The sequence below is a fragment of the Microbacterium azadirachtae genome (assembly GCF_000956545.1).
In the GTDB taxonomy this organism is placed as follows: Bacteria; Actinomycetota; Actinomycetes; order Actinomycetales; family Microbacteriaceae; genus Microbacterium; species Microbacterium azadirachtae.
Genome location: NZ_JYIT01000083.1, coordinates 168,169 through 213,726, shown reverse-complemented (window position 1 = coordinate 213,726; position 45,558 = coordinate 168,169). Strand labels below are relative to the sequence as shown.

The following is a 45,558-nucleotide window of genomic DNA, read 5'->3' as shown; positions in this document are numbered from 1 at the left end:
GCCTCGGGTGCCGGCGGCGTCGCGATCGCCCACGGCGGCGCCGTGCTCGAGGTGTCGGTCGCCCGGGTCGCGCACGGCGGCGGGGCCGCGGCGGCCGGCGAGCCGCACCTCGACTCGCCGATGCCGGGCACCGTCGTGCTCGTGCACGCCGCCGACGGCCAGCAGGTGGCCGAGGGGGATCCGGTGCTCGTCGTCGAGGCGATGAAGATGGAGCACGTGCTGCGCGCGGGCGTCGCCGGCACGGTGCACGTGCACGCCGCACAGGGCGACACCGTCGCCCGCGGGCAGACGCTCGCCACGATCACCCCCGCGGCGGACGAGGCGACTCGGACCGGTTCAAGGATCGAGGAGGAGCGCCGATGACCGGAAAGCGCATCGAGCAGCGCGGCCTGTACTTCGAGGAGTTCGAGGAGGGCGCGGTCTATCTGCACCGGCCCGGCCGCACGGTCACCGAGGCCGACAACGTGCTGTTCACCACGCTCACGATGAACACGCAGGCCCTGCACCTCGACGCCGCCTGGAGCGCCGGCACCGAGTTCGGCGAGCGCCTGGTGAACAGCATGTTCACGCTCTCCACGCTCGTCGGGCTCTCGGTGGCCCAGCTCACGATGGGGACGATCGTGGCGAACCTCGGCTTCTCCGACGTCTCGTTCCCCGCACCCGTGCGGATCGGCGACACCCTGTACGCGGAGACGCTCGTCGTCTCGAAGCGACTCTCGGCGTCGCGTCCCGGCCAGGGCGTCGTGCAACTCGCCCACACCGGACGCAACCAGGACGGCACGGTCGTCGCCCTCGCCACCCGGTCCACGCTCGTGCGGTGCGTGCCCGCGGAGGCGGGCGCCTGATGGCGGGGCCCTCCGGCGGACTGCCGGCCCGCCCGTTCCCGGGGCCGGCGCTGCTCTTCTGCCCCGCGGACCGCGACGACCGGTACGCGAAAGCGCTCGCGGCGGCCGACATGGTGATCCTGGATCTCGAGGACGCGGTCGCCCCTGCCGACAAGCCCGCTGCTCGCGAGCGCCTCGGCGCGTCGGCGCTCGATCCGCAGCGCACCATCGTGCGCGTCAATCCCGCCGGCACCGCGGACCACGCGCTCGATCTCGCGACGCTGGGCCGCACGTCCTACCGGACGGCGATGCTGGCCAAGGCCGAGTCCGCCGCCGACCTCGACGCGCTGCACGCGGCGGGCCTGCGCGTGCTCGCCCTGTGCGAGACGGCACGCGGGGTGGCGCGCGCCGAGGAGATCGCCGCGCATCCCGCGACGATCGGCCTGATGTGGGGCGCCGAGGATCTGGTGGCGAGCATGGGCGGCCGGTCGAGCCGTCTCACCACGGGGCCCCATGACGGACGCTACCGCGACGTCGCGCGGCACGCCCGCTCGCGCGTGCTGCTGGCGGCCAAGGCGTCCGGCCGGGCCGCGATCGACTCCGTCCACCTCGACATCGCCGACGCCGACGGACTCCGCGCCGAGGTCGAGGACGCGGCCGCGAGCGGCTTCGACGCGACCGCGTGCATCCACCCGAGCCAGGTCGCCGTCATCCGCGAGGGCTATGCCGCGACTCCCGAGGAGCGGGCCTGGGCCGAGCGCGTGCTCGCCGAGGCGGAGCGGCAGCCCGGGGTGTTCCGGTTCGAGGGCCGGATGGTCGACGAGCCGGTGCTGCGCCAGGCGAGAGCGGTCCTCGGGCGCTGACCGTCACTCCCAGACGGCGGTGTCGGGATCGACGCCGTGTGCGCGGGCGCTCTCGTCGACGATCGCACGGAACCAGTCCGCGAGACCGGGGCGGATCCCGTCGTAGTGGGCGGCGAAGGCCGGATCCGCCCGGTACATCCGGGCCAGGCACACCTGCATCGAACGGCTGAGCGGGAAGTATGCGGAGAACACCTCGCGGTGGCGGTCGACGAGGCGGTCCGCCGCGGGCTCACCGGGCGCTACCCCGTGGTCGAACGCGTCCGCGAGCGCCCCCTCGAACTCCGCCATGGCGTCCGCGATCGTCTGCCACTCCTCGGGGCCGCGTTCGGCCGAGCGCTCCGCGTACTGGGCCCACTGGGCCGTCGTGCCCCAGCGCATGCGCGCGCCCTCGACCCACGCGGGATCCCAATCGGGCCCGAACACCGCCCGCTGCTGCTCGGATGTGAGGAGGATCCCGCGCTCGTGCGCCGAGATCATCCGCTCCAGCCCGGTGTCCAGCTGCTCGAGGCGGGCGATGCGCTCGCGGATCCGCTCCCGGTGACGCCGCAGCTCCGCCGGCGCCGCCGCGTGCGAGTCGTCCAGCAGCGCACGGATCCCGGTGAGGCCCAGACCGAGCTCGCGGTAGACGATGATCCGCTGCAGCCGCTCCACGTCCGGGGCCGTATACAGGCGGTAACCTCCGCGCGTGCGCAGCGACGGACAGGCGAGTCCGACCGCGTCCCAGTGGTGCAGGGTGCGCACCGTCAGCCCCAGGGAGTCCGCGACGCGGCCGACGGTCAGCCCGTCCGCCGACGCCGCGGCTCCTCCGAGGCCGGCGGGGACGGGGGAATCACGCATCTCCCTCATTGTGCCCTTCGTGCGCGGGACCGACGATGCCCATCGCAGCGAGGTTCTGCGCCTCGTGGGATCCGGGGATGTAGGGCTTGGCCGCGGTGAAGACCACCCGCACATTCTCCGGTGTGATCACCTCAAGCTCCCGGGTGTTCCAGAAGGTGTCGGCCGGTCCCCGCACGGCGTCCGGTCGAAGCGCGCGGCAGGCCGCGGCGATCGGATCGAGCTGCTGCAGAACGCAGGAGAAGCCGATGCCGATCGCCGGCGCCGCCTCCTGGACCTGGTCGGAGAGCACGAGCAGCACGTCCTGGAACGCCCAGCGGCGCAGGTGCACGAGCCGTCCGGGAGTGCGGAACAGCTCGAAGAAGTCGAGTCCCTGCGTCCAGAAGGCGACGGACGCATCCAGATCCCGCGTCGGGACGGTGACGTAGGCCGGCATTCCGTAGATGCCGCGATACGGCTCAGGCGGCACGGCGTCGGGGCCGGGAGCCGGCACAGGACTGATCTCGAAGGCTTCGTAGTAATCGCTCATGAGGCCACGTTGGGCCCTCACGTCACGTCAGGGTCAAGCGCGGCCGGTTGGGGGCCCCGGACGCCATCGCTCAGACGGAGCCCGGGGCCGACCGGCTAGCCGTCCAGACCGAGTTTGATGCCCGTGTACAGCGGGTTCACCGACGAGTCGCGCGTGCTGAGCGGCGCCAGGTGGTACGAGCGCTCGATCGTGGCCAGGATCGAGGTCGTGTCGTACAGGGTGTGGTCGACGCTCGACGCCTGGAACTTGGCGCTGATGAGCAGCGCCGGGATCCGGGTGCCGGGGCCCCACTTGTCCACGACCGGCGGGGCGACGTGGTCGGCCTGTCCGCCGAACTCGTCATAGGTCACCACGACGAGCGTGTCCTTGGCGTCGGGGCCGCTCGTGATCGTCTTGATGAGGTCGACGAGGTGGTCGGATCCGTCCGGCTCGCTGGCGTATCCGGGGTGCTCGTTCTCGTCGCCGTAGGGCTTCACGAAGCTCACCGTCGGCAGCGTCCCGTTCTGCGCGGCCGAGATGAAGTTCTTCTCGTCCTGGAGGTGCGCGCGGCCCGGCTGTCCGGGAGCATAGGCGGCGAAGTAGTTGAACGGCTGGTGGTGGTACTGGAAGTTCACGCCGGGGTGCCCGGCCTCCGCATCGTCCCAGCCGCCCGCGTACCAGTTCCAGGAGATCCCCGCGGTGCTCAGCCGGTCGCCGATGTTCGGGTACTGGGTGTCGTCGATGAGCGGCAGCTGCGTGCCGCTGTTGTGCGGTGCGGACGCGGGCTGGATCGTGTTGATGGCGAAGTTGCCGCATGCCGCCGCGTAGTCGTTGCCGCCGGCGGGGCACGCCTGCGTCCACTGACTGTCCTTGATGGGGCCGGTCGCCGTGTACTTCGGGTAGTTGTTCGGCATGCCGTTCGCGTCGAGCACCGAGTTGGCCACCGACGGGGTGGTGTCCAGCGGGGTGCGCGCCGCGATGAGCCACTGGTGGTTCAGGAAGGATCCGCCGAACGCCGCCTGGAAGAAGTTGTCGGCGACGACGTAGTTCGGGGCGCCGTCCGCGTGCAGGTACTGGTAGATCGGCAGCTTCGTGGTGTCGTACTGCCCCTGGGTCAGGCCGACGGCGTCGGACCCGGTGACGTACCGGTCCATCTTCCCGCCGTCCTGCTGGTACTGCTCCTGGTAGAAGCGGTGCACGAGGTCACGCGTGCACCCGCCGGGCTCTCCGGTGCCGTTCAGCCAGCCGTTGGGCTTGTACGGGGTGCCGGCCACCGCGGGCGGGCAGGTCGTGTCGGTCGGGTGGATGTAGTCGTCGATCGTGAACGTCTGGTTGCCGAAGTGGCTCGCCGCGATGCCGTGCGTCGCGTCCTGACAGGTGTCGGACAGCGGCGGCGACGTGAGGTTCGCGTCCAGCTGCGGCAGGCACGCGTAGGCGCTCCCGTCCTGCGCCACCTGCGGAACGCTCTGGGTGCCGCGGACGGCGACGCCGCCGACCTCGCCCCACTTCCCGTACAGGTTGTCGAACGAATGGTTCTCCTCGTAGATCACGACGAGGTGCTTGAAGCCGCCGGGGATCGTGGTGGGTCCGCCCTTCGCGGAGTGCGACGACCCGCCGCCCGGTGCGCCGGGGGATCCGCCCGGCGCACCGAGTGCGGCACTGGCGGGGAGCAGCGATCCGGCGACGGCGAGAGCCGCGACGGCGAGGATGGCGAAGCGCTGGGACACGAAGGACCTTCCCTCTGGGTCTGCGCCGGCGGAGGCGCCGGACAGAGGGAGAGTAGATCCCCCGCCGCGCGAGGACAAGAGGATCCCGGATCGTTCTCCGGATGTTCTCCTGACGCGCCTCCGTCGGCGGCTACTCCCCGTTCAGCAGCTCCTGCACCCGCGCGACGGGCAGGCCCCGCACGCTGTGCCGGTGGCCGACCGTGCCCTCCCCCGCCACGAGCACGTTGAGCACGGCCTCCTCCGTCGCCTCGACCACCGCCGTGTACAGCGGATCCATCCGCCCCCAGGGCACGGCGCGCAGCGCGTCGAGCATGACGTCGTCGCCGTCTGCGGGGAAGCGGCTCGCCAGAGCGCCCTCGTTCGCCGTCGAGAAGGCGAGGAAGATGTCGCCCGAGAAGTGCGACCCTGCGGTCCCGGTGCGCGCGAGCCCGAGCGAGACCCGCCGCGCCATCGCCGTGCACTGGCCGGGGAGCAGCGGCGCATCGGTCGCGACCACCACGATCACGCTCCCCGCGCCCTGCGGCGGTGTCGCCGACCCCGTCGCCGGCGATGCGACGCCGCCCGGTTCCGCGGGCGCTTCGTCCTTGAGCACGGGCCCCACCGGCACCCCGCGCACCGTGAGCTCGGTCATCTCGCCGAAGTTCGCCTGCACGAAGACGCCGACCGTGTACTCCGCGTCGCCCAGCGCCACCCGGCGCGAAGCCGTTCCGGATCCGCCTTTGAACCCGTAGCAGATCATGCCGGTGCCGCCGCCGACCGCGCCCTCGTCGAGCGGCCCCGATCGGGCGCCGTCGAGCGCGCCGACGGCGTGCTCGGGACGCACGTGCAGTCCGTTGATGTCGTTCAGGCGCCCGTCCCACGTCTCCGCGACCACGGGGAGGAGCCACTGGTCCGCCGCGCCCGGCACGGCCTCGAGCATCCAGCGGATCGCGCCCTCGTGCGCCGCGCCGACCGAGTGGGTGTTGGTGATGAGCACCGGGGTGCCGAGGCTTCCGGACTCGGCGATCCACACCGAGCCGGTCATCTCGCCGTTGCCGTTGAGGGAGTGCACGCCGGCGGCCACCGGAGAAGCCGCTCCGGCCCGCCCCCGGGGCAGGATCGCCGTGACGCCCGTCCGGACGACGGCGGAATCGTGCTGCTCTATGAGCGTCGTGTAGCCGACCTCGACGCCGGATACGTCGGTGATCGCGTTGTGCGGGCCCGGGATCCCGCCGCGCACCAGCCCGAGGTCGCGGGCCCGTGCCCGGCTCACCCGCGCACCTCGTCCTCGAGCTCTTCGTCCGCCGGCAGCGGCAGGGTCCAGCGATCCGGCTTCCCGCGCAGGTAGAGCGCGTAGTACAGCAGGCCGATGCCGAAGATGCCGACGGCCACCGCGACGGGGACCCAGTCGGCGATGAGGCTCATGACGAGGATCACCAGGGTGGCGAGCGTCATCAGGATCGGCGCGACCGGCCACAACGGCATCCGGTACTCGGCGGCGTCGGTGGTGTGGTTGAGCCGGCCGACGAAGGCGGCGAGACCGACCAGGGCGTAGAGGATCACGATCCCCGCACTCGTGGCGACGAGCAGCACGCTGAACGGGACCAGCCACAGGCAGAGCGCGGCGATCACGCCGACGATGATCGTCGCCACGACCGGCGTGCGCAGCGTCGGATGGATCCGGCCCAGCGGGCGGTTGATCGCGTCGGGCCAGGAGCGATCCCTGGCGGAGGAGAACAGGGTGCGGCCGAACTGCAGGATGATCGCGAGCACCGCATTGATCACGGCGACGGCGATTCCCACGCTAACGAGGGTGTTCACGACCGGGCCGGCCCGTTCGGTCAGGAACTGCGTCATCGGCGAGGGAGACGCCACGAGGGCCGCGAGATCCTTCGACCCCAGGAGCACGGCGATCGTGGGCACGATCTCCGCGACCACCGCGATGAGCAGCGACCAGAGGATCGCGCGCCCGATCGTGGAGCGGGCGTTCTTGGTCTCCTCGGCGTAGTAGACCGCGGCGCCGTAGCCGTTGAACGCGAAGAGGGCGGTCGCGGTGTACGAGACGACGAGGCCGGCGGACGCGCTCACGAGCACCCCTCCGGGACCGCTCGTCGCGACGGTCCACAGCGTGGAGATCGGCTGGCTGACGTGCAGGAAGCCCACGACCGTCAGCACGACCAGGGCGCCGATCTCGAGCACGAGGAAGACGCCCGTGACCCACGCGTTGGTCTTGATCCCCAGGCAGGCGATGACGGTGGTCACCAGGATGACGACGATCCCGACCCATCCGCCGCCGAGGGCCTCCGAGAGCACCCCGAGGTACTGTCCGGCGCCCGAGGCGATCACGCCGATGATCAGCACGCCGCTGACCAGGTTCAGAAGGAACAGCCCGAAGCCCCAGGGCTTGCCGAGGGTGCGCGCGACGAACGCGTACTCGCCGCCCGTGATGGGGAAGGCGCTGGACAGTTCGGCGTAGCAGAGCGCGACGAACACGCCGACGAGCGCCCCGATGAGGAAGGCGAGCGCCGACGCGCCGCCGATGCCGTTGATGATCGCCGGAACGATGATGAACACGCTCGACGCCGGCGTCACCGCCGAGAGCGTGATCAGGATGTTCTCCTTGAAGGTCAGTCCGCGGGAGAGCTGCTGCTCGTACTTCCCGGTGTCGGGGACGATCCCGGGGGCCTTCGCCCCGAGCGCGCCCGCGGCTTCGCCGAGGTCCTCCTGCAATCCGTCGCTCATCGTCGAGCCTTTCGTCGAGTGGTCATTTGATTGCTCAGTCAAAAGTACGATCCTTGTTAAGTCAACGGTTGAATCCAATCTTTTGACTCCCGAATCAAACTCGTAACATTCGGAGTGGATCCGGATCGGATCCGCGGCGCGACTCGTCACCCTGAGAGGATGGGCGCATGGCAAGTGCGAAGAAGACGCCGGAGCGTCGCGACCAGCTGATCCTGGCGACGCTCGACGCGATCCGCGATCGCGGGATCGCGAACCTGCGCATCCAGGACGTCGCCGAGCGGGCCGGCGTGTCGACCGGCACCGTGCACTACCACTTCAACGACCTGGACCAGCTCATCGACGACGTCTACACGTGGGCGTGCGAGCGGTTCTACACGACGCGCCTGCAGGCCCTCGCCGACATCCCGGACGCGCGGGAGCAGCTCGCCGCGATGATCGACGCCGGGATCCCGAAGAGCGAGGACGACGCGCTCGTCATCGCGATGCACGACATCGACCTGTTCCGCCGGGGCAGCGCCACGATGGGGCCTCTCCTGCAGGCGCTGTACGACCGGCAGGTCGCGCTCTACTTCGCCGCACTGCAGCTCGGCGTCGCGCAGGGGCACTTCCGCCTCGCAGGTCCCATCATCGATCTCGCGCAGAACTTCGTCTCGCTCGAGGACGCGTACGAGCTGCACATCATCAGCGGCAACCGCTCCGCGAGCCCCCGTCGCGCACGCGAGCTCGTGCTCGGCTACGCGCGCATCGTCACGGGCTGCTCCGAGCTGTCCCTGCACCACTGAGGACGGCGGCGCTCACCCTCCCAGGAGCACGCAGCGCGCCGCGGTCGCGAGGATCGCGCGCTCGTTCGCGGATCCCGCGACGGTGTTGTGCGCCGTGGAGTTCAGCAGTCCGAACACCGCATGCATCATGACCTGGCGATCGGCCTTCTCGATCTCGGGCCGGATCCGCCCGACGACCTCGGCCCACAGGTCCAGATACTGGCGCTGCAGCTTGCGCACCTGGCGGTTCGCCGCCTTGGGCAGCGTTCCCAGCTCGCGGTCCTGCACGCGGATCACGTCGCGATGGGCCAGCGCGAACGTCAGGTGGAAGTCGATGAGCTCGTCCAGCAGCTCCCGATCGGACGCGTGCGTCGCGACGACGATCGCGGTCCCCCCGTGCAGCAGGAACTCGCTGGTGCCGAGCAGGATCTCCTCGAGCATGGCCTCCTTGCTCGGGAAATGCCGGTACAGCGCGGGCCCGGAGACCCCGACGGCGGTGCCCAGCTCGCCGATCGAGACGGCATGGAATCCGCGGTCCGCGAAGAGCCGGGCGGCGGCGTCGAGGAACAGCTGCCTCGTGCGTGCCTTCCCCTGCGCCCTCGCGGTGGTCATCCCGCAAGGATAGCGATCCTGGACAGTCGAGTGAATGCTCGCTAACATCTATTTCAGTTACCGATCGTTCACTGAGGAGCTGATCTGCGTGTCCGAGGCGATCCCGTCCGAACTCCCCGACGAGTACCGCGAACTGTCCGCGACGGTCCGCGACTTCGCCGAGCAGGTGGTGGCGCCGGTCTCAGCCCAGCACGATCGCGAGCACAGCTTCCCGTACGAGGTGATCGCCGCCATGGCGGAGCTCGGCCTGTTCGGCCTGCCGTTCCCCGAGGAGTACGGCGGGATGGGTGGCGACTACTTCGCGCTCTGCCTCGCCCTCGAGGAGCTCGCCAAGGTCGATCAGAGCGTCGCCATCACGCTCGAGGCCGGAGTCTCGCTCGGCGCGATGCCGATCTACCGGTTCGGCACGGAGGAGCAGCGGCAGCGCTGGCTGCCCTCCCTCGCCGCGGGCACGACGCTCGGGGCGTTCGGACTCACCGAGCCCGATGCCGGCAGTGACGCCGGTCGCACGCGCACCGCCGCACGCCTGGAAGGCTCCCCCGCCGACGGCGAGTGGGTGATCAACGGCGCGAAGCAGTTCATCACGAACTCCGGCACCGACATCACGGCCTTCGTCACCGTCACCGCCGTCACCGGCGAGAACGAGCGCGGCAAGGAGATCTCGACGATCATCGTGCCGTCCGGCACTCCGGGCTTCACGGTCGCGCCGCCGTACGACAAGGTCGGCTGGAACGCCTCCGACACGCACGGGCTCTCGTTCGACGACGTGCGCGTGCCCGCGGAGAACCTCCTCGGCGAGCGCGGCCGGGGCTACGCGAACTTCCTGCGGATCCTGGATGAGGGGCGCATCGCGATCGCCGCCCTCTCGGTCGGCGCCGCGCAGGGATGCGTGGACGAGGCGGTGCGCTACGCCAAGGAGCGACAGGCCTTCGGCACCCACATCGGCGGCCACCAGGCCATCGCGTTCAAGATCGCCCGGATGGAGGCGCGCGCGCAGGTCGCCCGCCGCGCGTACTACCACGCCGCCGCCCTGATGCTGGCGGGCAAGCCGTTCAAGCGGGAGGCGGCGATCGCCAAGCTCACCGCCGGCGAGGCCGCGATGGACAACGCCCGCGACGCGACCCAGGTGTTCGGCGGCAACGGCTTCATGAACGAGTACCGCGTGGCCCGCCACTACCGCGACTCGAAGATCCTCGAGATCGGCGAGGGCACCACGGAGGTGCAGCTCATGCTCATCGCGCGCGGCCTCGGCCTCTAGCGGCCTCCTCGCTTTTCGAAGCGCGCACCTGACCGCATCCGACGGCCCGATCGGGCCATTTGCGCGCGCTTCGAATCCGAGAGCGCGGGGCCGGAGACGCGGTAACCGACAAGAATCTGCCCGAAATCGGGCAGATTCTTGTCATTCGGGATCCTGGATCCGCATACTCGACTCATGACCGACGATGACCTGATCCACCGGATCGCGGCATCGACCGGTCTGCCGGCGAGCGTCGCCGCGCGGGTCGTCGACGACGTGCTCGCCTGGTACGACGAGTCCGTCGAGGCGTATGTGCGGCGCCGCCACGCCGAGCTCCAGCTCTACGGCACGCGCAACGCCGAGGCTTTCGCGCGCATCGCCGCCGAGCTCCGTGACCGCCGAGTGGCGGCCCCCGAGCTCTCGGAGCGGCAGCTGCGCCGCATCGTCTACGGCTGAGCGACCCGCCCGTCCACCCCTTCATCGATCCCTGAGGAGCTCCCCATGTGCGGAATCGTCGGATACATCGGCCACCAGGCCGCCGCCCCCGTCCTCGTCGAAGGCCTCACCCGCCTCGAGTACCGCGGCTACGACTCGGCCGGCCTCGCCGTCCTCGGCGCCAAGGGAACCACGGCGATCCGTCGCGTGGGCCGCGTGCGCGAGCTCGAGGCCGCACTGCCGAAGCGGCTGACCGGCACGGTCGGGATCGGCCACACCCGCTGGGCGACGCACGGACCCGCGGTCGAGCAGAACGCGCACCCGCAGCGCAGCCAGGACGGCCGGATCAGCGTCGTGCACAACGGCATCATCGACAACGCGGCGGCGCTGCGCGCGCAGCTCGCGCAGACCGGCGTCGAGTTCTCCAGCGACACCGACACCGAGGTCGTCGCGCACCTCATCGCCCAGTCCGAGGCCGCGACGCTCGAGGAGGCGGTGCTCGCCGCGCTCGGGCGGATCACGGGCACGTACGCCCTCGCCGTGCTGGACGAGCGGCATCCGGACCGGATCGTGCTGGCCCGGAGCGGGTCGCCGCTGATCATCGGCATCGGGGACAAGGAGATGCTCGTGGCCAGCGATGTCGCGGCGCTCGTGCGGCACACCGATCGCGTGGTGCACCTGGACGACGGCGAGCTGGCGACGGTCACCGCGACCGGGTTCCGCACGTTCGACCGCGGTAACAGCCCGACCAGCTCGGAGCCGGTCGAGATCAGCGTCGCCGCGGAGGACCTCGAGCTCAGCGGCTACCAGCACTTCATGCTCAAGGAGATCCACGAGCAGCCCGACGCCGCCGCGATGGTGCTGCGCGGCCGGCTGGACGAGCGGTTCGCCACCGCCCGCCTGGACGGCCTCGGCCTCGACCCCCGTGAGCTGCGCGGGTTCCGCCGGATCAAGATCCTCGGCTGCGGCTCCGCGTACTACGTCGGGCAGCTCGGCGCGCAGCTCATCGAGGACCTCGCTCGGATCCCGGCCGACGCGGAGGCCGCCTCGGAGTTCCGCTACCGCCAGCCGATCATCGAGTCGGACACGCTCTACGTCGCGGTGAGCCAGAGCGGCGAGACCGCCGACACCGCGTTCGCGGTCGAGGAGATCAAGCGCAAGGGCGGCCGGGTGATCGGCGTGGTCAACGTCGTCGGCTCGACGATCGCGCGCACCGTCGACGGCGGGATCTACCTGCACGCAGGGCCCGAGATCTCCGTCGCCTCCACCAAGGCGCTCACGAACATGGCGCTGTCGTTCGCCCTCCTCGCCCTGCATCTGGGACGACTGCACGATCTCTCCCACGCCGACGGACAGCGCATCCTGCGCGGGCTGCAGCGCATCCCCGAGCAGATCCGCGAGATCCTCGACGGCTCCGAGGCGATCGCCGCGGTCGCCGACGACGTCGCCAAGGCGCAGAGCGCGTTCTACGTGGGGCGGGTCCGCGGGTTCCCGGTCGCTCGGGAGGGCGCGCAGAAGCTCAAGGAGATCAGCTACATCCACGCGGAGGCCTACCAGACCAGCGAGCTCAAGCACGGGCCCCTCGCGCTCATCGACCCCGACATGCCCACGGTCGCCGTGATCCCGGACGACGAGCTCACCGACCGGAACCTCGCCGCCGCCGAGCAGATCCTCGCCCGCAAGGGGCCGCTCATCGCCATCACGCACGCCGGCGTCGACCTCGGCCATCTGGCCGCCCGCACGATCCTCGTCCCCAAGAACGAGCCCGAGCTGGATCCGATCCTGCTGACGATCCCCACCCAGCTCCTCGCCTATCACGCCGCCGTGCTGCTCGGGCACGACGTCGACAAGCCGCGGAACCTGGCCAAGTCGGTCACCGTCGAGTGACCCGCCTTCCCTCCGCCCGCGCCGGCACAGCCGGGCGGAGGGAGAATGGCAGCATGAGCACCCCTCTTCTGTCGTCCGGGCGGGACGCGGTCATCGTCGCCGCACGGCGCACCGCGGTCGGCATCGGCAAGCCCGAGCGCGGTGTCTTCCGCGGCATCCACCCGGTCGATCTGTCCACGCACCCCCTCCGGGCGGTGCTGGACGACACGGGACTGGATCCGGCGCTCGTCGACGACGTGATGTGGGGCTGCGTGTCCCAGGTCGGGGAGCAGTCGTTCAACGTGGGGCGCAACGCCGCCCTGGCCGCGGGGCTGCCCGAGCACGTCCCGGGGATGACGATCGACCGGCAGTGCGGCTCGTCGCAGCAGGCCATCCAGAGCGCCGCCGCGGCGATCATCGCGGGCTACGCCGACATCGTCGTCGCCGGGGGCGTCGAGGTGATGTCGCGGGTGCCGATGTTCTCCAGCGTCGCGGGCGCCGACCCCTACGGGCCGCTCATGCACGAGCGCTTCCCCGACCTCGGCAACCAGGGCGTGGGCGCGGAGCTGATCGCGAAACGGTGGGGGCTCACCCGCGGCGAGCTCGACGAGTTCTCGGTGCGTTCGCACCGGCGGGCGGCCGCGGCGACCGCGTCCGGGCTGTTCGCCGACGAGATCGTCCCGGTCGAGACCGGCGACGGCGAGGTCGTGACGGACCAGGGCATCCGCGGCGACTCCACGGTCGAGCGGCTCGCGACGCTGCCGACGCCGTTCGTCGCCGACGGCGTGGTGACCGCGGGCAGCGCCTCGCAGATCTCCGACGGGGCAGCGGCCGTGCTCATGATGACGAGCGCCAGGGCTGCCGAGCTCGGACTCGTGCCGATCGCGAGGGTGCACAGCGTCGCGGTCGTGGGCTCGGATCCGATCCTCATGCTGACCGGGCCCATCCCGGCGACTGCGAAGGTGCTGGAGCGCGCCGGCCTCGGCATCGCCGACATCGGCGCGTTCGAGGTGAACGAGGCCTTCGCGCCGGTCGTGCTGGCCTGGCTGCGCGAGACGGGGGCGGATCCGGAGCTCGTGAACCCGCGCGGCGGCGCCATCGCGCTCGGGCACCCGCTCGGCGCGTCCGGCGCGAGGCTCACCACCACTCTGCTGCACCACATGCGCCAGAACGGCATCCGCTACGGACTGCAGACCATGTGCGAGGGCGGCGGCATGGCCAACGCCACGGTGTACGAACTCGTCTAGCCCGTCTCGTCGGCGGGGTCAGGCGTCGATCACGCTCGGGCCGTCGGGGGTCGTGCGCACGGTGATCTGCGCGGGGATCTGCTCCTGCATCGCCTCGACGTGGCTGATCACGCCGACCGTGCGGCCGCCTGCCCGCAGTTCGTCGAGCGTGCGCATCGCGACGTCGAGCGTCTCGCCGTCGAGGGAGCCGAAGCCCTCGTCGATGAACAGGGTGTCGAGCTGGATCCCGCCGGCGCGGGCGGTCACGACCTCGGCGAGGCCGAGCGCGAGCGCGAGCGACCCGAGGAACGTCTCCCCGCCCGACAGCGACTGCGCCGGGCGCGTCTGCCCGGTGAACGCGTCGAACACGACGATGCCCAGTCCGCTCGCCGCCCCGCGCGCGGCACGGGCGTCGCTGTGCTGCAGCCGGTACCGCCCCGACGACATGTCGGCGAGGCGCAGGTTCGCGCTCGCGACGATCTCCTCCAGTTCGGCGGCGAGCACGAACGTCTCGAGGTTCATCCGATAGGCGTTGGCTCCGCGCCCCGCGAGCGTGTCGGCGAGCTGCTGCAGGATCTCGTGCTCCTCGGCCGCCGCGGCACCGCGGGTGTGCGCCGCCGTCGCCGTGGCGAGGAGGGATCCGAGCTGAGCCGCGATCGCGTCGGCGCGACCGGCGGCGTCGACGGCCCCGGTCCACGCGGTGCGGGCGGCGGCCTCCGCCGTCTCGTGGGGTGCGAGGTCGATGGGCTCGTCGGGCAGGGTGCGCAGCTCGAGCTCGAGCAGGATCGCCCGCTCCTTGGTGCGCCCGGCGGCGTGGACGGCGATCCGCTCCTCGAGCGCCGCCTGGTCGGCGGGGCTCCGCAGGGCCGCCCTGGCTGCCGAGGTGTCGTCGAACGGCGAGGCGGCGAGGGCCTCGTCCCGTTCGGCGCGGGCGGCTGCGGAGGTCTCCGCGCGGGCGTCGCGCTCCTCCAGCGAGGTGGCGAGCGCGAGCGCCGCCACGATCCGCACCGATGCGTGCTCCAGCCGCTCGGCGACCGTCTCGAAGTCGCCGCGGGCCCTCGCCACGGTCTCCTCCGCGGCCGCGAGAGACTGTCGCGCGAGCGCGAGCCGTTCGCGCGTCTCTGCCTGGCGCGCGGCGAGGCCTCCGATCTCTGCCTCGAGGACGTCGTCCTGCGCCCGGAGCGCGGCGAGGCGCTGCTCCACGTCGGCGGCGGACGCACCGGCCGCGGCGGATGCGGCGCGTTCCTCCGATGCCGCGGTCAGTTCCGCCTGGGCCTCGTCGACCGTGCGCCCGTCGGCGCGCGCGGTGGCCGCGGCGAGCGCGGCGTCCCGTGCGGCGAGGTCGGCCGTGGCCGCACGCACGCGCTCGGCGGCGCGCTCCCGCGCCTCGGTCGCCTCCGCGACGTCGTCGGCCGAGACCGGATCCGCGAGCGCGGCGGGGCTCGGGTGCTCGGTCGACCCGCAGACGCTGCAGGCCTCCCCCGGCACCAGAGCGGCAGCGAGTTCGCCCGCCATCCCCGCCTCACGGCGACGCCGCAGATCCGCGGCCCGCGCGAAGGCCTCGGCCGCATCGCGCTCGCGATCCGCGACCGTCTGCACCACCGCGGTGCGCTCCTCGGTGAGAGCCGCGGCCTCGCGAGCGGCGGTGAGCCGCGCAGTGGCGAGCACGACCGCGGCGTCTCGCTCGGTCAGCCGATCCGCCGACCGGCGCAGGTCGTCGCGTTCGGCCGTCAGCGCCTCGAGCGCGGCGGGCAGAGCCGCCCGCTCGTCCTCGCGGGCCGCGCGCGCGGCTGCGACGGCCTCCGCGTCGCCCTGTGCGGCGATGACCGCTTCCTGGAGGGCGCCGAGGCGCGCCTCGGCATCGGCCGCCTGCTGCCAGGCGCCGCTCGCACGGGTCAGCGCCGCGGCCCAGTCCCGCAGCGCCGGCGCCTCGGAGCCGTCGGGAGCCTCGGAGCCGTCGGGGGTCTCCGCGTCCTCGGCGGACGCGGCCTTCCAGGCCACGGCGGCGTCCGCCGCCTGCGCCTCCGAGGCCTCCGCCCTGGCCGCCGCGCGCTCGGCCGCGTCCAGCACGTGCCGGAGCGCCTCGGCGGTGCGCGCCTGCTCGAGCGTGCGCCGGTCGGCGTCGATGCGCGGCGCCTCGGCGTCCAACGCGGCGAGCGCGGAACGGGCGCGGTCCCGCTCGATCTGCGCCTGGCGCTCCTCACGCGCGACGGTCAATGCCGCGGTCGCCGCGCGGTGCGCGGTCTCGGCGATGTCGCGCTCCTGGCGGCGCTGCTCGGCGCGGTAGTCGGCGCGCGCGCCCGCTCGGCGGAGGGCCTCCAGACGCCCCTCGACGGATGCGCCCTGCGCCTCTCCGCCCTCGGCGACGGCTCCGCCGAGCTCGTGGTCGGCGACGAGCTGCTCCGCGTCCTCGATGCGGGCGAGCACGGCGGCGCGACCGGCGCCGAGCGCCTGCTCCGAGGCGCGACGGCGCTCGTCGAAGCGCGCCTGATAGTCCTCGAACCGCCCCGTGCCGAACAACCGGCGCAGGAGCGACTGCCGCTCGCGGCTGTCGGCGAGCAGGAAACGCGCGAAGCGCCCTTGCGCGAGCAGGATCACCTGGAGGAACTGCTGCAGGTTCAGCTGCAGGATCTCGTCGAGCGCGTGCGCGACGTCGACCTCCCGCGCGGCGCGGCCGATCCAGGCTCCGCCGACGAGCTCCTCGAGGGCCACGGACGACGCCTGCTTCGTCAGCCCTCCGCCGCGCTTGGCCGGTCGCTGGTACTCGGGGGACCGGGTCACCCGGAACCTCCCCGCGACCGTGCTGAACTCCACGACGACCTCGGTCGGATCCGCGGGCTCGCAGTGGTCGCTCCGCAGCCGCTTCTCGCCGCCTTCATAGCGCGGGACGTTGCCGTACAGCCCGAAGCAGACCGCGTCGAGGATGCTCGACTTGCCGGCGCCCGTGCGGCCGCCGATCAGGAACACGCCGTCGTCGGCGAAGGCGTCGAAGTCGATCGTCTGGCGGCGGAGGAACGGGCCGAAGCCCTCGATCTCGAGGCGGTGCAGTCTCACGGCGTGCGGGCCCTCCTCAGACCAGCGCCTCCGCGAGGGTGCGGTCGTCCAGCACCTCGCGGATCAGCTCCCGCTCGCGCGGGCTCGCTCCGGCTCCCGCGCGCACGTGGGCGAGGAACGCGTCGATGCGCTCCTCATCGGTGACCGCGCTGCGCAGCCGCTCGCCATAGGAGCGCTCCTCGGTGGTCGCCGTGACGGCGGGCTCGTGCTGCACGAGCGCGCAGAACGGGTACTTCTCGCGCAGGCGTCGCATCGGCTCGGTCTGCGGGAGGTCGTCGGTGTAGACGGCGCACACCCAGTCGTCGGCGTGCGCCGCGACGAGGTCGGCGGACAGGATCTCGTCGAAGGATCCGGTGAGCGTGACCAGACGGCGCGGCACCGGGAGATCGAGCCACGACGCCTCGACCGCGCCGGCGGCGTCGAGGTCGACCAGCCAGGATCCCCGCGGCTTGTGCTGCTCGCCGAAGCTGTAGTGCAGCGGCGCCCCGGCGTAGCGGACGCGCTCGGTGAGCGCCTGGCGGCCGTGGATGTGCCCGAGCGCGACGTAGTCGATGCCGTCGAAGACCGACACCGGGACCATGTCGATGCCGCCCTGCCGGATCTCGCGTTCGAGCCCGGTCGTCGCGTCGACGCCCGCCGCGAAGCAGTGCGCGATCACGACCGAGCGCCCGGGGTGCTCAGCGAGCCCCGCGCGCACGAGCTCCATGGCGCGGGCGACGGTCTGCGCCTGGGTGCGCAGCGGACGCGCCTCGGCTCCAGCCTGCTCCTGCGGCTGGAAGGCCGCGTGCTGGCGGACGATGGCCGGCTCCAGGTACGGCACTCCGAAGAAGCGCACCGGGCCGTGCTCATCGGAGAGGGTGATCGGCTCGCCGACCGTGCGCGGATCCGTCACGACGTGGATCCCCGCGCGCAGCAGCCGCGCCTGGAAGCCCAGCCGTGCGGCGGAGTCGTGGTTCCCGCTCGTGACTATCACCTGCGCGCCGGCGTCGGACAGGCCGACGAGCGCGTCGGTCAGCAGGGTGTACGCCTCGGCGGCGGGGGTCGCGGAGTCGAACACGTCACCGGCGACGACCACCACGTCGACGTCGTTCTCCCGCACCTGCGCCACGAGCGCGTCGAGCACCTCGGCGAGCGCCCCCAGGGTGGAATGCCCGTGGAAGCCCCGGCCGATGTGCCAGTCGCTGGTGTGCAGGATCCTCATGCCCTCCACGCTACGGACGGCATCCGACATTCCCTCCGAGGCGTGCCGGGGTCGGCCGCGACCCCTGTGCCGCGGCGTGCACGGCGTAACAGAGCGTCACAGAGGCCGGATCCGCGGTAGGGCTCAGCGCGTGCGCAGCAGATCCGCCCGCTCGGGGTGCGCCTCGAACCAGTCCGCGACGTACCAGCAGACTGCGTCGATGCGCCGGTCCCCGCGGCGCGCGATGTCGTCGACCGCACCCTCGACCACGACGGCCGCATAGCCGGATCCGCGGAAAGTCGGGATGGTGAAAGCCCTCGTGAGCGCCATCGTGCGCCCGTCGTCGCGGTAGTCGAGCACGCTCACCAGCACGCCGTCGCGCGTCAGCGTGTACCGCGACGCGTCGTCCTCCCGGGTGAGCACGAACCGCGGCGTCGCCCTCTACGTCGGCATCGACGAGCTGAAGGCCGCCACCAACGGGGTGAGCCTGCCGCTGCTGGTGGACGCCCTGCGCCGCACCCTCGCCGAGCTGGCCCCCGACGCCGAGACGCACGCCACCGTCGCCCTCGCCCCGCAGGGCACCGGAGGCCGCGACCTCGACGTCGTCCGCCTCGCCCTGCACGAGCCCGGCGCGATCGCCCGCTCCAAGGCCGAGGCCGAGGAGCGCGAGCCCCAGGACGGCGGAGGCGTCGTGGTCGACATCTCCCGCAAGCGCGTGCTGATCGACGGCGAGTCGGCGGCGTTCACCTACAAGGAGTTCGAGCTCCTGCAGTACCTCGTGCTGCGCGAGGGCTCGACGATCGAGCGCTCCGAGCTGGTCTCCGCACTCTGGCAGACCTCCGACGAGGAGGCTCCGGGCGAGCGCACGATCGACGTGCACGTGCGCCGGCTGCGCGCCAAGCTCGGCCGCTACGAGGACATCGTCCGCACCGTGCGCGGCGTGGGCTACCGGTTCGACCGGCACGCCGACGTCGCGATCCGCTACGGCGTGGGCACCCCCTCCCCCGACCGCTTCTGAGCACCCCGGCGGGTGGTCGGCCGGGATCCTGAGTCCCGCTGTCGGCCCGCGGATCTAGGGTGTTCCCATGACCCTCGCCGCGGATCCCGCACCCCGCGCGTGGCCGGTGCGCGAGAGCGCATACCGCCCGCGTGCGGCGCTCGATCTGCACGAGACCGTCGGCATCCTGCGCCGCGGTCCGAAGGATCCGACGATCGTGCGCGACGGACCGGTGCTCTGGCTCGCGCTGCGCACGCCGGCCGGCATCGCGACGCTCGCGCTCCGGCCCGGCTCCGGCGAGGTGCGCGCGAGCGCCTGGGGTCCGGGCGCCGAGGAGGCGCTCGCCCAGGTTCCCGCACTCTGCGGGGCGCTCGACGCCCCGGACGGCTTCGACCCGTCGTCGCATCCCGTGCTGGCCGACGCCGCACGACGCCTTCCCGGCCTGCGGCTCAGTCGCACCGACGCGGTCTTCGACGCGCTGGCGGGGGTCGTCCTCGAGCAGAAGGTCACCGGGTTCCAGGCGTACGGCGCCTGGCGTGTGCTCGTCTCCCGCTTCGGCGACCCCGCTCCCGGCCCGACGCCGCGCGCGATGGCCGTCGCGCCCGACGCCGCGGGATGGCGCCGGATCCCGTCCTGGGCCTGGCACCGGGCCGGAGTGCAGCCGCCGCAGTCCCGCACGCTCGTGCGCGCTGCTGAGCGGGCACCCAGCCTCGAGCGCGCCGTGCTCGCCGCCGCCGACGGCGACGCCCGCGACGCCGCGCTCACCAGCCTGCCCGGCATCGGCCCGTGGACTGCGGCGGAGACCCGGATCCGCGCCCTCGGAGACCCGGACGCCGTGAGCGTGGGCGACTACCACCTCGCGCATGAGGTCGGCTTCGCGCTCACCGGCCACCGCACCGACGACGCCGGCATGCTCGAGCTGCTCGCTCCCTGGGCCGGCCATCGGCAGCGGGTGGTACGGCTCATCCGCCTGAGCGGCGTGGCAGAGCCGCGACGCGGTCCCCGGCTCGCCCCGGAGGACCACCGCTCGCGGTGAGCCCCGGGCCGGCGGGTCCGCTCAATGCCACACGGCGAGCGGTCCGTCCGGGCCCTCGATCACAGTGACGGGCGTCTCGAACACCTCGGTGAGCACGTCGCCGCGCATGATCTCGGATACCGGACCGAAGGCGACCACGGCGCCGTCCTTCATCGCGCAGATCCGGTCGGCGTAGCGCGCGGCGAAGTTGATGTCGTGCAGCACCACGACGACGCTCTTGCCGAGCTCGTCCGAGATCCGCTGCAGATGCCGCATCATGCGCACCGCGTGCTTCATGTCGAGGTTGTTGAGCGGCTCGTCCAGCAGCACGGTGCCGGTGTCCTGCGCGAGCACCATCGCGACATACGCGCGCTGCCGCTGACCGCCGGAGAGCTCGTCGAGGTACCGCTGCTCCAGCTCGCCGAGCCCGAGGAAGTCGATCGCCCGGCTGACCGCGTCCTCGTCGGCGCGCGTGAGGCGGCCCCTGCTGTGCGGGAACCGGCCGAACCCCACCAGCTGGCGGACCGTGAGCCGGGTCACGAAGTGGTTCTCCTGGCGCAGGATCGACACGACCGTGGCCAGATCCTTCGAGCGGGTGGCGGCGACGTCGAGTCCGGCGATCCGGATGGATCCCTCGTCCATCCCGAGCAGCCGCCCGATCATGGTGAGCAGCGTCGACTTGCCGGCGCCGTTGGGGCCGATCAGCGCCGTCACGCCTTCGGCGGGGATCTCCAGGTCGACCGGACCGATCGACACCTCGTCGCCGTAGCGCTTGCGGACGCCGGCGATCGAGATCCCGGCGCCGGCTCCGGTCCGCCGGCCGTGCGGAGCTCGAGTGCGGACCTTGTTCATAGACGTCCCTTCCTGAGCAGGACGAGCAGGAAGACGGATCCGCCGACCAGCTCGATGATGATGGAGACGGCGCCCTGCGCCGCGAAGACGTGCTTCATCACGAAGTACGCGCCGCCCAGCACGGCGATCGCGGCGAGGATCGCGACCGGGAGCACGAGGCGGTGGTCGTGCGTGTCCGCCAGCTGGTACGCGAGCGTCGCGACGAGGAAGCCGAGGAACGTCATGGGCCCCACGAGCGCGGTCGAGGTCGCCATGAGCACGGCAACGAGCAGCAGCACCCTCAGCTGCTCGCGCCGGTGGTCGACGCGAAGCGCGTTCGCGGCGTCGGATCCGAGCGCCAGCACGTTCAGCCGGCGCGAGCGGAGCAGGAGCAGCACGGATCCGGTCAGGCACAGCGGGATCGCGAGCGGCAGGTAGGACGCCTCGGCATTGGCGATGCTCCCGAACAGGCGCGCGGAGAGCACGTCGAACTCGCTCGGCGTGAGCATCCGCTGCAGGAACGTCGACACCGCGCCGAGCCCGCCCCCGATCACGATGCCCACAAGGAGCATCACGTGCATGCTGCCGCGCCGCCCCGACAGCAGCCATCCGTACAGCGCCACGGCGAACCCGGTCATCAGCACGATCTGCAGGGCGAACTGGGGCACGCCCTGCAGCGCGGTGACGCCCGCGGCTCCGAGCGCGAACACGGCCGCGGTCTGGATCGCCGTGTACAGGGACTCGAACCCCATGATCGACGGGGTCACGATGCGATTGTTCGCCGCGGTCTGGAACGCGACCGTCGCGGTGGCCTGCGCGACCGCGACCACGAGGATCACGACCACGCCGGTGACGCGCAGCTGCACGATCCGCCAGAAGCCGTCGGTGCCGAACGGCATGGGGTTGCCGTGCACGAGCAGGCCGGTCAGCGCCGCCCCGGCGACGACCGCGAGCATCGCGACCACGAGCGCGTAGCGGCGTCGCGCACGGGCGGTCGGGAACGCTCCGGACGTGCGCCCGCCTGCGGATCCGACCCGGGCAGTGCTCGCGGTCAGCGCCTCAGCCACGGGGCCGCGTCCTCAGGATCAGCACGAGGAACACCGCGCCGCCGACCAGGCCCAGCACGAGGGAGACCGGAACCTCGAACGGCATGATGACGGTGCGCCCGATCAGATCGCACACGGTGACCAGGCCCACGCCCAGCAGGCACACCCACGGCAGGTTGCTGCGCAGGTCGTCGCCGCGGATCATCGACACCACGTTCGGCACGATCAGTCCCACGAAGGGCAGATTGCCGACGACCACCGTCACCACGCCCGTGGTCGCGGCGATGAGCACCGTGCCGAGCAGCACGACCCTGCCGTGGTTCAGGCCGGCGTTCGTCGCGATCTCCTCCCCGAGCCCCGCGATCGTGAAGCGGTCGGCGACGACGAAGACGATCACGCCGACGATCGCGACGATCCAGAGCAGCTCGTACTGCCCGCGCAGCACGGAGGTGAAGCTGCCCGCGAACCACACACCGAGGGTCTGCAGGGTGTTGGTCGCGAGGGCGAGGTAGGTCGAGACGGATCCGATCACCGCGCCCAGCATGATGCCCACGATCGGGACGATCAGTGAGGAACGCAGCGAGACCCGGCGCAGGAAGGCGAAGAACACCAGCGTGCCGGCGAACGCGCAGAGCACCGCGCCGGCCATCCGCAGCGGGATGCTCGGATGGGGCACGAGCACCGAGACGGCCAGCAGCCCGAGGCCCGCCCACTCCGTCGTCCCGGTCGTCGTGGGCTCGACGAAGCGGTTCTGCGTCAGCATCTGCATCACGAGGCCCGCCATCGCCATCGAGGCGCCGGCCAGCACGAGCGCGGTCGTCCGGGGGATCCTCGTGATCGCGAACATCTCCGCGCCGCCGGCGGATCCGGTCACGTCGTAGACGCCGACGAACAGCGACAGCACGAGGAGCCCCGCGATCACGAGGACGCCGACGAGCAGCGCCGGATCGAAGAGCCGCGCCCGACGGCCGACAGGACGCAGGATCCGGTCGGTCGTCGAGCGCTGGCGAAGAGTCAGCATGCGCTTTCTCCTGCGTTGTGTCAGCTCTTCTTCGCGCTCTTCTCCAGAGCTTCGGCGAAGGAGTTCAGGAACGTCGTGTACGTCTGGATGCCCTCGTTGAGGTAGGTGTCGGTGGGCATGTAGACGACGTGCTTCTGCTGGATCGCGGCGACCGAGGCGAGCGCCTGATTCTTCTCGAGGATGTCCGCGGCCTGCACGTACGAGGCGTCGTCCTTCGCGAACACCGCGTCGCGGTCCATCACCAGGATCCAGGACGGGTTCGATGCGGCGATCGCCTCGACCGAGATGTCATCGCCCTTGTGGTTGTCGTCGGCCCCCTGGACCTCCAGCGCCGGCGTGAGACCGAGGATGTCGAACAGCGGGCCGAGCGTGCGACCGACGGTCGGCGCGAGATAGCCGATCTTGCCGCCCGAGGTGGTGACGGCCATGACGCCGGATCCGTCGTAGGCCTTCTTGGCGCGGTCCACCGCCTTGTCGAAATCGTCCGTGAGCTTCTTCGCCTCCTTCTGCTTGCCGAAGACCTCGCCGAGCACGGTCACCTGGCGCTTCAGCTCCGCGTCGAACGGCTTCCCGTCGCGCGGGTCGAGCTCGAGGATCGTCGCGTCCGGGAGGAGCGCGGCGAGCTTGTCGTGGTGCTGGGTGAAGCGCTGCCCGTTGACGATGAGGTCGGGGGCGACCGCGACGACGGCCTCCAGGTCGGGCTCCATATGCGTGCCGAGGTCGACGATGCTCTTGTCGCGGACGTACGAGACGGTCTCGGGCATGAGCGACACCGCGGCGGCCTTGACCGGGATGCCCCAGTCGGCGAGCGTCTGGAACGTGCGGTTGTCCGTGGCGACGACCGAGGCCGGAGGCGCGGAGAGCGTGTGCTCGCCGTTGTTGTCCTCGACGGTCACGGTGCGCGCGGTCGCGCTCTCCGTGGGCGCGGCGGCGGGGCCGGAGGCGCAGCCGGCGAGGGCGACGGCGGCGGCGAGGCCGAGCGCAGTGGCGGTGAGGATCCGAGGCACGGACATGGAGATGCTCCTGTTCTGCGGGATGTGCGGGACGACCCGGCGCTGGTAAGGGTTACCTAACTTCGCCCGAAGTCCTACACAGGTTAGCCTTACCTTATGAACATCGCGAAATCCGGCTTCGCCCTGACGCGACGCCCTCTGGAGCTGCGCTTCCGCGTGCTCACGCTCACCGCACGCGACTGGCTCGCCCCCGATTTCGTGCGTGTGCGCCTCTCCGGATCCGACCTCGCCGGCTTCGACTCGCTGGGGGCGGACGACCACATGCGGCTGTTCTTCGTCGATGCGCCGACCGACTCGGTCGAGGAGCTGCGCGCGGCGCCGAGCCGCGAATACACGCCGCTCGCATGGGGCGAGGACTGGCTCGACGTGGAGTTCGCGGTGCACGGGGATGAGGGCGTCGCGGCGCCCTGGGCGGCGAGCGCTCCCCTGGGCTCCGTCGTCGGCGTCGGCGGCCCGCGCGGCTCGCTGGTGCTGGAGGGCGAACCCGACGGGTGGCTGCTCGCGGGCGACGAGACCGCGATCCCCGCGATCCGCCGCTTCGCCGCGCGGATCCCCGCGGGCGTGCCGGCCCGCATCGCGATCGAGGTTCGCTCGGCGGAGCACGAGCCGCCCTTCGACGCGCCGGTTCCCGTGGAGTGGATCCACCGCGGCGACGCCCCCGCGGGGTCCGCCCTGGCGTCCTTCCTGGAGTCGCAGCGCACCGCCGATCGACCGGGCGAGGCGCCGTTCGTCTTCGTCGCGGCCGAGTCCTCGATCGTGAAGCCCGGTCGCGCCCTGCTGGAGCGCTGGGGCGTCGATCCCTCGCAGGCCGTGGTGAAGGGCTACTGGCGACGCGGCGAGGCCGAATACCACGCGCCGCACTGACGTACGCTCCGCACAGGCGCGGATCCGGCGCAGTTCTGCACCGATCTGCGCCGTCGAGTGATCGACCCGACGGCGCGATGGCAGCCTCGGAGGATCAGTGCGACGATGAGGGAGTGAGCGTGATGAACGATGCGCAGATCTGGACCATGATCGGCACCTTCACTGCGCTCATGTTCGGCATGCTCACCGTCGTCTCCACGCTGTTCGTCCGCGTCGTGCGTGCCGAGATCGGCGGCCTGCGCAACGAGATGAACGGCCAGATCGGCGGCCTGCGCAGCGAGATGAACGGCCAGATCGGTGGCCTGCGCAACGAGATGAACGCCCGCTTCGACGCGGTCAATGTCCGCATGGACGGACTCGACCGCGACGTGCAGGCTCTCGTCAAGCGCACCTTCGGGCTCGATCGCGAATAGCGATCGTCCGGATCAGCGCGGATCCACGACGGCGGCGATCGCCTCGATCTCGACGAGCTGGTCCTCGTAGCCCAGCACCGTCACGCCGAGCAGCGTGCTCGGCACGTCGTGCTCTCCGAACGCCTCGCGGACGACCGCCCAGGCCGCGCCGAGATCCGCACGGTCCGTCGAGGCGACGAGCACGCGCGTGCTGATCACGTCGGTGATCGCGGCGCCCGCGGCGGCGAGCGCTCCCCGCAGATTCGCGATGCACGCCGCGGCCTGCGCGGGATAGTCGCCGACCGCGGCGGTCGTTCCGTCGCGGTTCAGCGGGCAGGCGCCGGCGAGGAAGATCAGCCGTGCATCGGCCGGTGCGGTCGCCGCATACGCGTACTGCGCGAGGTCGGACAGCTCTGCGACTCGGATCAGGGTGACGGCGGTCATCCCGCCAGTCTGTCGCACCGGGCGGGCTCCGCGCCGTCGGGCAGACTGGGATCATGCCGCTTCTCGATCACCTCGGCCTCACCGTCAGAGACCTCGACCGTGCCTTCGCCCAGTGGAACCCGGTGCTGACCGCTCTGGGCTGCGTGTCCGACGGCAGCGAGCTGGAAGGCGGGATGGCCTGGTCGCGCGAGGACGAGACCGAGCTGATCCTGTACCGCGCGCAGGACCCCGACGCCGAACCGCACCGCCACGGACGGATCGGCTGGCAGCATCTGGCGTTCGCGCTGGACTCGCGCGCCGAGGTGGAGCGCCTGCACGCGATCGCGCTCGGCGCCGGCTGGACCTCGGTGCGCGCCCCGAAGGTGTTCACCCGGTTCTCCGACCGGTACTACGCCTCCTTCGTCGAGGACGAGAACGGCATCCGTCTCGAGTTCGTGCACAACCCTCCGCGGGACGGCGTCACCGGCTGAGCCGCGCCCCGCCGGGTCGGCCGGGCGATGTCGGCAGCGTCCGGGATGCTGGAGGCATGGCTTCTCTCGATCACCTCGGCGTCAGCGTCGACCACGTCCCGAGCGCTTCGGCGCAGTTCGACCCGGTGCTGCGCGCGCTCGGCTACACGCGCGCCTACGACGCGCCCGATCACGCCTACTGGCGCCAGGACGGCCAGCCCGAGATCCTGCTCTACCCGGCACGCGAGAACGCGGAGGGGCCGCATGAGCACGGCTTCGTCGGATGGCAGCACCTCGCATTCGCGGTCGACTCGCGCGCCGAGGTCGACCGCGTGCACGCCGTCGCGATCGAGGCCGGATGGTCGGCGGTGAGGGCTCCCAAGGAGTACCCGCGGTTCACCGCGCGCTACTACGCCTCCTTCATCGAGGACGACAACGGGATCCGGCTCGAGATCATGCACAACCCGCCGCGCGACGCAGCCGGCAGCTGATTCACGACACGCCTTGCCGATGTCGGAGGGCGGCCGCAGACTGAGTGCGGCGCCGGTGCGGCGTCGTCGATCCGAGCACGGAGGACACCGATGACCATCCTCAATCCGTACATCTCGTTCCGCGGCGACGCCCGCGCCGCGATGGAGTTCTATCAGCAGGCCCTCGGCGGCGACCTGCAGGTGATGACGTTCGGCGACATGCCGGGCATGGTCGAGGACGAGGCCGAGCAGAAGCTCGTCATGCACTCGATGCTGACCACCCCGGGCGGCCTCGTGCTGATGGCCTCCGACACCCCCGCGCACTACGAGTACAAGGCGCCGCAGGGCGTCTCGGTGTCGCTGAGCGGCACCGACGAGGCCGAGATCCGCGCGGCGTGGGACAAGCTCTCCGACGGCGCGACCGTCACGCAGGAGTTCGGTCCCGCCCCCTGGGGCGACCAGTTCGGCATGCTCACCGACCGGTTCGGCATCGACTGGATGTTCTCCGCGGGCCAGAGCCAGGCCTGAACCGATTTCGAGCGCTGAGCACGGGCGATGCTCGGGCTCAGCGCTCTTCGTGCGCCCGGCGCTCTTCGTGTGCCCCGTCCGCCCAATCGACCCCGTCGAGCGCGAGCTCCTGGGTCATGTCGCGCAGGAACCGGATGACGACCTCCCGTTCCGCTTCGCTGAGGCGGGCGGCCGCATGGAAACGACGCGCCTGCTGGCGGCCGACCGTCTCCATGGCCGCCGCCTTCGTCTCGGGCGTGATCGAGATCGCCAACGCCCGCCGATCCGACGGATGCGCGGAGCGCACCACGTGGCCGCCGCTCTCCAGCCTGTCGAGCAGCTTCGTGGTCGAGGCCGTCGAGATGCCGAGGTGCTGCGCGATTCCGCCGGGTGTCGCGACCGCATCGGTGTTCGCGCAGACGATGAGGTAGTGCAGGGCCCGCATGTCCGTCTCGTTGAGGCGCATGTATCGCCGTGACGCCTCGGCGACACGCTGCTCGGCATCGCGCAGCTCCGCGAGGGCCGTCATGATCCGGGTGATCTGGCGGAGGGACTCTGCGTCGACGCCGCCGCGGTCGAGCAGTATCCCCGTGGGGTCGCTCGCCTCGATGTCGTAGACGGCTCCCGCCGCCGCCCCCTCGGACGCGGGCGGTCCGGCAGGGGTCGCTGCAGGCGCTTCGTCTGCGCCCGCGCGACCATCCACCATGACGCCATGGTACACCGGGCTATCTTTGACACTTGGGTTATTACTTGCCCAGCTAGCTAAATCTGCCTATCCTGCTGGAGACGGAAGGATCCCGATGACCGCCCCTCAGAACCCCGCCCGGCCTCGCGGGCCGCGTCGCGCGCTGCGCATCCTGCTGCCTGCGCTGATCATCCTCGGCTGGCTGGCCGCCGCATCGTTCGGGGGCCCGCTGTTCGGCAAGGTCGACGAGGTCTCCTCCAACGACCGCACGGCGTACCTGCCCTCCTCCTCCGACTCGGCGCGCGTGCAGGAGCTGCAGACCCGCTTCGCCGGATCCGACGAGATCCCGGCGATCGTCGTCGCAGTGTCGGACGAGAAGCTCACGGACTCCCAGCGCTCCACGCTCTCGGACGCGGTCGCCGCCACGCCGGACCTCGCCGGCGTGGGCGACGACGTCTCACCCGCCCTCGCCTCGGAGGACGGGAAGGCGCTCCAGGCGTTCATCCCGATCCGCTCCGGAGCGGACCTCGGCGACGTGGTCACGGAGATCCGCGCGCACCTGGAGGATGCGGCGCCCGCAGGGGTGAGGGTATACGTGACCGGGCCTGCCGGCTTCAGCGCCGACCTCGTCGCCGGCTTCGCGGGCATCGACGGGATCCTGCTCGGCGTGGCCCTCGCCGCCGTCCTCGTGATCCTCGTGCTCGTCTACCGCTCTCTGCTGCTGCCCGTCGTCGTGCTGGCGACGAGCCTGTTCGCGCTGTGCACGGCTCTGCTGCTGGTGTGGTGGCTGGCGAAATGGGGCGTGCTGCTGCTGAGCGGGCAGACCCAGGGGATCCTGTTCATCCTCGTGATCGGCGCGGCGACCGACTATGCGCTGCTTTTCGTCTCGCGGTTCCGGGAGTCGCTGCGCGTCGAGCAGGACCGCGCGAAAGCGGTGCTCTCCGCATGGAAGGGCTCGTTCGAGCCGATCGTCGCCTCGGGCGGCACGGTGATCGCGGGTCTGCTCTGCCTGCTGCTGAGCGATCTCAAGTCCAACAGCGCGCTCGGCCCGGTCGCGGCGATCGGGATCGTGTTCGCGATGCTCTCCGCACTCACCCTTCTGCCCGCGCTGCTCATGGCGTTCGGCCGAGCCGCGTTCTGGCCGCGACGGCCGCGTTTCGACCCCGAGGCCGTCGCCGCGGAAGGCGGCATGCCGACCGCCGGGGTCTGGGCGCGCCTGGCCGACCTCATCCGCCGGCGCTCGCGCGTGATCTGGATCGCCACCACGCTCGTGCTCGCCGTCGGCACGCTCGGGGTGCTGCAACTCGACGCCTCCGGAGTGCCGCAGTCCGACCTCGTGCTCGGCTCCTCGCAGGCGAGAGACGGTCAGAAGGTCCTGGGCGAGCATTTCCCGGGAGGATCCGGCAGCCCCGCACAGGTGGTCGCCCCGAAGGCCGCGCTGCAGGATGTCGCCGACGTCCTGCTGGCCGACTCGGGTATCGACGGCGTCTCCGTGACCGCGAAGGACTCTCCGAGCGGCACCGCGCCGGTCACCGCCGAGGGCGTGCAGCCCGTCGGACGTCCCGGCAGCCCCGCACCGGAGCCGACCGTGGTCGACGGCGACGTGATGCTGCAGGGCACGCTCACCGCCGCCGCGGACTCGGCGGCCGCCGAGGACACGGTGCGCCGGATCCGCTCCGCGGTGCACGGCAGCGGGGCTGTGGTGGGTGGCGTCACCGCCACCGCGGTCGACACCGACGACGCCTCGGTGCACGACCGTGCGCTGATCATCCCGGTGATCCTCCTGGTGATCCTCCTGATCCTGATGATGCTGCTGCGCGCGATCGTCGCACCCCTGTTGCTGATCGCGACGACCGTGCTGTCGTTCGGCACCGCCATGGGGGTCTCGGCGCTCGTGTTCCACGGCGTCTTCCGCTTCCCGGGGGCGGATCCGGCGGTGCCCCTGTACGGCTTCGTCTTCCTCGTGGCGCTCGGGATCGACTACAACATCTTCCTGATGACGCGGGTGCGGGAGGAGTCCCGCCGGCACGGGACCAGGGAGGGCGTGCGTCGAGGGCTCGCGATCACGGGCGGCGTGATCACCTCCGCCGGCCTCGTCCTCGCGACGACGTTCGCGGCCCTCGCGGTGATCCCGATCCTGTTCCTCGCCCAGCTCGCGTTCATCGTCGCCTTCGGGGTGCTGCTGGACACCTTCGTGGTGCGGTCGCTGCTCGTCCCCGCGCTCGTGCACGACGTGGGCCGCACGGTGTGGTGGCCGTCGAAGCTGTCCCGCGGCGAGCGCTGACCAGGTCCGAGGTCAGCCGGCGACGGCGTCGATCACGTCCTCGCCGGCCGGGTGCCCGGCGCGGTCCGTGAACGCCTGCTTCGGCACGAACAGCAGCAGCACGGCCGCGGCGAGCGCCGTCACGCCGCAGACGACCCACACGGTCACGTAGCCCGAGAAGGATCCGGCCGTGCCCGTGGTGGCGGATCCCGCGACGGCGTGCATGAGGGCGATCCCGAAGACGCACGATGCGATGGCGCCGCCGACCGTCTTGACCGAGTTCGTCAGCCCCGTCGCGACGCCGGTCTGGGTGTGCGGGGCGGCCGAGGCCGCTGCCGCGGGAAGGGCGGCCACGAGTGCGCCGGATCCGATCCCGACGACGATCATGTTGGTCACCACCTGCAGGTAGGCGCCGTGGAAAGGCAGGAACAGCAGGAACCCCGCGCCGACGAGCACCGAGGCGCCGATCAGGGTGACGCGTGGCGTCGCCAGACGCGCGATCAGCGGGAACAGCAGGGCTCCGGCGATCATCGCGATGAGGTACAGCCCGATGATGAGCGAGGTCTGGAAGCCGGTGGTCCCGAGGCCGTAGCCGTAGACCGACGGGTCCGTGCGGGCGAAGGTCGACAACGGAGCCTGCGCGCCGAGCACGCTCACGCCGAAGAGGCCCGCAGTGAGGAAGACCGGCCCGAGCGCGGGACTGCGGAACATGCGCACGTCGATGAGCGGATCCTGCTGTCTCAGCTCCCACAGCACGAACGGGACGACGATCAGCACGCCCACGGCGATGACGATCCACGACAGCGGGTTCGCCACTCCCCCGGGCAGACGGAGCAGGCTGAGCCCGCCCGTGAGGCCGATGAGCGACAACGAGATGAGCACGAGGCCGACCGTGTCGAAGGCGCCGCCGGTCTTCTCCGGCGACTCCTGCACACCGAACAGGATCACGAAGAAGCATGCGGCGATGAGCACGGCGGGCACGAGCAGCACGACCGTCAGCGGGAGCACGTCGACCAGCGCGCCGCCGACCAGCGCGCCGATGATCGCGCCGCCCTCGAGGGCGGCGACGAGGATGCCCGCGGCCTTCGCGGTGATCGCCGAGCTGCCCTCGATGCGCCGCGCGCGCGACCAGATGAGGGCGATCTCCAGAGGCAGCCACACGACGTAGAAGCCCATCAGCGCCCACGCCACGAGGAAGACCCCGAACGTCGCCGTGAACGGCAGCACGAACGCGGCGATCGCGGTGAGCGCCGTGGAGACGAGCAGCATACGCTTGCGCCCGATCATGTCGCCCAGCTTCGCGAACGCCGGCACCACGAGGGCGGACAGCATCAGCTGCGCCCCCTCGAACCAGTTCACATCGGCGTCGTGGATCCCGAGATGCCGCGCGATGTCGCTCAGCATCGGTGTGTAGTAGCCCTGCAGCACACCGCTGGTGAACTCGACGAATGCGAGGAATCCCACGACGGCGACCAGGGCGCCGAGGGTGGCGGTGCGCGACATCGCGGCTCCTTGAGGACGGCGACGGGGGACGTCGCAGACGGGTCAGATCACTGTAGCCGCTGCAGGAGCGCCCGGTGGAACCGCTCCCCGCGTTCGAGGGCGGCGATCTCGACGCTCTCGTCGACGCCGTGGATGGCCGCACGCTGAGCGTTCGACATCTCCAGCGGAGCGAACCGGTAGACGGCCGGCGCGAAGCGGTGGAAGTGCCGGGAGTCGGTGGCCGCCATCATCACGTACGGGACGGCCGGGACCCCGGGGTGGGAGACGGCGAGCGCGTCGGCGAGCAGCGCGAACTGCGCGTTGTCCGTGGGCGACTCGGGCGACGGGTCGCTGCCCTCGAGCACCTCGACCGCCACCTTCGGGTCGGCGATGCGGCGCCGCACCCGCGCAGCCGCCGAGGACACCGTCTCGCCGAGCGCGATGCGCAGGTTCACGGTCGCGGTGGCCTGCGAGGGAAGCACGTTCGCCGCGGTGCCGCCGGACTGCATGGTGGGCGCGACCGTGGTGCGCACGAGCGCCGCGGGCTCTCCTCCGAGCGCCGCGAACACCCGCGCCGACAGCAGCGGGACCGCGCCGAGCGTGCGCAGCAGCAGCCGAGCGGGGCCCGAGGCGGAAGCGGAAAGCTGCACGAGCATGCGGGAGATCGCGCGGGGGGTGCGCGGACGGAACGTGCCGGGCCCGAGCCGCTCGACCGCGCGCGCGATGCGGCGCACCGCGGTGCGGCTGGGCGGGGCGGAGGCGTGCCCGCCGTCGCCGCGCGCCGTGAGACGCACGGTCATCACGCCCTTCTCCCCCACGCCGATCATCGCCGCGCTCCCGGGCACGAACGGCAGCGGGGCATCGACCACCGCGCCGCCCTCGTCGACGACGAGCCACGGCACGATCCCGCGATCCTTCAGCGCCGCGGCGATGGCGATGGCGGCGGATCCGTAGGTCTCCTCGTTGCCGCCGAAGGAGAGGTACACGTCGCGGGCGGGGGTGAACCCCTCGGCGAGGAGGCTCTCGACCGCCTCCAGGATCACGATGAGCGGGCCCTTGTCGTCGAGCGCACCGCGCCCGTAGACGGATCCGTCCGCGATCACGCCGGCGAAGGGCGGGTGCGTCCAGTCGTCGGACTCGTCCACGGGGACCACGTCGTAGTGCGCCATGAGCACGAGAGGGCCGTCGGCGGCGTCCCGGCGCCCCTTCCAGTGGAACAGCAGCCCGAACTCGGTGTGCCGCTCCCGCGTGAGCGTCGCGTGGACGCGCGGATAGCACTCGGCGAGGAGCGCCACGAACTCCTCGAACGGCGCGGACCCGCGCTCGTCCAGCTCGGCGGACACGGTCGGCAGCTGGATCATCCGGCTGAGCCGCTCGGCGATCGGGGGCACGTCGTTCATCGTCGCCATGCTAACGGGCGGTCGGCTCATGCTCGGCACCCTTGTTCGCTCGGCCTTCTAGGCTGGGGCCATGAGCACCCCCGCGACTTCCTCCGCTTCCTCCCGCCCGCTCTCCTCCTCCCGCCCGCTCGCGGTGATCAGCGGCGGAGGCACGGGCATCGGCCTGGCCTCGGCGCGGCGGCTCGCTCGGGACGGCTTCGATCTGGCGCTGATCGGGCGCCGCCCGGAGGTGCTCGACGCCGCGTCCGCGCGGATCCTGGAGGGGACGCCCGAGGCGCACGTGCAGACGATCACCGCCGACCTGCAGGATCCGGCGCAGGTGGAGGCGGCGGCCGCCGCCATCGGCGGATCCGTCGACGTGCTGCTCAACAACGCGGGCGGCAACGTGCTGGATCGCGGCGAAGGCCTCGCCGGCATCGCCGCGAACTACGAGGCGAACATGCGCCTGAACGTGCTCACGGCCGTGCTGCTCACCGAGGCGCTGCTGCCGCGCATCACGCGGCCGGGCGGACGGATCATCTCGATCAGCTCGATCGCGGCGCTGCGCGGCGCGAACGGCTACGGCGCCGCCAAGGCCGCGATCCACGGCTGGATGATGGGCCTCGCGGCCGACCTCGCTCCGGAGGGCGTGACCGTGAACGCCGTGGCACCGGGCTACGTGCCCGACACCGGCTTCTGGGACGGACGGCGTACGCCCGACATCGTGGCGTCGCGCCTCGCGCAGGTGCCCATGAACCGCGCAGGCACTCCTGACGAGGTGGCCGGGGCGGTCTCGTATCTCGCGGGCCCCGAGGGCGGCTGGACGACGGGGCAGATCCTGCAGATCAACGGCGGAGCGCTCTTCGGCCGCGGCTGAGCAGGCCCCCGGCCCGCGTCGCCGGCCAGGTCGCGGGCGGCGCGGGCTCGGCGCCGGGTCCGCGGATGTCAGGCCGTGCGGGTGTACCGGTGCTCCGGCCGGCCGGTGGCGCCGTAACGGAGCCGCACCTCGACCGCGTCCCGCTCGGCGAGCGCCGCGAGGTGGCGCTGCGCCGTCGCCCGCGAGATGCCCACGCGCTCGCCGATCTCGGCGGCCGATGCCTCGTCGTCGCCGAGGGCCGCGAGCACCAGCTGCTCGGTCGCCGATCGCGACGTCGAGACCTGTTCCGCCGACCCGTGCAGGATCCCGAGCGCGCGATCCAGATCCTTCTGCTGCAGGGGCCGGGATCCCGCCAGCAGGTTGCGGTAGCGGGCATACCGGTCGAGCGCGCCGACGAGGGCACGCCGCTCGAACGGCTTGATCAGGTAGGCGTGCGCGCCCGAGCGCAGCGCCCGCCGCACCGTCGCCGGATCGTCGGCGGCGGAGATGTGGATCGCGTCGATCCCCGCCTCGCGCACCAGGGCGATCCCGTCGCCGTCCGGGAGGTAGACGTCGGCGAGGAGCAGCTCCGGCGCCAGGTCGCGGACGGCCGCGCGGGCCTCGGCGATGGTGCGCACCGGCTCCAGGGCGAGATAGCCGGGACGCTCGTCGACGATGCTCCGGTGCAGCTGCCCGACGCGGAAGTCGTCGTCCAGCACGAGTGTGCGGATCGGATCCGTCATCTGCTCTCCTCCTCGTCGGACGGCTCGCCGTCCTGTTCGTCCCCTGGTCGCGGTGCGGAGCCGGGCAGCGGTGCGGGGCCGATGCTGCGCGCAGGCGCGACCACGCCGCCGAGCCGTGCCGCGAAGACCGCACCGTGCGCTTCGCCGCCGCGATCGATGACCCACAGGTCTCCGCCGCCGCGCCGGGCGATCTCGCGCGACAGGCGCAGCCCCAGCCCGTGCCCGTGCACCGGCCCGGCGCTGTCCGTCCCGTCGTCCGCGGCGCCGTCGTCCGCGGCGCCGTCGTCCGCGGCACCGTCGTCCGCGGCACCGTCATCCGTGGCGCCGCCGTCGTCCTCGGCACCGTCGAGTCCCGCACCGGAGTCCGCGACGGTGACGACCAGGGCATCGCGGTCGTCGAGCACCGCGACCTCGACCCAGCGCGGCGGTGCGCCGTCGACCGCCGCGCTCACGGCGTTGTCGACCAGGTTCCCCAGCACCGCCGCGACGTCCTCGGCCTCGCTCACCGCGCCCAGCAGGTGGGTCTCCTCGGAGATGCGCAGCGTCACGCCCCGCTCCGTCGCCTCCAGCGCCTTCGCGCCAAGGAAGGACCGCAGGAACGGATCCCGCAGCCGGGCGATGCCGGGCACGGGGAAGTCGACGGAGCCGCGCTCGGCGAGCTCCGCGAGGAACTCCCTGGCGTCCTGCACCCGCTCCGCGTCGAGCAGCCCGGCGGCGACATGGATGCGGTTCGCGAACTCGTGGCGCTGCACCCGCAGGGCGGCCGTCATCGTGCGCACGGTCTCCAGTCGCTCCGACAGCGCGACGAGCTCGGTGCGATCGCGGATCACGGCCACCGTGCCGAGCGGACGTCCGTCCCTCTCGACCGGACGCGTGTCGAGGTAGAGCACGCGCCCGTCGACCACGGCCTCCGACAGCGCGCGTCCCGCGGACACGACGTCGCGCACCGGATCCGGCAGCCCGATCCGATCCAGCGGCCGGCCGACCGCGTCGCGCACGGCGAGCAGGCGCTCGGCGGCGGCGTTGCACACCCGCACCACGCCCTCGGCGTCGACGGCGAGCACGCCGTCGTCCACGCCGTCCAGCACCGCCGTCTGGTTCTGCACGAGGGCGACCAGCTCCTCCGGCTGCACCCCCAGGGTGAGCCGCTCCCAGCGCCGGCGCAGCAGCAGCGCGCCGATGCCCGCCACCAGCAGGGAGCCTGCCGCGGCAAGGCCGATGACGGCGAGCAGCGGCGGCAGGTCGTCGAAGACACCCGCCCGGGCGAAGCCGACGCTGACCTCGCCCACGGGCGTTCCGGCGGCGTCGCGCACCGGCACCTTCGCCCGCACCGACTCGCCCAGTGTGCCGGTCTCCCACTCGACGACCTCGTGACCGGCCAGCACCTCCTGGAACGGCGTGCTCACCTCCTGGCCGAGGCGGCCGGGATCCGGATGCGCGAGGCGGATGCCGTGGTCGTCGGTGACGACCACGAACAGCGCGCCGGTGCGGTTCGCCGTGGCGGTCGCCGTGCGCTGCAGGTCGCCGTCGCGCAGCAGCTCGGCCCGCGGCGGTCCGGGATCCGCGGACTCCTCGGCGACCGCGGCACGGAGCTCCGGATCCTCGGCCAGGGTGCGCGCGATCCCCAGGGCGGAGGATTCGGCCTCGGCCCGCAACTGCTGCGTGGCCAGCACGAGGTACACGCCGGTGCAGAGCGCCACGACGAGGACGACCGTCGCGAGCTGCAGCAGGAGCGTCCGCGTCGCGAACCGCATCCGGCGTGTGCGGGGCATCCGTCCTCCTCGAGGGATCTGCCATGAGCGTGAGCGAAATGCCTGGACACAACGTCCTGAGCAATATGCGCAGAAGTCACGCTACGCGCACAACGCGTCGGAATGCGACTTAGCGGATCCGACGGGCGCGCGTTCCCTACTCTCGGCGAGGTCCGTCGAAGACGACAGGCGGATGACGAAGGAGTCACTTCATGCCCACGGTTCTCAGCATGCCCACGGCTCTCGGCGGCCTGCTCGCCGCAGCCGACGAGAAGCCCTCGTACGACATCGCCTTCGCGCCCCCGGAGTGGGTGCTCGTGGTGCTCGGCTTCGCGATGGTGCTGGTGTTCATGACGCTGATCATGACCAAGCGCCTCACCCCCATGGTCGCGCTCATCCTGGTGCCCACGGCGTTCGGCCTCTTCGCCGGCGCGGGGCTCGGCCTCGGAGACATGATCCTCGACGCGATCGGCAAGATGGCCCCGACCGCGGCGCTGCTGATGTTCGCGATCATGTTCTTCGGCATCATGATCGACGTCGGCCTGTTCGACCCGCTGATCCGGATGATCACGCGCGTCCTGGGCGACGACCCGGCCAAGGTCGTCCTCGGCACGGCTCTGCTCGCGGGCGCCGTCTCGCTGGACGGCGACGGATCCACGACGTTCATCATCACGACGTCGGCCATGCTGCCGATCTACCTGCGCCTGGGCATGAGCCCGGTGGTGCTGACGTGCGTCGCCGGACTCATGAACGGCACGCTCAACATCGTGCCCTGGGGTGGCCCCACGGTGCGCGCCGCGACCGCGCTGGGCCTGCAGCCGACCGATGTGTTCGTGCCGATGCTCCCCGCCCTCGGCGTGGGCCTGGTCGTGGCGCTCGGCTTCGCCTGGATGCTCGGCCTGCAGGAGCGCCGCCGCCTCGGGGTGCTCGACGAGAGCCGCCTGACCGGCACCGCCGAGGGCGGGTTGCTCGCCGCCGTTCCCGCGATCTTCCGCGGTGCGGATGCCAAGCCGGGCGCGCGCGCCTCGCTCCGCACCGGCAACATCGTCACGGTCGCGGGCGGCCACGGTCCCGTCGCGGCGAGCGGCGTCGACCCGACGGACACCGCGATGGCCGACACGATGCTCGACCCGGACCGCGCCACGCTGCGTCCACGCCTGATCTGGTTCAACCTCGTCCTCACGGTCGCCGTGATGGTGCTGCTCATCGTCGACGTGCTTCCGCTGCCCTATGTGTTCATGGTGGGCGCCGCCGTGGCGCTGCTGGTGAACTTCGGCAAGCTCAAGGACCAGGCGGCCGAGATCGTCGCGCACGCGCCGAGCATCGTGGGCGTGGTGTCGATGGTGATCGCCGCGGGCGTGCTCGTCGGCGTGCTCACGGGAACCGGCATGGTCGACGCGATGGCGTCCTGGATCACGAACGTGCTGCCGCCGGCGATGGGACCGTTCCTCGCCCCCATCACCGGGGTCCTGTCGATCCCGTTCACGTTCTTCATGTCGAACGACGCGTTCTACTACGGGATCCTGCCGGTGCTGTCGCAGAGCGCCGCGCACTTCGGCATCGACCCGGTCGAGATGGCGCGCGCGTCGATCACCGGTCAGCCCGTGCACCTGCAGAGCCCGCTCGTGCCCGCGATCCTGCTGCTGGTCTCGCTTGCGAGCGTGAACCTCGGCGACCACCACCGCAAGGTGCTGTGGCGGGCGCTCGTGGTGTCGCTGGTGATGCTGGGCGTCGGGATGCTGACGGGCGCGATCCCGTTCTTCGTCGCCCCGTGACGACCGGCCGCCGGTCGCCGGTGACGACAGCCGGCTGACCGCTGACCGCTGACAGCTGACGGCTGACGGCTGACCGCTGACAGCTGACAGCTGACAGCCGCCGGCTGCAGCCGGCGGCCTCAGGGCCGATGTGCGCCGTTTCAGGCCGCATCGGCCCCGTCGTCGTCGGCATTCCCGAACATCACCCGGGGCGGCGGGACATCGGTGTACGGGACACCGGCGGGCGTGGTCCAGACGATCACGCCGCCCGGTCTCTGCTCGGCGGTCCAGCGCCAGCGCGGATCCACGTCGGGGTGCTTCAGGGCGTGGTGGGTCTCGCAGAGGCAGGCGAGGTTGCCGAGGTCGGTGGCCCCTCCTCGGGCGAAGTCATGGGTGTGGTCGATCTGGCATCGGCGGGCGGGTTGTCGGCACCCGGGGAACCGGCAGGTGCGGTCACGTGCCCGCAGGAAGCGACGCATGGCCTCGGTGGGCTGGTAAGTGCCGGTGCGCGTCACCATGCCCGCATCGTCGAGGAGCATCCTCTGCCATGACGGCGCGGCGACCGCGAGCCGGCGCGCGAGCTCCGGATCCATCGGCCCGCGCCCGTCGAGCTCGGCCATCCACTCGTCGCGCCCGCCGAGGGTGCCGGTGGCGACCGTCACCTGAACCACCGGCCGGATCGCATCGAGGACGTCGGCGTCGCCGGCGACGCGGCCGGTGAGCACCCGCAACAGGAACCGGTCGAACCGCACCTGATCCAGCCGCCGCTCGTCCGCGGGGTGTCCCGATGCGGCCGCGTGCTTCGCCCGGTCGAGGACCGTTCGGCCTTCCTGGGTGAGCAGGTCGTGCGCGGCATGGATGAGGGCGGCAGGACCGGTCGCGCGCAACGTGGCCTGCCCCGCACCCTCGTCGCTCACCGACACCGTGCGGTCGGCATGGGCGCGGCGGTGCACCTCGATCAACGCGACCGGGGCGACCGCGGCGGCCACGGTTTCGGCGAGAGCCTTCGTCCGCGCACGCGACTCGGCAGCCGCGAACGGCACGACCTGCGCTTCATAGGCGGCGAGCGCCGCGTGATCGTCGTGCGGGATGTGGGCCGCCGCTTCGACGACGGCCTCGACATGCCCCGAAGACGATTCTCCGGCCGCGAAGGCGGAGCGGGTGGCGGGGAATCGCTCCTGCAGCGCATGGCCGGTCGCCAGCAGCTTCGCGGCCGCATAGCGCGACAGGCGGAGAGCCGCAGCCAGCTCGCAGATCATCGACCGCTCGGCCTGGTCGAACCCGGCGGATCCCGGGCGGACCTCGTCGAGGAGCAGGCTCACACGCTCGTGCGCGAGCGCGGCCTTCTGCGCCTGCAGCCGCGCGATCTCCCGCTCCAGCTCCACGCACTCGGCGACGATCTCCGCGCTGCGGCGGAGGTAGAGGTCGAGTGGGTGATCCATGCCTCCAGTTTAGAACTTATCTTCGAACTCGGAGGAAGTTGTCCACAGGCTGATCCGCTTCAGAACAGCGCCGGCGGCAGAGCACCCTCGTGCTCGAGCAGCCAGCGCTTCGTGCGCAGCCCCTCGCCGGGCGTGCCCCCGGAGTAGCCGCCGAGGCCGTCACTGGCGACGACACGGTGGCACGGGACGATGATCGGGATCGGGTTGGCGCCCATGATCGAGCCGATCGCCCGGGCCGGCACCGCCGTGCCGCTGCGTTCGGCGAGCTCTCCGTAGGTGACGGTCTCTCCCTGCAGGACCGTGTCGTACAGCGCGTGCAGCACCGCACTCGTGGTTTCCGACTGCGCCCCCAGGTCGAACGGCAGGTCGAAGGCGGCGCGCTCCCCCGCGAAGTAGGCGCCGAGCTGCTCCAGCGCCTCGGCGAGCAGCGGATCCCGCGCCGCATCGGACGCGCCGCGCCCCGCAAGCGCCCGCCCCGGGCGCGGCCACGTGACCCGGCGGATCGCGATGCCGTCGCTGTGCACCTCGAGCACGCCCACGGGCGTGGAGATCGAACCAGAGAAGGTCACACGCAGATCGTACGCAGGGCGTCGGACATCGACGCAGCGGATCCGACTCGCCCGAGTGCGACGATCCGCACACGCCGCGACGATCGGCACGCGGATCCACGTCGACGCGCGTGCGGATCGTCGGACCGCGTGCAGATCGTGACGTCCCTCGCCGGCCACCGCGACCCGGATCCGGCGAGGTCGGAGCGCATGTCACACTTCCGCGCCGGGATCCGACATCCCGATGAGAGCCGCACGAGCGCCGACGAGATCCGTCGGCGGAGACGGCCAGGAGAGGAATCACGATGACCCGGATCGACATGGGCCGCACCAACAAGCTGGGCTACGCCGCGGTGCTCGGACTCGAGGCGTACTCCCGCAAGAGCGTGGAGCCGAGGCTGTACGAGCTGATCAAGCTGCGCGCCTCGATCCTGAACGGATGCGGCTTCTGCGTCGACATGCACGCGACCGAGGGCGCGAAGCGCGGCATCCCGCAGCGCACCCTGCATGCCGTCGGGGCCTGGCAGCATGCCAAGGCGCTTTTCGAGGAGCGCGAGCTCGCCGCCCTCGCACTGACCGACGCCGTCACCCGGCTCGGTCCGGAGACCGTGACCGACGAGATCTGGAACGCCGCCGCGCAGCACTTCGACGACGGGGAGCTCGGGGCCCTCGTGCTCGCGATCTGCACGATCAACGTGTGGAACCGCGTGGCCATCGCCACCGAGATGACGCCGCCGATCGACGACAAGCATCCGATCGCCTGAGCCGTGCCGGGACGCTACCGTGAAGCCATGACCCTCGTCTCGCCTGCGACCCGCGCGTGGCAGGCCGAGCGGGGGCGGCTCATCGGCATCGCCTACCGCATGCTCGGTGACTACGGCCACGCGGAGGACGTGGTCTCCGAGGTCGCGATCGAGGCGCTGCAGCAGGAGCGCGCCGAGGACGCCGGCGGATCCTCCGACGCTCCGTCGAAAGCTCGAGTGCGCTCGTGGCCGGCGTGGCTGACGACGGTGTGCGTGCGCCGTTCGATCGACCGCGTGCGCGCGCTCGCCGCGGTGCGCGAAGAGTACATCGGCCCCTGGCTGCCGGAACCCGTCGCCACGGAGCGCCTGCCCGAGGATGCGGTGGCCGATCGCGAGTTGCTCTCGCTCGCGCTGCTGCACATGGCGGAGCAGCTGACGCCCGAGGCGCGGGCGGCCGTCGTGCTGCACCGCGCGTTCGGGATGTCCGCGGTGGAGATCGGGCGGATCCTCGAGAAGACGCCGGCCGCCGTGAGGCAGCTCCTCTCTCGCGGCGAGCGGCGGCTGCGCCTCGCCGACGAGCCCGGTGCGCGGGCGGCGGATCCGGCCGCCCGCGGCGCACTGCTCGCCGCCGTCGAACACGGCGACGTCTCCGGGGTGCTCGCACTCCTCTCCGACGACGCCATCCTCTGGAGCGACGGCGGCGGTCGGGTGCGCGCCGCACGCAACCCGATCTTCGGCGCCGATCACGTGCGCCGGTTCCTCCTCGGCGTGCTGGGCAAGGCCACGGCGGACCCCGGCCTGCCGTTCGGCGTGGCGCTGCTCGACGTCAACGGCGAGCCCGCGGTCGCATTGACCCACTCGGGGCGCACCGACGTGCTCACGCTGGAGTTCGGCGACGACGGCCTGATCCACGGGCTCCGCCAGGTGTGCAATCCCGACAAGCTCGCGCACGTGCTCTGAGCACGCCGCCCGCGGCACGCGGCACGCCGCTGACGGACCGCGACGATCTGCACGCCCTGTGACGATCTGCACACGGATCCGGCCGGAGCGGGTGCGGATCGTCGCATCATGTGCAGATCGTCGCCGGGGCTGGCGTCACCCCCGGCGGACGACGGCACCCACCGGCGCCACGCGAGCCGGCAGGCCTCAGTCCAGCAGGTGCCGGGTGTACCGCGCGGGCGCGTCGAGGAACGCGCGCCAGTGCTGGACGAGCTCCAGATCCTGCCACTCGACCGGGCGCAGCCCCCAATCCCCGACCTCGAGGATCGTCGCGCCGGGAAGGGCGGCGAGCACCGGCGAATGCGTGGCGCAGAGCACTTGGCCGCCCTCGTCCGCGATCCTCCGCAGCACCGCGATGAGGCTCAGGGTCGACGAGAACGACAGCGCCGCCTCGGGCTCGTCGAGACAGTAGAAGCCCGGGTCGTCGAAGCGGGTCTCGAGCAGCGCGAGGAACGATTCGCCGTGGCTCATCTCGTGATACCGCGGCTCCGGTCCCTTCGACGGGTTGTCCTCCAGATAGGTGTAGAACGAGTGCATCGTCTCGGCCCGCAGGAAGAAGCCCCACCGGTTCGCCCCGACGCCGCGCTGGATGCGCAGCCACTCCGACAGCGGAGACTCGGTCGCGCGCGTGCTGTGCCGGGCCTGACGCGAGCCGCCCTCCGGGGACAGCCCGTAGGCCACGGCGATCCCTTCGACGATGGTCGACTTGCCGCTGCCGTTCTCGCCCACGAGGAACGTGATGCCGGGATCCAGGTCGATCCCCTCGCGCAGCACCTGGGCCACCGCCGGGATGCTCGCCGGCCACTCTCCGCCGGGCGCCGGAGCGTCGTCCGCCGGACGCACCGCGACGACCGGCTGCTGCCGGCGGCGCCGGCTGCGCGGCTCCCAGAACGGATCCATCTCACTCCTCGGACTCGGATCCATTCTGCGGGTCGTCGCCGACACGCGACCGTCAGGCGTTGCCCAGAACGGAGCCGGAAGGATGGACGCATGACCCAGGCGACGAGCGAACCGACCGGGACGAGGCGCGCGACGCCGCGCCGCGGTGCGGTCGTCGCGCTGCTTCTGACGAGCGTGCTGCTGACGGCGATGGTGCTGCTGGGGGCGGCGCCAGGACCGCTCGGCACCGCGATCGCCGTGACGCTGCCCTGGCTGGGCTTCGTCCTCGTCCCGCTCGTGATCGGCGCGCTGGTGGTGAGGCCGCGCACGGCGTGGACCGCGGCGGTGCCCCTGGTCGCCTGGACGGTGGCGCTGTGGGGCTTCCTGCCCGTGCCCTGGCAGGGCGACCCGGCCCCGGCGGACGGCCGTCTGCTCGTCGCCACGCAGAACGTCGAGGCCGGATCCGGCACGGGCGCGGAGTCCGCGCGTGTCCTCGCCGCCGACGGCGCCGCGATCCTCGCCTTCACCGAGCTCGACGGCGACTCGGGCTCCGCGATCGCCGACGAGCTCGCCGACGCGTACCCGCACTCCTACCGGGTGGGCACGGTCGGCGTGTGGAGCCGGTACCCGATCGCGGACGAGGAGGCGCTCGACCTGGGCCTCGGCTGGAAGCGCGCGCTGCGCGTCGAGGTGGACGCACCCGGCGGCGCGGTGAGCGTCTACGTCGTGCACGCCGCGTCGCTGCGGCCGGGCGCGCAGGGTGCACGCGACGCCATGCTGTCCGCCCTGGGCGAGCGGATCCGGAAGGATCGCACCCCTCGGACGATCGCGCTGGGCGACTTCAACGCGGTGTCGACGGATCCGGCTCTCGCCGCCGTCTCCCGGGAGCTCGGCGAGGTGCGGTTCGGCGGTCTCGCGCCGTCGTTCACCTGGCCCGCGTCGTTCCCGGCGGTGCGGATCGACCACGTCTTCCAGCGCGGATTCGCCTCGGCCGCCGCCAAGACCACCGCGGCCGGCCGCAGCGACCACCTCGCGATCGTCGCCGCGCTGCAGGGCTGAGAGCCGGGCGGATCCGTCGGGTCTCGGATCCGCCCCCGGCCGTCAGCCGACGACCATGAGGACCCGGGCGTCGTCAGCGACGGCCCCGGGTCCTGAAGCGACCGCGCCGTCGCTCCGAGTCGCGTCCGGCAGCACCAGCGCCTCCATTGCTGTCGCCGTGCTACCGCCCGCGCTCACTCTCCCCGAACGCACCACGACCGCACGCACGTCGGCCGGCAGAGGGGTCGTGCCGTGCAGGTCGGAGAAGACGAGGGAGGGCGTCGCCCTGGCCGGCACCGAGGAGAGCACCAGCACCCGGCTCAGCTCGGCCGCGCGCAGCTGCGGGCGGCGCAGTTCGAGGAAGGCCCCCGCGTAGTGCAGCACGCGCTCCTTGCGCAGACCCACCGCGGCCCCCGGCCCGACGCCCACCTGGGGCCCGCCGATGCCGGCGAGCACGTGCGCCGCGTCCGGCGGGAGGTGCAGCACCCCCTCCGGGCCGCGCAGCTCGACGAGCTGGAGCATCCAGTGCAGCTCCCCGCCCGCCCCCCACTGACCGCAGATCTCGCGGACGTGTCCGCCGCCGGCGACGAGCCCTCGCCGGGGCAGGTCCCGCAGGCGTGTGAGCCTGGTCGGGGCCGGCCCCGGAACGAAGGTTGCCGTCGTCATCGGATCAGACCCGCGCTCCGATGAGGACATAGCCCTCTTCGCCGTGGACCACGGTGTCGAGGCCGGCGATCTCGTCCTCGTCCTTGACCCGGAAGCCCATGGTCTTCTGGACCACGAAGCCGATCACGAGCGCGAGCACGAAGGAGTAGACCAGCACTGCTCCTGCGGCGAGCGCCTGGGCCGCGAGCTGCGCGAAGCTGCCGCTGTAGATGAGGCCCGTGCCGTTGGCGAAGAAGCCGAGGTACAGCGTTCCGATGATGCCGCCGATGAGGTGGATGCCGACCACGTCGAGCGAGTCGTCGAAGCCGAGCTTGAACTTCAGGTCGATCGCGAGCTGGCAGACCGCACCGGCGAGGAGGCCGAGGACGACCGCCCAGATCGGGGTGAGGGCGGCGCAGGCCGGGGTGATCGCGACCAGACCGGCGACCGCGCCGGACGCGGCGCCGACCGACGTGGGCTTGCCGTTGCGGATCTTCTCCATCACGAGCCAGCTGAGCAGGGCGGCCGCGGGGGCGGCCAGCGTGTTCACGAACGCGATGGCGGCGGTGCCGTCGGCGCCGAGCTCGGAGCCGGCGTTGAAGCCGAACCAGCCGAACCACAGCAGGCCCGCGCCCAGCAGCACGAACGGCGGGTTGTGCGGCACGTCGGCGCCCTTCTGGAAGCCGATGCGACGACCGAGCACCAGGGCGAGGGCGAGCCCTGCCGCTCCGGCGTTGATGTGCACGGCTGTTCCTCCCGCGAAGTCGATCGCGCCCACGCCGAGCATGTCCTGCAGACCCTTGGTGACCCAGCCGCCGTAGGCGTAGCTGCCGTCCTTGTTGAGTCCGAAGTTGAACACCCAGCTGGCGACCGGGAAGTACACGACGGTCGCCCAGATGCCGGCGAAGACCATCCAGGATCCGAACCGTGCGCGGTCGGCGATCGCGCCGGAGACGAGCGCGACGGTGATGATCGCGAACGTCGCCTGGAACGCGACGAACGCGAGCGGCGGGTAGGCGGCGCCCTTCGGCACCTCGAGCAGGCTGTTCAGGCCGATCGCGGACCAGTCGATGGTCCACGGGGCGATCAGGCCCTTGCCGCTCGGGAAGGCGATCGCGTAGCCGAAGACGACCCACAGCACGCCGATGAGCCCGATCGCGCCGAAGCTCATCATCATCATGCTGATCACGCTCTTGGCCTTGACGAGGCCGCCGTAGAAGAACGCCAGACCTGGCGTCATGAGCAGCACGAGGGCTGCACAGATCAAAACGAAGGCGGTGTTCCCCTGATCCATGGGTCCGCTCCTCTCTCAGTGAGAACGCTCCTGCAGCGTCGGGTGCTGAAAGGCTCCCACCGGCGCGTTTCGCCTCGACGCGCACTGTGTTTCCGGGGCGTTTCGGCATCGGCGTGCCGCGTGAACACCTCGTTACAGGATCCGGATCCGGCGCCTCCGG

Annotated in this window: 45 protein-coding genes; 21 read left to right on the top strand and 24 right to left on the bottom strand. The window is 71.9% G+C overall.

The annotated features are described in order from the left end of the window. The 3 genes from RL72_RS15030 to RL72_RS15020 all read left to right on the top strand — a co-directional run. A partial coding sequence (locus RL72_RS15030; RefSeq protein ID WP_045251642.1) for an acyl-CoA carboxylase biotin carboxyl carrier protein subunit occupies positions 1-363 on the top strand: 363 nt, incomplete at its 5' end. Then, on the top strand, positions 360-845 hold the full coding sequence (locus tag RL72_RS15025; protein ID WP_045251641.1) for a MaoC family dehydratase: 486 nt from the start codon (positions 360-362) through the stop codon (positions 843-845). The genes RL72_RS15030 and RL72_RS15025, both read left to right, overlap by 4 nt. Further along, entirely contained in the window at positions 845-1,687 is an 843-nt protein-coding gene (locus RL72_RS15020; RefSeq protein ID WP_045251640.1) for an HpcH/HpaI aldolase/citrate lyase family protein, read from the top strand. The genes RL72_RS15025 and RL72_RS15020 overlap by 1 nt, the downstream gene beginning before the upstream one ends. A gap of 3 nt (positions 1,688-1,690) precedes the next feature. Here the strand turns inward: RL72_RS15020 and RL72_RS15015 are convergent, their stop codons facing one another. The 5 genes from RL72_RS15015 to RL72_RS14995 form a co-directional block, all read right to left on the bottom strand. Continuing rightward, complete coding sequence (locus RL72_RS15015; RefSeq protein WP_045251639.1) at positions 1,691-2,524, bottom strand: MerR family transcriptional regulator; 834 nt, start codon at positions 2,522-2,524, stop codon at positions 1,691-1,693. After that, the gene (locus tag RL72_RS15010; protein ID WP_045251638.1) at positions 2,517-3,050 is read right to left on the bottom strand and encodes a VOC family protein; all 534 of its coding nucleotides are present in this window, start codon (positions 3,048-3,050) and stop codon (positions 2,517-2,519) included. Before RL72_RS15010 ends, RL72_RS15015 begins: the two co-directional genes overlap by 8 nt. Before the next feature lie 95 nt (positions 3,051-3,145). Next, on the bottom strand, positions 3,146-4,756 hold the full coding sequence (locus RL72_RS15005) for an alkaline phosphatase family protein (RefSeq protein ID WP_045251637.1): 1,611 nt from the start codon (positions 4,754-4,756) through the stop codon (positions 3,146-3,148). 130 nt (positions 4,757-4,886) lie between these two features. After that, complete coding sequence (locus tag RL72_RS15000) at positions 4,887-6,008, bottom strand: DmpA family aminopeptidase (RefSeq protein ID WP_045251636.1); 1,122 nt, start codon at positions 6,006-6,008, stop codon at positions 4,887-4,889. After that, positions 6,005-7,477 carry an APC family permease gene (locus RL72_RS14995; protein ID WP_082072429.1) on the bottom strand — a complete coding sequence of 491 codons (1,473 nt, stop codon included), beginning with the start codon at positions 7,475-7,477 and terminating at the stop codon, positions 6,005-6,007. The genes RL72_RS15000 and RL72_RS14995 overlap by 4 nt, the downstream gene beginning before the upstream one ends. Before the next feature lie 167 nt (positions 7,478-7,644). On the opposite strand from RL72_RS14995, the gene RL72_RS14990 reads away from it, so the two are divergent. Beyond that, positions 7,645-8,259 (top strand): TetR/AcrR family transcriptional regulator, encoded by a 615-nt coding sequence (locus RL72_RS14990; RefSeq protein ID WP_045251635.1) that lies wholly within the window; start codon positions 7,645-7,647, stop codon positions 8,257-8,259. A 12-nt stretch (positions 8,260-8,271) separates the two neighbouring features. On the opposite strand, the gene RL72_RS14985 is transcribed toward RL72_RS14990, so the two are convergent. Next, positions 8,272-8,850: a TetR/AcrR family transcriptional regulator gene (locus tag RL72_RS14985; RefSeq protein ID WP_045251634.1), complete on the bottom strand. Its 579-nt coding sequence runs from the start codon at positions 8,848-8,850 to the stop codon at positions 8,272-8,274. 34 nt (positions 8,851-8,884) lie between these two features. Here RL72_RS14985 and RL72_RS14980 point away from each other — a divergent pair, with 34 nt between their 5' ends. From RL72_RS14980 to RL72_RS14965, 4 genes are all read left to right on the top strand, one after another. Next, a complete protein-coding gene (locus RL72_RS14980) occupies positions 8,885-10,108 on the top strand; it encodes an acyl-CoA dehydrogenase family protein (protein WP_082072428.1) in 1,224 nt (407 codons plus the stop codon). Positions 10,109-10,282: 174 nt separating this feature from the next. Continuing rightward, positions 10,283-10,543 (top strand): hypothetical protein, encoded by a 261-nt coding sequence (locus tag RL72_RS14975; RefSeq protein ID WP_045251633.1) that lies wholly within the window; start codon positions 10,283-10,285, stop codon positions 10,541-10,543. 45 nt (positions 10,544-10,588) lie between these two features. Next, on the top strand, positions 10,589-12,409 hold the full coding sequence (gene glmS, locus RL72_RS14970; RefSeq protein WP_045251632.1) for a glutamine--fructose-6-phosphate transaminase (isomerizing): 1,821 nt from the start codon (positions 10,589-10,591) through the stop codon (positions 12,407-12,409). Between the two features lie 53 nt (positions 12,410-12,462). Then, positions 12,463-13,635, top strand: a complete 1,173-nt coding sequence (locus RL72_RS14965; protein ID WP_045251631.1) for a thiolase family protein — start codon at positions 12,463-12,465, stop codon at positions 13,633-13,635. An 18-nt stretch (positions 13,636-13,653) separates the two neighbouring features. Here RL72_RS14965 and RL72_RS14960 read toward each other — a convergent pair whose 3' ends face one another. The 3 genes from RL72_RS14960 to RL72_RS14950 all read right to left on the bottom strand — a co-directional run bounded on the left by RL72_RS14960 (position 13,654) and on the right by RL72_RS14950 (position 18,271). Further along, positions 13,654-16,668 carry an AAA family ATPase gene (locus tag RL72_RS14960; RefSeq protein WP_045251630.1) on the bottom strand — a complete coding sequence of 1,005 codons (3,015 nt, stop codon included), beginning with the start codon at positions 16,666-16,668 and terminating at the stop codon, positions 13,654-13,656. 16 nt (positions 16,669-16,684) lie between these two features. Next, a complete protein-coding gene (locus tag RL72_RS14955; protein WP_045251629.1) occupies positions 16,685-17,869 on the bottom strand; it encodes an exonuclease SbcCD subunit D in 1,185 nt (394 codons plus the stop codon). Positions 17,870-17,992: 123 nt separating this feature from the next. Beyond that, complete coding sequence (locus tag RL72_RS14950) at positions 17,993-18,271, bottom strand: GNAT family N-acetyltransferase (protein ID WP_045251628.1); 279 nt, start codon at positions 18,269-18,271, stop codon at positions 17,993-17,995. Here RL72_RS14950 and RL72_RS14945 point away from each other — a divergent pair. Both RL72_RS14945 and RL72_RS14940 read left to right on the top strand, forming a co-directional pair. Continuing rightward, positions 18,264-18,866, top strand: a complete 603-nt coding sequence (locus RL72_RS14945) for a winged helix-turn-helix domain-containing protein (RefSeq protein ID WP_045251627.1) — start codon at positions 18,264-18,266, stop codon at positions 18,864-18,866. The two genes, RL72_RS14950 and RL72_RS14945, sit on opposite strands and share 8 nt — an antisense overlap. 67 nt (positions 18,867-18,933) lie before the next feature. Beyond that, positions 18,934-19,881, top strand: a complete 948-nt coding sequence (locus RL72_RS14940) for a DNA-3-methyladenine glycosylase family protein (RefSeq protein ID WP_045251626.1) — start codon at positions 18,934-18,936, stop codon at positions 19,879-19,881. A 21-nt stretch (positions 19,882-19,902) separates the two neighbouring features. Here the strand turns inward: RL72_RS14940 and RL72_RS14935 are convergent, their stop codons facing one another. Genes RL72_RS14935 through RL72_RS14920 form a run of 4 tightly spaced genes read right to left on the bottom strand, consistent with a single transcriptional unit; the run spans position 19,903 to position 23,771 of the window. Beyond that, positions 19,903-20,712, bottom strand: a complete 810-nt coding sequence (locus tag RL72_RS14935) for an iron ABC transporter ATP-binding protein (RefSeq protein WP_045251625.1) — start codon at positions 20,710-20,712, stop codon at positions 19,903-19,905. Further along, on the bottom strand, positions 20,709-21,758 hold the full coding sequence (locus RL72_RS14930) for an iron chelate uptake ABC transporter family permease subunit (protein ID WP_248700488.1): 1,050 nt from the start codon (positions 21,756-21,758) through the stop codon (positions 20,709-20,711). Before RL72_RS14930 ends, RL72_RS14935 begins: the two co-directional genes overlap by 4 nt. Then, positions 21,751-22,758: an ABC transporter permease gene (locus tag RL72_RS14925; protein ID WP_082072426.1), complete on the bottom strand. Its 1,008-nt coding sequence runs from the start codon at positions 22,756-22,758 to the stop codon at positions 21,751-21,753. Before RL72_RS14925 ends, RL72_RS14930 begins: the two co-directional genes overlap by 8 nt. 20 nt (positions 22,759-22,778) lie before the next feature. Beyond that, complete coding sequence (locus RL72_RS14920) at positions 22,779-23,771, bottom strand: siderophore ABC transporter substrate-binding protein (protein WP_045251624.1); 993 nt, start codon at positions 23,769-23,771, stop codon at positions 22,779-22,781. 96 nt (positions 23,772-23,867) lie between these two features. Between RL72_RS14920 and RL72_RS14915 the strand changes: the two genes are divergently transcribed. Then, on the top strand, positions 23,868-24,635 hold the full coding sequence (locus RL72_RS14915) for a siderophore-interacting protein (RefSeq protein ID WP_045251623.1): 768 nt from the start codon (positions 23,868-23,870) through the stop codon (positions 24,633-24,635). A 122-nt stretch (positions 24,636-24,757) separates the two neighbouring features. After that, positions 24,758-25,048 (top strand): hypothetical protein, encoded by a 291-nt coding sequence (locus RL72_RS14910; protein ID WP_045251689.1) that lies wholly within the window; start codon positions 24,758-24,760, stop codon positions 25,046-25,048. A gap of 12 nt (positions 25,049-25,060) precedes the next feature. On the opposite strand, the gene RL72_RS14905 is transcribed toward RL72_RS14910, so the two are convergent. Continuing rightward, a complete protein-coding gene (locus RL72_RS14905; RefSeq protein ID WP_045251622.1) occupies positions 25,061-25,471 on the bottom strand; it encodes a RidA family protein in 411 nt (136 codons plus the stop codon). A 53-nt stretch (positions 25,472-25,524) separates the two neighbouring features. On the opposite strand from RL72_RS14905, the gene RL72_RS14900 reads away from it, so the two are divergent. The 3 genes from RL72_RS14900 (at position 25,525) to RL72_RS14890 (ending at position 26,918) form a co-directional block, all read left to right on the top strand. Beyond that, positions 25,525-25,941 carry a VOC family protein gene (locus tag RL72_RS14900; protein ID WP_045251621.1) on the top strand — a complete coding sequence of 139 codons (417 nt, stop codon included), beginning with the start codon at positions 25,525-25,527 and terminating at the stop codon, positions 25,939-25,941. Between the two features lie 56 nt (positions 25,942-25,997). Then, entirely contained in the window at positions 25,998-26,411 is a 414-nt protein-coding gene (locus RL72_RS14895) for a VOC family protein (RefSeq protein ID WP_045251620.1), read from the top strand. A gap of 90 nt (positions 26,412-26,501) precedes the next feature. Next, entirely contained in the window at positions 26,502-26,918 is a 417-nt protein-coding gene (locus tag RL72_RS14890; protein WP_045251619.1) for a VOC family protein, read from the top strand. A 37-nt stretch (positions 26,919-26,955) separates the two neighbouring features. Here RL72_RS14890 and RL72_RS14885 read toward each other — a convergent pair whose 3' ends face one another. Next, complete coding sequence (locus tag RL72_RS14885) at positions 26,956-27,603, bottom strand: MarR family winged helix-turn-helix transcriptional regulator (RefSeq protein WP_045251618.1); 648 nt, start codon at positions 27,601-27,603, stop codon at positions 26,956-26,958. Positions 27,604-27,697: 94 nt separating this feature from the next. Between RL72_RS14885 and RL72_RS14880 the strand changes: the two genes are divergently transcribed. After that, on the top strand, positions 27,698-29,866 hold the full coding sequence (locus RL72_RS14880) for an MMPL family transporter (RefSeq protein WP_045251617.1): 2,169 nt from the start codon (positions 27,698-27,700) through the stop codon (positions 29,864-29,866). Positions 29,867-29,878: 12 nt separating this feature from the next. Here the strand turns inward: RL72_RS14880 and RL72_RS14875 are convergent, their stop codons facing one another. Together RL72_RS14875 and RL72_RS14870 are read right to left on the bottom strand one after the other, a co-directional pair. Beyond that, positions 29,879-31,348 carry an MFS transporter gene (locus RL72_RS14875; protein ID WP_045251616.1) on the bottom strand — a complete coding sequence of 490 codons (1,470 nt, stop codon included), beginning with the start codon at positions 31,346-31,348 and terminating at the stop codon, positions 29,879-29,881. A gap of 47 nt (positions 31,349-31,395) precedes the next feature. Next, positions 31,396-32,727: a M20/M25/M40 family metallo-hydrolase gene (locus RL72_RS14870; protein ID WP_248700487.1), complete on the bottom strand. Its 1,332-nt coding sequence runs from the start codon at positions 32,725-32,727 to the stop codon at positions 31,396-31,398. A gap of 70 nt (positions 32,728-32,797) precedes the next feature. Between RL72_RS14870 and RL72_RS14865 the strand changes: the two genes are divergently transcribed. Further along, positions 32,798-33,583 (top strand): SDR family NAD(P)-dependent oxidoreductase, encoded by a 786-nt coding sequence (locus RL72_RS14865; RefSeq protein ID WP_045251614.1) that lies wholly within the window; start codon positions 32,798-32,800, stop codon positions 33,581-33,583. Between the two features lie 68 nt (positions 33,584-33,651). Here RL72_RS14865 and RL72_RS14860 read toward each other — a convergent pair whose 3' ends face one another. Further along, the gene (locus RL72_RS14860; RefSeq protein WP_045251613.1) at positions 33,652-34,305 is read right to left on the bottom strand and encodes a response regulator; all 654 of its coding nucleotides are present in this window, start codon (positions 34,303-34,305) and stop codon (positions 33,652-33,654) included. Further along, positions 34,302-36,077 (bottom strand): sensor histidine kinase, encoded by a 1,776-nt coding sequence (locus RL72_RS14855; protein ID WP_248700486.1) that lies wholly within the window; start codon positions 36,075-36,077, stop codon positions 34,302-34,304. The genes RL72_RS14860 and RL72_RS14855 overlap by 4 nt, the downstream gene beginning before the upstream one ends. Before the next feature lie 209 nt (positions 36,078-36,286). Here RL72_RS14855 and RL72_RS14850 point away from each other — a divergent pair, with 209 nt between their 5' ends. Then, positions 36,287-37,831, top strand: a complete 1,545-nt coding sequence (locus RL72_RS14850) for a CitMHS family transporter (protein ID WP_045251687.1) — start codon at positions 36,287-36,289, stop codon at positions 37,829-37,831. 140 nt (positions 37,832-37,971) lie between these two features. Here the strand turns inward: RL72_RS14850 and RL72_RS14845 are convergent, their stop codons facing one another. Further along, positions 37,972-39,252 (bottom strand): HNH endonuclease signature motif containing protein, encoded by a 1,281-nt coding sequence (locus RL72_RS14845; RefSeq protein WP_052674454.1) that lies wholly within the window; start codon positions 39,250-39,252, stop codon positions 37,972-37,974. A gap of 59 nt (positions 39,253-39,311) precedes the next feature. Continuing rightward, positions 39,312-39,821, bottom strand: a complete 510-nt coding sequence (locus RL72_RS14840; protein WP_045251612.1) for a methylated-DNA--[protein]-cysteine S-methyltransferase — start codon at positions 39,819-39,821, stop codon at positions 39,312-39,314. A gap of 284 nt (positions 39,822-40,105) precedes the next feature. Here RL72_RS14840 and RL72_RS14830 point away from each other — a divergent pair, with 284 nt between their 5' ends. Together RL72_RS14830 and RL72_RS14825 are read left to right on the top strand one after the other, a co-directional pair. Further along, entirely contained in the window at positions 40,106-40,564 is a 459-nt protein-coding gene (locus RL72_RS14830; protein ID WP_045251610.1) for a carboxymuconolactone decarboxylase family protein, read from the top strand. A 27-nt stretch (positions 40,565-40,591) separates the two neighbouring features. Beyond that, positions 40,592-41,503 (top strand): sigma-70 family RNA polymerase sigma factor, encoded by a 912-nt coding sequence (locus RL72_RS14825; RefSeq protein ID WP_045251609.1) that lies wholly within the window; start codon positions 40,592-40,594, stop codon positions 41,501-41,503. 186 nt (positions 41,504-41,689) lie between these two features. Here RL72_RS14825 and RL72_RS14820 read toward each other — a convergent pair whose 3' ends face one another. Continuing rightward, the gene (locus RL72_RS14820; RefSeq protein WP_045251608.1) at positions 41,690-42,442 is read right to left on the bottom strand and encodes an AAA family ATPase; all 753 of its coding nucleotides are present in this window, start codon (positions 42,440-42,442) and stop codon (positions 41,690-41,692) included. Between the two features lie 90 nt (positions 42,443-42,532). Here RL72_RS14820 and RL72_RS14815 point away from each other — a divergent pair, with 90 nt between their 5' ends. Further along, positions 42,533-43,480 (top strand): endonuclease/exonuclease/phosphatase family protein, encoded by a 948-nt coding sequence (locus RL72_RS14815; protein WP_052674453.1) that lies wholly within the window; start codon positions 42,533-42,535, stop codon positions 43,478-43,480. 42 nt (positions 43,481-43,522) lie between these two features. Here the strand turns inward: RL72_RS14815 and RL72_RS14810 are convergent, their stop codons facing one another. Further along, positions 43,523-44,125 carry a hypothetical protein gene (locus RL72_RS14810; RefSeq protein ID WP_045251607.1) on the bottom strand — a complete coding sequence of 201 codons (603 nt, stop codon included), beginning with the start codon at positions 44,123-44,125 and terminating at the stop codon, positions 43,523-43,525. A 4-nt stretch (positions 44,126-44,129) separates the two neighbouring features. Then, positions 44,130-45,398 (bottom strand): ammonium transporter, encoded by a 1,269-nt coding sequence (locus tag RL72_RS14805; RefSeq protein ID WP_045251606.1) that lies wholly within the window; start codon positions 45,396-45,398, stop codon positions 44,130-44,132. Positions 45,399-45,558: the final 160 nt, after the last annotated feature.

What these genes read in the sequence shown, in the direction of transcription:
- RL72_RS15025 (WP_045251641.1), top strand. Translation starts at nt 360, where the DNA reads ATGACCGGAAAGCGCATCGAGCAGCGCGGCCTGTACTTCGAGGAGTTC.
- RL72_RS15020 (WP_045251640.1), top strand. Translation starts at nt 845, where the DNA reads ATGGCGGGGCCCTCCGGCGGACTGCCGGCCCGCCCGTTCCCGGGGCCG.
- RL72_RS15015 (WP_045251639.1), bottom strand. Translation starts at nt 2,524, where the DNA reads ATGCGTGATTCCCCCGTCCCCGCCGGCCTCGGAGGAGCCGCGGCGTCG.
- RL72_RS15010 (WP_045251638.1), bottom strand. Translation starts at nt 3,050, where the DNA reads ATGAGCGATTACTACGAAGCCTTCGAGATCAGTCCTGTGCCGGCTCCC.
- RL72_RS14995 (WP_082072429.1), bottom strand. Translation starts at nt 7,477, where the DNA reads ATGAGCGACGGATTGCAGGAGGACCTCGGCGAAGCCGCGGGCGCGCTC.
- RL72_RS14990 (WP_045251635.1), top strand. Translation starts at nt 7,645, where the DNA reads ATGGCAAGTGCGAAGAAGACGCCGGAGCGTCGCGACCAGCTGATCCTG.
- RL72_RS14985 (WP_045251634.1), bottom strand. Translation starts at nt 8,850, where the DNA reads ATGACCACCGCGAGGGCGCAGGGGAAGGCACGCACGAGGCAGCTGTTC.
- RL72_RS14980 (WP_082072428.1), top strand. Translation starts at nt 8,885, where the DNA reads ATGCTCGCTAACATCTATTTCAGTTACCGATCGTTCACTGAGGAGCTG.
- RL72_RS14975 (WP_045251633.1), top strand. Translation starts at nt 10,283, where the DNA reads ATGACCGACGATGACCTGATCCACCGGATCGCGGCATCGACCGGTCTG.
- glmS (WP_045251632.1), top strand. Translation starts at nt 10,589, where the DNA reads ATGTGCGGAATCGTCGGATACATCGGCCACCAGGCCGCCGCCCCCGTC.
- RL72_RS14965 (WP_045251631.1), top strand. Translation starts at nt 12,463, where the DNA reads ATGAGCACCCCTCTTCTGTCGTCCGGGCGGGACGCGGTCATCGTCGCC.
- RL72_RS14955 (WP_045251629.1), bottom strand. Translation starts at nt 17,869, where the DNA reads ATGAGGATCCTGCACACCAGCGACTGGCACATCGGCCGGGGCTTCCAC.
- RL72_RS14940 (WP_045251626.1), top strand. Translation starts at nt 18,934, where the DNA reads ATGACCCTCGCCGCGGATCCCGCACCCCGCGCGTGGCCGGTGCGCGAG.
- RL72_RS14935 (WP_045251625.1), bottom strand. Translation starts at nt 20,712, where the DNA reads ATGAACAAGGTCCGCACTCGAGCTCCGCACGGCCGGCGGACCGGAGCC.
- RL72_RS14925 (WP_082072426.1), bottom strand. Translation starts at nt 22,758, where the DNA reads ATGCTGACTCTTCGCCAGCGCTCGACGACCGACCGGATCCTGCGTCCT.
- RL72_RS14920 (WP_045251624.1), bottom strand. Translation starts at nt 23,771, where the DNA reads ATGTCCGTGCCTCGGATCCTCACCGCCACTGCGCTCGGCCTCGCCGCC.
- RL72_RS14915 (WP_045251623.1), top strand. Translation starts at nt 23,868, where the DNA reads ATGAACATCGCGAAATCCGGCTTCGCCCTGACGCGACGCCCTCTGGAG.
- RL72_RS14910 (WP_045251689.1), top strand. Translation starts at nt 24,758, where the DNA reads ATGAACGATGCGCAGATCTGGACCATGATCGGCACCTTCACTGCGCTC.
- RL72_RS14905 (WP_045251622.1), bottom strand. Translation starts at nt 25,471, where the DNA reads ATGACCGCCGTCACCCTGATCCGAGTCGCAGAGCTGTCCGACCTCGCG.
- RL72_RS14900 (WP_045251621.1), top strand. Translation starts at nt 25,525, where the DNA reads ATGCCGCTTCTCGATCACCTCGGCCTCACCGTCAGAGACCTCGACCGT.
- RL72_RS14895 (WP_045251620.1), top strand. Translation starts at nt 25,998, where the DNA reads ATGGCTTCTCTCGATCACCTCGGCGTCAGCGTCGACCACGTCCCGAGC.
- RL72_RS14890 (WP_045251619.1), top strand. Translation starts at nt 26,502, where the DNA reads ATGACCATCCTCAATCCGTACATCTCGTTCCGCGGCGACGCCCGCGCC.
- RL72_RS14885 (WP_045251618.1), bottom strand. Translation starts at nt 27,603, where the DNA reads ATGGTGGATGGTCGCGCGGGCGCAGACGAAGCGCCTGCAGCGACCCCT.
- RL72_RS14880 (WP_045251617.1), top strand. Translation starts at nt 27,698, where the DNA reads ATGACCGCCCCTCAGAACCCCGCCCGGCCTCGCGGGCCGCGTCGCGCG.
- RL72_RS14875 (WP_045251616.1), bottom strand. Translation starts at nt 31,348, where the DNA reads ATGTCGCGCACCGCCACCCTCGGCGCCCTGGTCGCCGTCGTGGGATTC.
- RL72_RS14870 (WP_248700487.1), bottom strand. Translation starts at nt 32,727, where the DNA reads ATGAACGACGTGCCCCCGATCGCCGAGCGGCTCAGCCGGATGATCCAG.
- RL72_RS14865 (WP_045251614.1), top strand. Translation starts at nt 32,798, where the DNA reads ATGAGCACCCCCGCGACTTCCTCCGCTTCCTCCCGCCCGCTCTCCTCC.
- RL72_RS14860 (WP_045251613.1), bottom strand. Translation starts at nt 34,305, where the DNA reads ATGACGGATCCGATCCGCACACTCGTGCTGGACGACGACTTCCGCGTC.
- RL72_RS14855 (WP_248700486.1), bottom strand. Translation starts at nt 36,077, where the DNA reads ATGCCCCGCACACGCCGGATGCGGTTCGCGACGCGGACGCTCCTGCTG.
- RL72_RS14850 (WP_045251687.1), top strand. Translation starts at nt 36,287, where the DNA reads ATGCCCACGGCTCTCGGCGGCCTGCTCGCCGCAGCCGACGAGAAGCCC.
- RL72_RS14845 (WP_052674454.1), bottom strand. Translation starts at nt 39,252, where the DNA reads ATGGATCACCCACTCGACCTCTACCTCCGCCGCAGCGCGGAGATCGTC.
- RL72_RS14830 (WP_045251610.1), top strand. Translation starts at nt 40,106, where the DNA reads ATGACCCGGATCGACATGGGCCGCACCAACAAGCTGGGCTACGCCGCG.
- RL72_RS14825 (WP_045251609.1), top strand. Translation starts at nt 40,592, where the DNA reads ATGACCCTCGTCTCGCCTGCGACCCGCGCGTGGCAGGCCGAGCGGGGG.
- RL72_RS14820 (WP_045251608.1), bottom strand. Translation starts at nt 42,442, where the DNA reads ATGGATCCGTTCTGGGAGCCGCGCAGCCGGCGCCGCCGGCAGCAGCCG.
- RL72_RS14815 (WP_052674453.1), top strand. Translation starts at nt 42,533, where the DNA reads ATGACCCAGGCGACGAGCGAACCGACCGGGACGAGGCGCGCGACGCCG.
- RL72_RS14810 (WP_045251607.1), bottom strand. Translation starts at nt 44,125, where the DNA reads ATGACGACGGCAACCTTCGTTCCGGGGCCGGCCCCGACCAGGCTCACA.
- RL72_RS14805 (WP_045251606.1), bottom strand. Translation starts at nt 45,398, where the DNA reads ATGGATCAGGGGAACACCGCCTTCGTTTTGATCTGTGCAGCCCTCGTG.